The sequence below is a fragment of the Halomonas sp. B23F22_3 genome, from assembly GCF_043496965.1.
GTDB lineage: Bacteria > Pseudomonadota > Gammaproteobacteria > Pseudomonadales > Halomonadaceae > Halomonas.
In genome coordinates, this window is record NZ_JBIEKG010000002.1 from 339,217 (window position 1) to 395,196 (window position 55,980).

Consider the following 55,980-nt stretch of genomic DNA (forward strand, 5'->3'; position numbering starts at 1 on the left):
TTTGGCTGGTACCGCTCCGCCGCCAGAGGCATGATGATCGCCTCGACGCACACTACGGCGGCGAGAGACCGCCACGCGCACGAGGAACCGCCCATGTCACGAACGACGCGTCTGCAAGACCTGATCCGCGAACTCCGCCATCACGCAGGCCCGATCGGCGGGCCCGAGCTTGCCGAGCGGCTGGGGATCACCCTGCGCACCCTCTACCAGGACGTCGCCGCGCTGCGGGCGGTGGGGGTCGAGGTAGTCAATGTGCCCGGCCAGGGTTATGTGCTATCGCCTGACGTCGTGCTGCCGCCCGCGGCACTGGTCGAGCCGGCGCCACGTGAGCCGGCCGAGCTCATCTTCTACACCAACCCGCTCTCCCGGGGCGGCATCGTCCACTGGATGCTCGAGGAGCTCGGCGTCTCCTATCGCACCGTGGTGCTCGAGTACGGCACCACCATGAAGTCGCCCGACTACCTGGCGCTCAATCCCATGGGCAAGGTGCCGGCGATTCGCCACGGCGACGCGGTGATCACCGAGGCCGCCGCGATCTGCGCCTACCTCGCCGATGCCTTTCCGGCCGCGGGGCTGGCGCCGCCAACCGCCGAGCGGGCCGACTACTACCGCTGGCTGTTCTTCGCCGCCGGGCCGCTGGAGGCCGCCCTGGGGCTCGGCGTGCTGGGCGTGCATCCCACGCCCGAGCAACAGGTCCAGCTCGGCTGTGGCGACGTCTGGGCGGTGCTCGACACCCTCTCCAGCGCGGTCGCCGGGCGTCGCTACATCGCCGGCGACCGCTTCAGCGCGGCGGACGTCTACGTCGGCTCCCATCTCGGCTGGGGCATGCACTTCGGTACCATCCCGCGGCGACCCGAGTTCGAGGCCTACTGGGCAGGCCTGAAGGACCGGCCGGCGCGCGCCCGCTGCGAGGCGTTCGTCGAGCAGGCCCTCTCGCCGCTGGCCTGATGGCAAGGCGCGGGACGATCAGTGGGCCGCTACGCCGCCACGCCCATCTGGCCATGGCGGTGCTGGTGCTGCTGGCCTGGTCGCTGGCGAGCGACGGCTGGGCCGGCGCGCTGTTCCTGCCGGTCTGGATCCTGGCCACCCAGCTGATCGTGGCCGGCAGTCTCGAGGCCGCCCGGCTGCGGCGGCGGGCCTGGCTCGGCCAGTACCTGCGCGACGACTCCCCCTGGCGGCGCTGGCTGCAGGGAGGGGCGCTGATGGTATTGCGCCATCAGCTCGTCGGGGCGCTGCTCGCCCTGGTGCTGCTGGTCGATCTGCGCCTGCTGGCCTTGACTGAGTGGCCGCTGCTGCTGGCCGCTCTGCCGCTGCTGGTGGTGTCCAGAAACGGCCTGCGGCGGCGACTCTCTCGCCACGTCGTGGCCGAGCACCTGCCGGCGGTGACGCGACGCCTGGTGACGCTGCCCATCGCCGCGCTGCTGGCCCTGGCGATGGTGCTGGCGGCACTCTGGCTGCCCCAGCCGTGGCTGGTCGGGCTTGGCTGGGAGGAGGCGATCGCCCGCCACCTGTCGGCAGGCGAGAGCGGCGGGCTGCTTGGCTTCTTCGAGCGGCTGGCCGCCAGTGCCGAACTCCTCCGCCAGTGGGCCATGCAGAACACCGTGGAGCGCTTTCACCTCGCCACGCCCGTGGCGGTGCTGGGCTGGCTGGTTCTGCTGCTGACCCAGGGCGCCGTCGCCTGGGCCTACGTTCGGCTGCTGGTGGGCGCCGAGGCGCTGCGCCGCGAGGGCCGGGCGCCCCGCGGCCTGCCGACGGGCGAGCCCGCCGCGGCCAACGATCGGGAGACTCGTGCATGAACGCGACCGGCGAGGCCTCACCCCGCCCTGATGGGCGTGCGATCGATCCCGCTTCCCGCTGGCGCGGCTGGGCGCTCTCGGCGCTGGTGGTGCTCCTGCTGCTCCTCGTGTTCGAGGCCGGCCATCGCGTCCTCGAGGCACGCAGCCAGGCCCCGCTCTATCGGGTGATCGTGGCCGGCGAGTCGCTGACCCTCGATGCCGAGACCCACGGGGCCTTTTCGCGCGATCTCTACAGGCTCGCCAACGAGGCCGAGGCGACGCTGGTCGCGCGCATGGCGCCCTGGGTGGAATCGCGCCTGGAGCGGGCCTTCGCGCCCCTGTCGGCGGCGGTGCCGGGCTATCTCGACTGGTACTTCTCCCTGCGTGGCAGCTACCTGCGGATGGCGATGGGGCTGGCGGGCGATCAGGCCGCCTGGCTCGATGCACAGCGCCGGAGTCGGCTGATCGAGGCGAGTGGCATCGAGGCGGCCCTCGGTAAGCTCGAGGCGGAGCATGCCGCGCGGCTCGCCCGCGAGCAGCAGGCCGTGGTTGATGCGATGAGTGCGACGCTGCTCGATCGCTATGCCCCTCGGAGTGTCGCCGACGCGACGGCTCAGGCGGCGCCGGCGTTCGACCTGGATGGCCAGCTGGATCGGGCGCTGCTGGCCACGCTGGATACCCGGCGCTGGCAGGCGGCCGCACTGGGCGGCAGCGGGCTCGGGTTATTGGCAGGGCGGCCCCTGGCGCGCCGGCTCGCGGCCGGTGCCGCGGGGCAGGGCGGTCGGATGGCACTGCGCGCCCTGGCGAGTCGCCTGGGCGCCGGTGCCGCCCGATCCCTGGCAAGCGGTGGGGCCGCGGCGGCGGTCACGGCGCCTGCCGGCCCCGGCGCCCTGATGGTGGGCGCGGCGACCACCGCCGCGGGACTGGCCGGGCTCGTCGGCGGCGAATTCGCCTTGCTGAAACTGCAGGAGGCGCGTCAGCGCCCGGCCCTCGAAGCCCGGCTGCACGAGGGCATCGAGGAGGCGCGTCGTGACGCCGCGGCCACGCTCGACGGCGCCGTCTCGGCCGCCGCCGCCCGGCTGGCGTCAGGGCTGGAGGGGTATGCCCCGCGGGGCGAGCAAGCACCGGGCGAAGCGCGTCCCGAGCCCTATCGCATCATCGATCGGCTCGGGCCATACGCCCGACCCTGATGCTCCAGCCGTCGCTGGCACACTCTTGGCGTGCTGCCGGTTCAGGCCCCGTGCAGGCGCCGGTGCAGGGCGTGGACCCGCTCGGCGAGCTCCGGCACCGGCCCCTCGACGGTGGCGCCCGGCACGACTTCCTGGATCGACAGGGTATTCACGGGCGGCGGGGCGACGCCCAGCTCCTCGAGCCAGCCGCCGAGCTGCTCGGAGGAACTCGCGTAGACGATGCGCCCCAGCCCCACCCAGCCGTGGGCGGCCGCGCACATCGGGCAGTGCTCGCCCGAGGTGTAGACGGTGGCCCGGGCGCGCTCCTCGGGCGGCAGGTTCTCCGCGGCCCAGCGGGCGAGGAAGAACTCCGGGTGCTGGGTGGCATCGCCGCCGGCCACGTGGTTGTGGTCCTCGACCAGCACCGCGCCGTCGCCGCTCACCAGCACCGAGCCGAACGGTTCGTCGCCAGCCTCCAGGGCTTCCTCGGCCAGCTCCACGCAGCGCTCGAGGTGCTGCTTGTCGGTCTCGCTGATCATCGTCGTTCCCTCCATTGAATGTGACGTTGCTCCTTCATCATACGACTGGCGAGGGCCGTTTTCATGAGGGCCGGGTCGCGACGTTTCGCCCATGGCGACCCTAAGCCGACTGAGCTAGGCTGGTCCATCACATGGAAAACGACCCTCTAACGATTGAGGGAAGCAGGGAACGCGACATGGCAGCGAAGCTCCACGACACCTCATCGGCTGGGCGGCATTCGTTCGGTAAATGGTTTTCAGCCATTTTCCGAACGAATGCCGATTTTTTATGGCCGCTATCGACCCAAAGCTGACATGGCGGCAAAGGCCAGCCGCTGCTGTTCCAGAAGAGCTATGTGCGCATGGCTGTTGAAGCCGCTGTCGTAGTGTCGTCGTGCTCGGCACCTTTTGCAGAGGAAGCAGCTGCTGGAAGGGCTTGTCGCGGCGGAAGGATAGCGTCAAAGTCGATTATCCTCAGACACAGCAGACCTAGGTAGCTCTTGACCACGTCGCTGGTGCGCATGCACAGGTGGTGGGGTGGCGGCTATCGATGCTGTCGACACCCGTGATCTGAAAGCGCTGCCGCATAGTACTGTCTGGGCGAATGGCGATATCCGCTGTATTGCCATGCAGGTCAGTGGGTTAGATGAACTCCAGGAGCGGCCTCACGGATTCAGGTAGAGGAGAAGGTCAGCCGAATTACACTATACTTTTGCACAGCAGGTATAAAAAGTTTGTCCGGATGATTCTTGCGGGGCTGCTATTAGGAGCAGGTCATGAACAAAACGAAAATCATTGGTGCCATTTTTTTGACGCTGGGTCCGACGGGCAATGCCCTCGCAGAGAATGGCTTCTATGGTGGAGCGGGCATCGGGCAGGCAACCATCGATGCGTGTGATGGTGTCACCAGTTGCGACGATAAAGATACCAGTTGGAAGATCTTCGGCGGTTGGGAGATGAATTCGAATATCGCCTTCGAGGTCGCCTGGGTAGATTTTGGTGAGATCAATGGATCCATAGGCGGCTCGGCAGTCAGCGCCGAAGCGGACGGCTGGACACTCGCTGCGAAAGGCATTCTGCCGCTCAACGAGCAGTTCGGCGTGTTCGGCAAGTTCGGCACGATTATGTGGGATGTTAAAGGGGGCGGTGCTGCTTCCGGTACTGACGACGATGGCACTGATCTCATGTATGGCCTCGGCGGCCAATATATGGTCACTGATCAGATCGGTATTGTCGGTGAGTGGGAGTGGTATGATATTGACAATGACATTGATCTGTTTTCCATTGGTGCATTGTTCAAGTTCTAAACTTCACGATCACGTACCGCGTAGGAGAGGGAGTTGCCTCCCCCGTCCGCTCATACCACCGGGCAAGATTGACATCTGAAATCAGCAGCTGTCATTTCCGATGCCGGGCTCTGGGGTGCTTCTACCGTCGCTTAATCACGTAATGCAGACGGAAGACATTGATACATCACTTCCTGAAGGCAGTATCGACCAGAATGAAGTGGCTGGCTCGTCCACGTAGGATGTCCCTAATACTTCTATTAACCTTGGAATTTGACTCTCCTTCCCACGCTTCAGTATTTCACGGACACACGACATCAATCGTGACAGGGGGAAGTCTCCCTTGGGGCTTAAAAGGTAGCCCGGCGAGCTGTGCAACCGGGCTATGATCTAAAAAGGCGGGAAGCCCAAACAATGGATGTCTGTCAGAACGCTTCCCACTCGTCGGCGACGGCTTCACCCTCCATGCGCTTGGGTTTTTCGACCTTGTGCATTGGTGTTGGCGCGGCCTCGCTGGGCGATGCTTTATAGGCGCTGTCCTCGCCGAGGATGAAGGAGTCCACGAGCTCGCGGAGTTGCTCGGCATGACGGGTCATCTCTGCGGCGCTGGATGAGGCCTGCGATACCATGGCGGCGTTCTGCTGGGTCATGGTATCCAGCTCCGCCACCGCAGTATTGATCTGACCGATGCCGCTGCTCTGCTCTCGTGCCCCTGCGCTAATCTCCGCGATCACGTCGGTGACTCGGGCAACACTCTCCACGATCTCCTGCATAGTGCCGCCTGCCCTCTGAACGATTGTGCTGCCATCACGCGCATGCGCGACAGACACATCAATCAGCTCGCGGATCTCCTTGGAGGCATCGCTGGAGCGGCTCGCGAGACTGCGGACCTCCTGGGCTACCACTGCGAAGCCGCGACCATGCTCGCCTGCACGCGCCGCCTCTACTGAGGCATTCAGCGCCAGGATGTTGGTCTGGAAGGCAATGCCGTCGATCAGCGTGATGATCTCGCTGATGCGCTCAGCGGAGGTGCGGATATCCCCCATGGTGCGCTCGACCTGTTGCATCGCCTGCTCGCCCTGGCGGGCAACGTCGGCGGTGCTTGTCACCAGCTGGTTGGCCTGCTGGGCAGACTCCGCGCTGTTATTCACGGTCGAGGTGATCTCCTCCATGGAGGCCGAGGTCTCCTGCAGGTTGGCCGCCGACTGTTCGGTCCGACTGGCCAGCTCCTCGCTACCACGGGAAATGTCCTGGGCCGAATAGGTCACCTCCCGGGTGCTGCCGCGCACCTCGATCAGCGTGTGCTGCATGCGCTCCACGAAGGCATTGAACTGGGTGGCGAGCTCTCCCACCTCGTCACGGCCGTGCACCGTCAGGCGTCGCGTAAGATCCCCCTTGCCCCTAGCGATATCGCTCATCGCCATGGACGTCTCACGGATGGGCCGCACGGCTTGGCGAACTAGCCAGGCTGCCAACAGTGCCACCCCCAGGAAAATCGCGAGCCCCGTCAAGGCAGCGCTCAGGATACTCTTGCGAAGCTCACCCGAGGCCGCGGCCTCGATGCCGGCCATGGTCTCCTCGATATCCCGCACGTAAGCACCGGTGCCCAGCACCCAGCCAAACTCGGGAATGTCGGCGATATAGGACTGCTTGGGCTCGATGTCCGAGGTGCCCGGGTATTCCCACGGATACTCGTAGAAGCCGCCGCCCTTGCGGCCTACCTCGATGAAGTCCTTAACGATGTAGTCTCCATTAGGCGATTGCAGGTCGCTTAGGTCCTTGCCTTCCCGCTCCGGCGAATGGGGAAGCACGATGTTGGTGCCATCATAGCGATAAACAAAAATATAGTTGTTACCGTCGAACCGGATGGCGCGCAGCACCTCGGCGGCACGCTCTCTCGCCTCGGGATCGCTCAGCTCGCTGTTGGCCACGATCGGCGCGATGGCACTCTTGGCGGTATTGACCACGTTACGAATCGCCGCCTTACGGAACTCCACTAGGCGATCACGTTGGGCTTCGAGTGCTGTACGCGTGTCGGCAGCCCGTTCCTGGGCATTGAGCAGCACTAAGGAAACGGTCACTACTAGGAGGGGGAGGAGAACGAGACATAGCAGGCGAGTCTGCAGGCTGAATCCACTGAGGAAGTTGAGACGACGGGCTGGCACGTGAGACTCCAATGGGGGTGGGAGAGAAAGTTTACTTTCTTGTCGGCCTGAGACCGGGCATCTTGAGTGCATCGCCATCTTGACTGGTAGGACCAGTTGCTTTCCTGGCGACCCTTCCCGGGTTGGCGGCAGTGGCTTTCACGAACGGCATCGTCTTTTCCTGAAGATTGGTGCGTGAAATCAGCAGGTCATCCTCGCCGAGACGGTACTCCCGCTGGGTCAACGGTTTGTTTAAATGTATCGCGTCGACTCTTTAAGGTCAGACATGATGTCTCGTTGTGGGTCGATGCCTGTAGCTGAATGCCTGGCATCAAGTGTCGTGTGACGCTCGTTGCTCGCGCCAGTGGGAAAGCCATGTCGACGGACTGGAAGCGCTGGTCCGCTGACATCAGCCCACCACGGGCTTCATCTCACCTGCATATTCGTTACCAACCCGGGAGAGTCCGGCCAGATCATCCCGCAGAGTCGCTGGGTGATACGTCAGGCTTGCCAAGATGCCCGAAAGATGGCCGGGCAGGGCCTGCTGAGTTGGCCATGGCTCCCTTCAACTTCATCGCCTCAACGTTGCACAACGTGCTGGACTAGATGGGCTTGGCACCAGAGCATCTGGAGCTTGAGCTCAACTAGGCCATACTGATCCGCGACACGTCGGGGCCATCGATATCCTCCACACCCTGAGCGGCATGGGGGGTAGTACCGCCATCTATGACTTCGGCACCGGCTTCTCCAGCCTGAGCTACCTGCGTGACTTGCCGATCGACAAGATCAAGATCGACCGCAGCTTCGTACAGGACGCCGCCGAGAGCGACAAGAATGCCGCCATCTGCCAGGACGCCATCACCCTGGCCCAGGAACTCGATCTCAGGGTGGTCGCCGAGGGTATCAAAACGGCGAAGCAGCATGATTACCTGATGTCGCTGGGCTGTGAGGTCTTTCAGGGCTTTCTGTTCGCCAGGCCCATGCCGTTGGACAGCCTTAGCACATGGCTCACGCAACACGCCAGTATGTCAACGAAGGGGAGCTGAGCGAGGGCCACTCCCGAGCGTCTGGAAGGATGGAATCACGGCCTCGTTGAGGGCGTTATGTGGAGGTGCTAATGTTCAAGTGCCTTGCCCCTGTTGTATAGGCATTGGCACTGTGCCTCCGCCCAAGAGGCGCTTCCCTGATCATTGCTTGCCCCTGGTGTCGTCCCGTCACCAGGGGCTTTCTTCGTTTACGCTAGACCTTGATGACCTTCACGCCGTAGTCGGCTGGATTGACGATGTCTTCCAGCTTGCCGATCTGTATGAAGTCGCTACTGCTCAGCTCACTGCTGATGTTTGTATCAGGGAAGCGGAGGTTTTTGACCACCTTCACCCTGCTGGGCATTCCCTTGCTGTCGATATCCATCACCCAGGCGAGGAATCCCCCAGAGAACTTGGCCAGGCTGCCGATCGGGTAGAGTCCGTAGACCTGGATGTACTCCACCAGTACCGTCTTGTCGAAGGCCGAGGCGGCTTCATTGATCATGCGATAAGCATCCAGCGGCGTGCGCGGCGGGATACCGTTGCGGGTATGCATCAGTCGGTTGACTGCCTTGATCACCGCGATCAAGCGCACCAGGTCAGGAAGCACATCACCGCGCTTGCCTGCCGGATAACCTGTACCGTTCAGACGCTCGTTGGCGTTCTCGACGATCTCGCGGCAGTAGAGACTCGGTGACCAGCCAAGCGCCTGCAGCTTGTGTGAGAGTGCCGCCACATGGCCAGTGAGCATCTCCTTCTGCATTGGGTTCATGTTGACCTTGAGCGATGGGAGCTGCGGGCCGATCAGCAGTGGCTTGCCCAGGGTGTGCAGCAGGGCGCCCAGCACGGCCTCGCGCACCCTGGGGTCGTGTGGGTCTCGGATCAGCAGCATATCGGCCAGCTGGCCGGCGACCTGCACCGCGTGGCGGACCCACTCCGGCTCGTCGCGCAACAACGAAAGGGCGTAGAGAAACGCCTTGCGATCCTGCTCCACCAAGTAGCGCAGAGTATCGACGCAGTCGTAGAAGATCTCCTCGGGAAAGAGATTGCGGGACTTCATGTACATCAGCCCCACCTGGAGCTGATGTGCCACATCGATGACGCCGCGCTCCATGGGCGACTGGCGGGAACGCTTCTCGCGCTCCTGGGCTTCGCGCTGCTGGATCTTCTTCTCCTTGGCCCCGGGGCTGAACAGCGGGGAGTGGTAGTCAAGCTTGTCGTTGGCTCCCGTGCGGTAGGCGGCTTCACGCTCCGACTCGTTCACATAGCGGAACAGCGCCTCCGACTGTGGCGTGCTCAGGTTGATGAATTGCACGCCGACCGCGGCATAACCGTGATTACCGAAGGGGCGGATGTGACGAATCATGCCCTCGGCGAAGAAACTCTCCCCATTGGGAAACTCGAGAGTGATGCCAGGAATCTCCTGGTCAACATTGATGGCGACGCTCTCGGCCAGGTCGATATCGACCATGCAGCCTCCCACCGACAGGTTACGCAGTCGTCCCGGCACATTGAGCTCGTGCAGATAGACCTCGAGGCTGACTCGGGTCTGCATGCCAAGAACAAAGGGAATACGGATTGCCCCACGTTGCTCGGCCACGAACACGGAATCCGGGAGCTGGCATTCCAGATGATAGAGCGTGCTATCGGTCTTGAGCAGCTTGGCGGCGACGTTGCTAAGACTGTAGGACTCTCGCTCGATGGCCTTGGCACCCTTCATGGCCTCCAGGTCGAAGCTGATCCCACCGTTGACCAGATAGCGCTCGATATCTGGGCCGGCATATGCCACTTCCAACACCAATCGCCCACTACTCAGGTCGAGGTCTTGGACCTCTGCCCTCAGCGGGTAGGCCATGTCCTTGGCGTAGATCGACACGTCATGGGTGTGTTGCAGCAGTGAGCGAATTACCGCTGCTGATGGGTTGGCATACAGAGTGGGGAGAACCATGTCGGATACCTTTGCATGCGATGGTGTTTTTATTGGTTCACATCAAGGATATGGAGCAGTTCTACATACAAGTAGACTATATGCTTTTTTCTTTGCAGAGCAATCAGCTGGTCAAAGCCTGCACTTTTGCCCGTGCGGGTCGTGGCTCAGGTCGCCTGCCATCGTACGCGGTTACGCCCCGTCCCCTTAGCGGCATAGAGCCCCTGATCGGCGCGCTTGATCGCCGGCTTCAAGGTGCTCTCCCCGGCGCTAACCAGCGTCACACCCAGCGAGGCGGTGTAGGCCAGCGTGCCGTCCTCCGTCGTGTCCTTTCCGACCCTAGCGGGGTTGGTGGCGACCGTCTCTCGCAGCCTCTCGGCGACTCGCAGGGCCTGCTCCCGGTTGGTATCGGGCAGTAGGACCGCGAATTCCTCACCGCCCATGCGGCACAGCACGTCGCCATCACGCAGCACCTGGCGGGCTAGCTTGGCGAAGGCTTGCAGCACCAGATCGCCCACGTCGTGGCCATAGGTGTCGTTGATGCGCTTGAAATGGTCAAGGTCGATGGCGATCAGCGACAGCGGCGCCCCGCTGCGCTCGGCGCGGGCCATCTCCATGGCGGCCTGACCCTCCAGATAGCGACGGTTGCCCAGGTCGGTGAGCGGGTCGGTGAGCGCGCGTCGCTCCAGGCGTGCTTCTAGTGCCTTGCGCTCGCTGAGGTCGAACACCGTGGCGCGAGAGTACTGGAAGCCGTCCTCGGTGACCTGGGCGGTGGCCTGGATCGCTACCGGTAAGCGGCTGCTATCGCGACACAACAGCTCGCACTCGGCGCTGCCCTCCTGCCCCTTGCCCAGCACCTGGCGGAAGGCTGCATCGAAAGCTTCTCGGGTCGCTGGAGTGACGAGGTCACGGTAGTGGCGCTCGCCGATCACCTCGTCAGCGCGATAGCCCAGCCACTCAAGCTCGGTGCGGTTCATCTTGACGACACGTCCATCGCTGTCCAGCGAGTGATAGCCACAGGGGGCGTGCTCGTACAGATCCTGTACCTCACTGGCATACTGGCGGGCCTCGCGGGAAAACAGCAGCGCCCGCTGTCGTAGCTCGCGCAGGCGGTGGTTGCTGAGCACCCAGAACACCCCGCAAGCCACCGACAACAGGTAAACCAGGGCGATGGCCAGCAGCTGCACCGGATTTTCCTTGAGTAGCCCCCAGAAACTAGGCTGTTGCATCAGGATGCCGAGCCGCCAGGGCTGCGTACCGGGGTCGCTGATGATCATGCCGGCTTGGCTGCGGTAGTGCTGCGTGCGCAGGTCGTGGCTACGGAAGGCAAGCAAGTGGTCGTCCAGGGTCACCGTACCCTGGTTGTAGGACGACATGGCCGACCAGGCAGCGGGCCAGTGTTCCGTGACGGGTTGGCCGAAACGTTCGTCTGCATGAACGGTGTCGGGTAATAGCCACTCGCCCTGCGCATCCACCAACAGAGCCTCGGCTTGGCTCTCACGGGCATGGGGGAGTGATGCAGTGAGTTGTGACCAGTCAAGGGTGAACAGAAGCACGCCGAGGCGCTCGCCCTGGTCATCGACGATCGGTGTGGCCATATCGATGACGGGGGTCACTGGCTCCTGCTCGTTGCCGGAGGCGCCTAGTCGCGGAGGGGAAACATAGAGATCCCGAGCCTGCAGCGTCATGGCTTGGCGGAAAGCGGGTGTCGCCCCATGGTCTACCACTGGCGGCCGCGGTAGCAGAGGCACTGTCGAGGTGGCTACCCACTCGCGCCCCTCGGTGTCGACCACCGTCAGGTGGGTATAGCGACCGAAGTGGGTCAGCAACGTGTCGAACAATGCCTCCAGTTGCTCCCAGTCGTCCTTTGCTGCCAGTCCCCATGTCGGTGTCTGCTCGCCGTCCCGACGGGATAGGAAACGTTGCAGCAGAGGGTACTCTGCGGTAGCCAACACCTGATTAAAGCTCTCGTTCATGCCCCGCAGGAGCAGGTCGTACTCGGACGAGAGAAGCGACTCGGCCGACCGACGTGTGCCGTCGATCCGCTCCTCCAGATGCGAGGTGAAGATCGGTGTCAGTGTCAAGGTGACCAGCGCCACGGGTAGCAGGACCGCCAGCGTCAGGCGGGCCCATGGGAGGTTGATGATCAAGGGCAGAACCTCGAATCCGATCAGCCGCAGTCCCTGCAGGCAAAGGAGTCAGGATGTCATGGGCAAGCAGTCTCAGCCTCATGAATAACCGCGCGCAGTATCCAGCAAAAGCTGTATGGCGTCATCTCAGCATATAAACGGAATCCGTGTCGCCCGTGTGGCTTGCTCGTCAAGCCACACTCGGCCACTATTCCAAAATGAAAGGCATTGCTCGGTCAAGCATCACGCTTTATACCGTGAGCGCATAAAAGGCACGGAGGCTCGCGAGTGCTCAACGAATTGGCGCTTATGGAGGCGCAGCAAGAAGTCCACGAACGGATTGCCCAGCAGGCCCCGCTTGAGGACACTCTGGAGGCCATCGCGCACTGGATCGAGATCCTGCTGCCGGAGGCCATCGTGGCCTTCATGCGCTTCGATGCCAGGCGACAGACGCTCAGTCTCATCCCCAGCCAGCGTTTCTCCAAGGCCTACCATGCGTGCCTACAGGCGGTACCCATCGGCCCCGGCGTGGCCTCCTTCGGTAGTGCTGCCTTCTGCCGCGAGCCGGTGATCACCGAGGATATCCGCAGCGATACGCGTTGGGCGGCGTTCCGCGACTCCGCTGAGCGAGAGGGGCTACGAGCCTGCTGGTCAAGCCCCGTGCTGAATTCCCAGGGAGAGCTTCTGGGTACCTTCGGTACCTACTTTTGCGAGCCGCGCTATCCCTCGGATATTAGCCGGCGTCGTCTGAAACAGGCTGCGGCGCTTGTCGCTTTAGCGATCGTTCGCGATCGCGACGCCATTAGCCACCGGGCATTATCTGAGTGGCATCGCTCGCTGTTCGTGAACCACCCTGACGGGGTCTATACGTTTGACCTGGAGGGACGCTTTCAGCGGTGTAACGCAGCGCTCACGCGCATTACTGGGTACTCTGAAGAGGCGCTGATCGGCCAGCATTTCAACGAATTCATCGAACCCGAATACCGTGAGTTGACCCAGGCGGGGTTCGATATTGCCAGGCACGGCGGGTCGCACCAGTACGAAACGGTGGGCACCCACGGCGATGGCCACCCCTATCGGCTGGAGATTCTCAATTTCCCGGTCTCAGTGGATGGCGCGGTGGTGGGGGTGTACGGCATCTGTCGTGACATTACCGCCCGTAAACAGGAGGAAGCAGCACGCCGCCTGCTCGAGCGTGGCATCCAGGCCACGCCCAATGGGGTGGTCATGGCCGATGCAAGTCAGCCAGACATGCCACTGGTATATGCCAACGACGCCTTCTATCGACTCACCGGCTATGTGCCAGATGAAGTACTGGGCCGCAATTGCCGCTTTCTGCAGGGGCCCGACTCTGATTCCGAAGCACTCAACGCCATTCGTCGCGCCATCCGTGCGCGAGCCTCAGTTGAAGTCACCCTGCGGAACTATCGCAAAGATGGCACGCCTTTCTGGAACCACCTTTCGCTGAGCCCAGTATGCGCCGCTGACGGGACCTGCACACACTACATCGGTATCCAGCAGGACATCACCCGGTCGCGTGAGCAGGAGGCTCAGCTCACCCACCAGGCGACTCATGATCTGCTGACCGGTCTTCCCAATCGCACCGCCTTCGATGAGTGCCTGCAGGCGGCCTTCGAGCGGGTCCAGAGGGAGTCAGGGCTGCTGGTGGTGATGCACCTCGACCTGGACGGTTTCAAGGCGGTCAACGATGGCCTGGGTTACCACATCGGCAATCAGCTGCTGGTGGGAGTCAGCGAACGGCTGCGCCAGGTGATCGGCGAGGGTGACACTCTGGCTCGCATGACAGGTGATGAGTTCGCCCTGCTGCTCCCTAACCTCGACAGCCGACAGGCCGGGATCGACATGGCTGAGCAGGTATTGAACGCATTGGAGCGTCCTTTTGTGATAGAAGGCAAGCCATTGCATATCAGTACCAGTATTGGCATTGGGATCGCCTGTAACTGCGAGAACGTGGAGTACGCCTACGAGCTGATGCAGCGCGCCGACCTGGCGGTGTTTGACGCCAAGCAACAGGGGCGCAATACCTGGCACTGGTACCAGGGGGGCCAGCAGCGTGTCACCGAGGAAACGGTGCTGTTGCGTCACGACCTGCATACGGCACTGCGTCATGATCAGTTCGAGCTCTACTACCAGCCCATCGTGGAAGCGGTGAACGGGCACATTCGCGGGCTGGAGACACTTATCCGCTGGCACCACCCTGAGCGCGGGATGATCTCACCCGGTGTGTTCATTCCGCTGGCCGAGCAGACCGGCCAGATCATCCCCCTGGGAGGCTGGATCCTGCGTCGTGCCTGTCATGACGCCGCGATCATGCATGCCGGAGGTTGGCTGAGGGGGCCGGTTGCCGTGAACATCTCCTCGCTGCAGTTCCGTCGCGACGGCTTCCTGGCGGATGTCCAGGCGGCTCTGGACGACGCCGGTCTGCCGCCCGAGCTTCTGGAGCTGGAGGTCACCGAGAGCGTGCTTCTCGATGGCGCCGAGCAGGCCATCGAGCTGATCAATGAGCTCAAGGCGATGAGCGTGCGCGTCGCGCTGGATGATTTCGGCACCGGCTTTTCCAGCCTCAGCTACTTGCGCGATCTGCCGATCCACAAGGTCAAGCTCGATCGTGCCTTTATCCAGGACATTACGACGAGCCGCAGTAACGCTGCCATCGTGCAGGGCATCATCACCATGGCTCACCACTTGGACCTGGTGGTGGTGGCCGAGGGCATCGAGGAGCAGGAGCAGCAGCAAGACCTGATCCGCCGCAACTGCGACCTGCTGCAGGGGTTCTACTTCGCCAAGCCGATGCCGCGAGAGGAGGTCATGGCGTTGCCGGGGCTGCTGCCCGCTCCTGTTGGGGGCTGAAGTAGAAAGCGGTGCCGGGCAACCACATCTTCAGTTGCAACCCTCGTTTCCCACTTTCGGACTCAACACGACCCGGTTCCTGCCGCCGTGCTTGCCGGCATAGAGGGCCCGGTCGGCTTGCTGGATCAGGTCGTCCAGGTCGACTTCCCCGACGAGTCCCCCGGCGATGCCAATGGTGACGGTGAGGCGGTGGTTGGGCATGTCTTCCATCATCTCTAGCTCGGCGACCTTGCTCTGCAGGCGCTCTGCCACAATTTGTGCATCCTGCAGGTGCGTCTCCGGCAGAGCCACGATGAACTCCTCGCCCCCGAAGCGCCCGATCACGTCCTGCGGCCGGAGGGATCGCTTGCAAGTTTCCGCAATCGCCGTAAGCACCCGATCCCCCTGGCTGTGCCCCCAGGTATCATTGATGGCCTTGAAGTGATCCACGTCGATCATGAATAGGCTGAAGGGCGTCTTTTTGTGCCGTGAACGGTGTAGCAGGCCCTGGGCTCGCGTCATGAAGTGGCGGCGAGAGTCGAGGCCCGTCAGTGCATCCCGTTCGGCGACCCAGCGCAGCTGGGCCTCCAGCGACTTTCGGTGAGTAATTTCTTCGCTCAGCTGGCGGTTTCGTACACGCTCGTCCTCCAAGAGCGCGAATTGTTTGCGCTGTAGCTTTTCCAGGCGAAGCAGTGCGAAGAACCCTACGACGTTGGCCATGACCACCAGCAGCAGGATGCGCAGGGTGACTACTGCGGAGATGTCGGCCATCGTCACTGCCGCGGTCAGGAAGCCTACGCTCAGGTAGAGATTGGCGATGGCCACCACGGGCAGAAGGTTGGGGATCAGTAGGTAGAACGCCATGATAGCCACCAGCAATGCGGTGACCTGAGTGGGGAGGCTATCGGGCCTTAGGGGCACGATCAGGATAATGCCCGACGCCAGGATCCAGAGGGGTAGGGCGTGTAGCCAGATTCGGCGGTTATAGTCGCCGGCACGCACGATCAGGAAAGCGAGAACTAGGCAGGAGACCACCACCACCATGCGCATGGCGAGCAGCAGGTAGAGCTCCGTGCTCACGCCGATGTAGTGATAGTCGGAGATGGCGAACATACCGAATACCAGCGCCGCCACGCTGATCGCCAGGCCGGACTCGAGCCGCACCCTGTGCGCGACCTCCCGACGATATATCGCCTCCTTGGTCGTTTCGCGAAACTGCCCCGTCAGCTGGTGCAGTAAGTATCGTCTGGTGGGTGATGACACAGGCCGACTCTCCCCGTCCCATAGTGATTGCAGTCTTCACCACTCTGGCCTTAGAGGTGAGCGCCTCTGCTTGCCATTCTGGCGTAATATAAGCGTATCAAGGTAGCGGTAAGTTGGCTGTGTGACAATGGTCACTGATATCATCCACCGTCTATCGCATTAAGCCCGTGCTCCCACCCGGTATTGACCAAGATGAACCGGTACTTGGCGCGGGTCTCGCTCGAGGTTCAGGAGCACCACATCAGACATGCTTGGCGTTGCTGGCGATATGACGCGATGATGTCAAGACTTCCAAGGTTTGCTTGCGAAGCTGCACTAACAATGGTCAGTTGATGATTTCGCCTGAATGGTCCGCTTCTGGCCGAGTGAGGAATGTTAGCCTATGCTGATGAATGCCGCTAGGCGGCTGTCGACCCGAAGCGGCCCTGACGGAAAAGGCAGCGAGCACGCTCTTCAGTGTTATGCTGCAGAGTTATTCTTAATATTTCGATATTTCAGTTAGGGGGTAGGTGAGGGTGCAGCATAACATTGTTAAACGTGCATGCGCGTTCAAGTGCAATATCGAGTACGCAGTCTAAAATACCTGTTAGAGAGCATATGACCGAAGCGACTGTACACAAGACACGCCACTTCTTCCCTGCAGAGATGTTCCTGCACTCTGCGGGACACTTTGTGCGAAAAGTCATTACGGACGACCCGCCGCAGTGGCCGGATCTTATGGCCGCGGCTTCTCTGCTTGCATTATCGTTGGAGGCTCTTGTCAATTCCCTTGGGCCTCAATTATTGGACGACTTTTCGGACTTTGAATCGGCATCACCAGTCGCAAAACTTAGGCTCATCAATGAGTCTGTGGGCCTTGGATTCGATAAGAGTCAACAGCCAATTTCTGATATACGCGAATTGGCACGGCTTCGAAACAAAATGGCTCACCCTAAGTATAAGAAGCTGCAGTATTCGTCTGAACGATTGCTTTTACGGGAAGCGCAGCGTCTGCTGAGCGATGAGTCCAAGACCTTGCACGACCTAGAGAAGGCGATTACCCCAGAATCCGTGGACAAATGGCACAAGGCGGTTGTTTCCGTGACTCGGGACCTCGTCGAAAATATTGAGCCCGATCTCCAAAAAGGATTCTCGAAATCCTGGCTAGAAATTCATGAGTAGACGGGGCCGCGTGAACGTTCTAACAATTTGCTCAAGGCGACGCCGGCACACGTGGATGCCTGTAATGAAGCGCTTTGGCCGGCGCGCCTCAGCAAACCGTAATATCACAAAGGAGAGTCCATGACCGATTCAAACCCTGATGACCCCTTAATGGAGTGGAATCGTCTAAATAGGGAAAACGCGGAGCATGGATTCGTTTCTGCGCTATTCCAAAGCATGTCTGAAACATCACCTTTGGTGGATAAATTCTCGGTGTGGCTCCTTGCAGGTACAGGAGCCACTTCTGCTCTTCTTGTTACGCAAGTTGAATCTATTTTGCCCCACCTATCAGAGCAAGGCTTTAAGGCATGCTTGGTTGTTATAGTGGCATCGGCCATTTCAGGTTTTGTTGCTAAATATTATTCGCTTCGCTGTGAAATCCAGAATAAGATTCAATCAAAGGTAATGGAGCTCGCGAAGCCGGTGTTAGACAAGCATAAAGAAAATGAAGATGAAATCGAAGAGTGCGCCGAACAAAGAGGTATTGCGCTGCAAACTGATATAGACTTTTCAAGGATAATAGTTGAGTTTGGTAGGCCATTTCCATTTTGGGTAAAGTGGCTAATAGCGCGCAAGATTAAAAAAACTTCGGGAGACAGGCAGGCAGGGTTTCATGTAGCCGTAAAGGCATACATGTCACAGATCCGATGGACGTTTTTTCAGGCAGTGTTGTTTCTAGTTTTCATTTTGACGGCAGCATGGTACGCAAATGCTATATAACCAAGCCATTAAATGCTCTCCCTTCGGTCGCCTGACGCTCGTTCTTTGCGCCGTTTATGGCGGGCGTTATATCAGCGCTGGCTAACTATCTTCTCCTGGCCGAACCCGGATCTTAAGCCGTCGCTGTTGACAGAGCCGGTCATCCAGCAGCAACAGTAGGATCATCACCAAGGCGGCAAAGAGCAGGGCGTTGCATACCCAGCCGATTCCCCTGGCCAGGTTGCGGCGAACCGGGTCGGGAGGATGCGCACAGGGCTGCCATACTCAGGGCGCCTGCCTTCAGGCGTTATCCATCGATCGGGGAGGGCACAATGAGCAACGGTCTCTATCAACGGCTGGCCTGCGACTGTGGGGCGGTGATGCTGCTGGCCTGCGGGGCGCCGCTCGGCAGCGCCGTGAACCCCGCGGGCGAGACCGTCACCCTCTGGCCGCGGGAGGCGGTGCAGGTCGGCGAGGGCGTCGATGACCTGGCCTCTGGCGAGGCGGCGTCGGGCGGTGATGTCCAAACCTGTCGGCGCTGCGGCGAGGTAATGCTGATCGAGCATGATGAGGCGGACGTGGTCGTTCTGCCTTGGGCGCCTGATGATGAAAACGCCGCGCCGCTGGCGGCCTCGCTACGGGCGCCCCTGGAGGCCCTTGGCTATCGCTTCCCCTCGAAGGGCAACGGCTGACGACGGGCCGCGCCCTCAGTGCTGGGGTGGGTAGCCCAGGGCCTCGCGAAGCCGTTCGGCGTGCTCCGCCACCCAGGTGGGGTCGATGGGCCCCCAGTCGCGAATCACGTAGGCGCCGATGTTGTGGCGCTCGCCTGTCAGGTGCTCGAACTCGCAGACCATGTCCAACTCGGCCAGGGCGGCGAGGGTATCTTGGGCGGTGCGCCGGGGCATGCCGGTGGCTTCCATGATGGCCGGCACGCTGGAGGCACCGCTGACCACCAGGTGGGCCACGTAGAGGCGACGGTAGAAGCTGGTGCGGGTCTTGCTCAGGGTCATGCGGTGCATCCTTGTGGGCTTATCGGTCGTGAGTCGGGCGTGGGCGAGTGGCACGCGCATGGCATGCCGCGCCTCGTTGCCTGCAGTCTAGCGGCTTCGTCGTCTTCGCTGCCACGCCCCGGCGGGCGCTCGCGCAAAGGGCAAGGGCGGCGCGCATCCCGGAGGCGGATTCGCGAATCGCTTGCCATGATGGAGGGTGGGACGCGACGCGATGGTTCGCTGCCATGGGATGGCCCGCCTGGAGGAATGCCCATGAGCTGGAACGTCTTCATCGTCGGCCAGGACCGCCTGGCGCAACGCCTGTTGCCGCACCTTCGTCACGCCGAGGAGTATGCCTTTCATCCGCTGCTGACCCTCGAGCAGGTGGTGCACGCCGAGGAGTACCCTTTCGACCGTCTGGTGGAATGCGCCCTGGCGGAGCTCGAGCGCTTCGACGGCCCGGTCGATGCCATCGTCGGCTACTGGGACTTCCCCACCAGCGGGCTCTTGCCCGTGCTGCGCCAGGCCCGGGACCTGCCCGGCCCGTCGCTCGATGCCGTGCTCAAGTGCGAGCACAAGTACTGGAGCCGGCTGGAGCAGTCGCGTTCGGTGCCGGAGTGCGTGCCGGCCTTCCAGTCGCTGGACCCCTTCGACGAGCGAGCCGTCGAGTCGGTGCAGATCGAGTATCCGTTCTGGCTCAAGCCGATCAAGGCACACTCCTCGCACCTCGGTTTCCGGGTCGAGAGCGCCGACCAGCTGCGCGAGGTGCTGCCGCTCATTCGTGAGGGCATCGGGCGCTTCGGCCGGCCCTTCGATGAGGTCTGCGCCCATGTTGCGCTTCCCGACGAGGTGGCGGCGGTCACCGGCCATCACTGCATCGCCGAGGCGATCATCTCGGACGGGCGTCAGGTCACCCTGGAGGGCTACGTGCAGGGCGGGGAGGTGCGCCTGGTGGGCATCGTAGACAGCCTGCGCGATGCCGAGCACTCCTCCGTGCTGCTGCGCTATCAGTATCCCTCCTCGCTGCCCGAGGCGCTCCAGCAGCGGATGCTCGAGCTCACCCGACGCTTCATCGCCCGGATCGGCTACGACGACGGGCCCTTCAACATCGAGTATTTCCACGACGAGCAGCGCGACCGGCTCTGGCTGCTCGAGGTCAATGCGCGCCTCTCGCGCTCCCACGCGGCGCTCTTCCAACTGGTCGACGGCGCACCGCACTTCCAGGTGATGGTGGACGTGGCGCTGGGCATCGCGCCGCGCATGCCCCATCGCGAGGGGCGCTATGCCGTGGCCGCCAAGCAGATGCTGCGGGTCTTCGACAATGGCCGGGTGAGTCGGGTGCCGAGCGAGGAGGAGATCCGCCGCGTCGAGGCGGCGCTTCCGGGCACCCTGGTGCAGCTCAACGTGGAGGAGGGCATGCGGCTCTCCGAGCTCAAGCATCAGGACTCCTTCTCCTGGGAGCTGGGCGTGCTGTTCATCGGGGCGGACGATCGCGAGACGCTGGACGCGCGCATCGAGCAGTGCCGGCGCATGCTGCCGTTCGAGATCGAGCCGCTCCCCGAGGAAGGCGAGGCCTGAGCGTCGTCAACGGTCATGACGAGAGGAGGATGCCATGCGTACCGTCACCGACTTCCCCTATCGCGTGGAGTGCCACGATCCGGTGTGGATCCCCATGGACGATGGCGTCGCGCTGTGTGCGCGTCTCTGGCTGCCGGTAGGCGCGGACTCGCGGCCGCTGCCGGCGATCCTCGAGTACATTCCCTACCGGCTGCGCGACGGCTCGGCGCGGCGCGACGCCCAGCACCACCACTATTTCGCCGGCCACGGCTATGCCTCGATCCGCGTCGACATCCGCGGCAGTGGCGACTCCGGAGGCGTGCTCACCGACGAGTACCTGGAGCAGGAGCTCGTCGACGGCGAGGCGATCCTGCGCTGGCTGGCCGACCAGCCCTGGTGCGATGGCCGGGTCGGCATGATCGGCATCTCCTGGGGCGGCTTCAACGGCCTGCAGCTGGCGGCCCGCCAGCCCCCCGAGCTCGGTGCGGTGGTCAGCGTCTGCTCCACCGACGACCGCTACGCCGACGACGTCCACTACATGGGCGGCTGCCTGCTGGGGGACAACCTCTCCTGGGCCTCGACCATGTTCGCCTACAACTCGCTGCCGCCGGACCCCAGCGTGGTGGGCGAGGAGTGGCGGGCGATGTGGCACCGGCGCCTCGAGGGCAGCGGACTGTGGCTCGCCACTTGGCTGGAGCATCCGCACCGCGATGCCTACTGGCGCCACGGCTCGATCTGCGAGGACTTCTCGCGGGTGCAGGTGCCGGTGCTGGCGGTCAGCGGTTGGTCGGACGGCTACTCCAACGCCGTCAAGCGCCTGGTGGCGAACCTGCCCGAGCGCTGCCAGGGGCTGATCGGCCCCTGGAGCCACAAGTATCCCCATCTCGGCGAGCCGGGCCCGGCCATCGGCTTCCTGCAGGAGTGCGTGCGCTGGTGGGATCAGTGGCTCAAGGGGCGCGACACCGGCGTGACCCAGGAGCCGGCGCTCAAGGTATGGATGCAGGACAGCATGCCGCCGACCACGAAGGTGGGCTGCCGGCCGGGGCGATGGGTCGCCGAGCCCTGCTGGCCGTCGCCGAACATCGTGCAGGTCAAGCTGCCGCTCTCGCCGGACCGGCTGCATCTCGACGGGCATCCCGGCGAGGAGGAGCAGGAGCTGACCGTGCAGTCGCCGCTGACCTGCGGGCTCTTCGCCGGCAAGTGGTGTTCCTATGCCGCCGGCCCGGACCTGGCCCACGACCAGCGCCAGGAGGACGGCGGCGCCCTGACCTTCGACAGCCCGCCGCTCACGGCACCGCTGGAGGTGATGGGGGCGGCGGTGGTGGAGCTGGAGCTGGCCGCCGACCGGCCGGTGGCCATGGTGGCGGCGCGCCTCTGCGACGTGGCCCCCGACGACAAGGCGACCCGGGTCACCTACGGCCTGCTCAACCTGACCCACCGCGAGAGCCACGCCTCGCCGAGTCCCCTGGAGCCGGGGCGTCGCTATCGGGTGCGCCTGCAGCTCAACGACGTGGCCCAGGTATTCCCTCGCGGCCATCGGCTGCGGCTGTCGCTCTCCTCTTCCTACTGGCCGCTGGCCTGGGCGCCACCCGAGCCGGTGCGCCTGACGCTCTTCGATCGGGGCTCAGCGTTGCACCTGCCGGTGCGTCCGCCCCGCGAGGAGGACAGTCGCCTGGCCCCCTTCGCCGAGCCCGAGGCGGCGCCGAGCATCGAGACCACGCGCCTCGAGCCCGGCCATCACAACTGGTACGTGCACCGCGACCTGGCCGCGGACCTGTCGATCCTCGAGGTGGTCAACGACAACGGTCGCATCCGCCTGGAGGACTCGGGGATCGAGGTGGCGACCCGGGCGGTGGAGACCTACGCCTGCCGCAACGACGACTTCGATTCGCTGGAGGGCACGACCCACTGGGAGCGCTCGCTCGCCCGGGATGACTGGGCGGTGCGCACCGTGACGCGCACGCGCCTGACCTCGGATGCCGAGACCTTCCGGCTACACGCTACCCTGGATGCCTTCGAGGGCGAGACGCGGGTCTTCTGCCGCAGCTGGGACCTGCGCCTGCCGCGCTCGCTGGTGTGAACGCTCAGCCCTCCAGGAACCAGCTTTTCATGACGTCGGTGATGCGGCGCATCTCGGCATCGCTGGTGACGTAGGCGGGCATGGTGTAGAGCCAGCGGCCGAAGGGGCGCAGCCAGACGCCCTGGGTGCGGGCGAAGTCGGCCACGCCTTTGAGCGTGGCGGCGTCATGGACCTCGATCACCGCGGTGGCGCCCAGCACCCTGACATCTTCGACCTCGGGATGGGCGCGCAACGCCTCGTCATCGACCAGCGTTTCGCGCAGCACGTCGTTGAGCGCCTGGATGCGGCCCAGGTAATCCTCCTCCTCGAACACCGCCAGGCTCTCCAGCGCCACCCGGCAGGCCAGCGGGTTACCCATGAAGGTGGGGCCGTGCATGAAGGCGTGCAGCTCGCTGTCACCGACGAAGGCGTCGTGCACCCGGTCGGTGGCGAGCGTCGCGGCGTGGCCCAGGTAACCGCCGGTCAGGCCCTTGGAGAGCACCATGATGTCCGGCGTGACGTCGGCATGGTCGGCGGCGAACATCCGCCCGGTGCGCCCGAAGCCGGTGGCCACCTCGTCGAAGATCAGCAGCACGTCGAACTCCTCGCAGAGTTCGCGGGCGCCGCGAAGATAGTGGGGCGAGGTCATGTTGAGCCCGCCGGCGGCCTGCAGCAGCGGCTCCATCAGCAGCGCCCCGATCTCCTCGTGATGGGCCTCGAGCACGCCGCGCAGGGCGTCGAGATCGGGCTGCACCTCCGCCTGGCTGGCCTCGAAGGGAGCGGTGGGCGCGGGGGCGAAGTGGTGCTGGGGCAGGAAGCCGGCGAACAGCGAGTGCATGCCCTCCTCGGGATCGCACACCGCCATGCAGCCGGCGGTGTCGCCGTGGTAGGCCTTCATCAGCGTCAGCATGCGATGCTTGGCCGGCTTGCCGCGCAGGTAGTGGTACTGCACGGCCATCTTCATGGCCACTTCCATGCCCACCGAGCCACTATCGGAGAAGAAGACATGGTTCAGGCCCTCCGGGGTGACGCGCACCAGCTCTCGGGCCAGGCGGTCGGCGGGCTCGTGGGTCAGGCCGCCGAGCATCACGTGGCACAGCTCGTCGGCCTGGCGCTGGATGGCCTCGACCAGCCGCGGGTGGCGATAGCCGTGGATCATGCACCACCAGGAGCAGGTGGCGTCGAGCAGCGTCTCGCCGCTCTCCAGGGTGAAGGTCGCGCCCTCGCCGCCGACCACCTTGGGGGCCGGGCGCTGGGTCTTGAGGTGGGCATAGGGGTGCCAGACGGGGGACGTCATGAGGGCCTCCGAGGAGTCGGCAGAGAGTGAAGGGGATGGAGAGCGTGATGGGCGCTGGTTCGGGGCGTCGCGAACGGGTGTTCGAAAGCGGGGCGCGCAAAAGACGGACGCAACAAATCGCCGTGCTTTGTCGAGGAAAGCCGGTGCGAAAGAGAGCGTGATGAAGCGCTGAGATGGTGCGGATGGGGAGACTTGAACTCCCACGCCCGAAGGCACCAGAACCTAAATCTGGCGTGTCTACCAATTCCACCACATCCGCACGGATAGGCAGGCGTGCACATTCTACGGACGCCTTCGCCCAAGTCAATCGACATCGGGCAGCACCAGGTGATCGGCGGCGGCCGCGGCCAGCGCCTCGTGGCCCTCGGCCGCGAGGCGTGGCACCACGCCCAGGCAGGGCGCATCGAGGGTGGCAGCGAGGGTCGCCAGGTTGTCGCGGTAGAGGGCGTAGTCCGCCGCGAAGCCGGGATCGATCAGATCGCCAACCCAGCCGGCGAGGCGCAGGCCGTCGCCACGGATTGCCTCGGCCGTGAGCCGGGCGTGGCTGATGGCGCCGAGGCGCAGTCCCACGACGAGGATGACCGGCAGCGCGAGGCGCACGGCCAGCTCCGACAGATCCTCGCGGTCGTTGAGCGGCACCCGCCAGCCGCCCGCCCCCTCGATCAGCACCAGGTCGCGCTCGAGGGCGAGCGGGGGCCGGACATGCTCGACGAGCGCTTCGAGCGTCGGCGTCGCCCCGGCCCGGCGGGCGGCCAGGTGCGGCGCGATGGCGGGGGCGAAGGCGAAGGGGTTGATCGTTGAGTAGGGCAGGGCCGGCCGGGTCTGCGCCTCGAGGGCCAGGGCATCCACGTTGCGAAGCCCCTCGTCGGTCTCCTCGCAGCCGGAGGCCACGGGCTTGAGCCCCAGGGTGGTGAGGCCGCGGCGCCGGGCCAGGGCGAGCAGGCCGCTGGTGACGAGGGTCTTGCCGGCGTCGGTGTCGGTGCCGGTCACGAAATAGGCGGACATGTCAGGTCGAGAGCTCCAGGGTCAGCAGGCGATAGGTGACGGGCAGCCCGTCGGGCTTGCGCAGCGTCTCGAAGCGCCGCGCCGCCCGGGCCAGGTCGGCTCGCGTCAGCCGGGCGCCGGGCCGCGCGACCTGGGCGCCGACGCCCTTGATCGAGGCCATCACCGCGGCGAGGTCGGGATAGTGAAAGCGCGCGGCGTGCTCGCGGCAGTCGACGCGGCGAAAGCCCGCCGCCCAGGCCGCACGGCGATGCTCGCCGGCGTCGCGGAAGGCGAGCAGGCCGGCCGGGCGCTCGGGGTGCGACCAGGCATGGCTCACTTCGGCCAGCGTCCCCGGGGCGAGGGTGTTGATCAGGGCACGACCGCCGGGGCGCAGCACGCGCCGTACCTCGGTGAGCACGGCCTCGAGGTCCGGGCACCACTGGATCGCCAGGTTCGAGACCACCAGATCCAGGCTCGCCTCACTCAGCGGCAGGGCGGCGGCATCGCCGCACAGCCAGCGCACGGGCTCGCCGTGGCGGCGGCGGGCCTCGTCGAGCATGCCCGGGGCGAGGTCGAGCCCGATCACGCGGCAGGCGGTGCCGTAACGTTCCTTGAGCCCGGCGGCGGTTTCGCCCGGGCCGCAGCCGAGATCCAGCACCGCCTCGGCCCGCGCGGGCAGGCGTTCGAGCAGGGTCGCGGCCATGGCCCGCTGGGCGCTGGCCCGATCGGCATAGTGCGGGGCGGCCCGGGAGAAGGCGCGGGCGACGCGGCCCCGCCAGCCGGCGTCGTCCGCCGAAGGCGGCGCGGCGCGGCGAGGCGCGTCCGGCGGGGGCGTGGGAAGCGCCATCATGAGGCGCGCTCCTGGGCGGCGGCGGCGAGAGCGTCCGCCAGAGCGAGCGGCTGGCTGAGCATCGGGCAGTGGCCCGCATCGGCGAGGGGAACGTCGGCCGCGTCGCGGGTCGACGGCGGCAGCAGCGGGTCGTGCGCCCCGGCGATGCGCCACACCCGGCAGGGGGCGTCGGCGAGGCGGGCGGTGTTGTCGATGGCGGCCAGCTGCCCGAGTCCCGCGGCCAGGGTGGCCGGCAGGGCGGCGGGCGCTTCGCCGAGCAGGTCGAGCAGCCGGCGATGGGCGGCCCGGGGCGACGGCTCGCCGCGCAGCTGCCAGCGCAGGAAGTGGGCGCGCGTCGCCTCCGGGTCGCGGCGGAAGGCGGTGCGAAAGGTCGCCAGCGCCTCCTGGGTGACGCCCTCGGGGTCGCAGAAGCGCGCGCCCATGCCGAGCAGCACCAGGCCGCGAGGGGCGGGCAGCTGGTCGAGCAGGGCCGCGGCGAGCAGACCGCCCAGCGACCAGCCGACCCAGACGGCCTCGGCCGGCAGGTCGTCGGCCATCGCCTCGGCCAGGGCGTCGAGATCCTCGGGGTCGTCCAGGGCGGGACGCCCCCCGTAGCCGGGCCAGTCGGGCGTGGTCACCTCGAGCCCTCCCTGTCGCCTCCCCGGCCAGTGCGTGGCCAGCGGCTGCCAGAGGCGCGCATCGCAGCCCCAGCCGGAGAGCAGCACGAGCCGGGTCATGCGGGCACCTCCTCGGCGTGCAGCGCGGCCAGGGCCTCGAGCAGCGCTTCGAGGTCCTCGTCGGCGTGGGCCGCGCTCAGCGTGATGCGCAGCCGCGCCTCGCCGCGGGGCACCGTCGGCTCGCGGATGGCGCCGACCAGGATCCCGCACTCCCGCAGCCGGGCCGCCCAGCGCATCACGCGCGCGCTGTCGCCCAGCACCAGGGGCTGGATGGGCGTGGTGGAGGGCGAGAGCGCGAGCCCGAGCCGGGCGGCCTCGGCGCGAAAGCGCGCGATCCGCTCGGCCAGGCGCGTGCGCCGTTCGGGTTCGGCCTCGAGCAGCCGCAGCGCCTCGAGGGTCGCCGCGGCCACGCCGGGCGGCTGGGCGGTGGTGTAGACGTAGGGGCGGGCGAACTGGATCAGGTGATCGATCAGCGCCTGGCTGCCGGCCACGAAGGCGCCGGCGGAACCCAGCGCCTTGCCCAGGGTGCCGACCAGCACCGGCACGCGCTCCGGGCCAACGGCCCGGCCGGCACAGCCGTCGCCGTGCTCGCCCAGCACGCCGAGCCCGTGGGCGTCGTCGATCATCAGCCAGGCGTCGTGACGGGCGCAGGTCTCGGCGAGCCCGGCGACGTCGGCCACGTCGCCGTCCATGCTGAACACCCCGTCGCTGACCACCAGCCGGCGCCCCTCGGTCGGCGAACGGGCGAGCAGCCGCTCGAGGTCGGCGAGGTCACGATGGTGGAAGCGCCGCGAGCGGGCCCCCGAGAGTCGGCCGCCGTCGAGCAGCGAGGCGTGGTTCAGGCGATCCTGGTAGAGCCGGGTCTCGCCGTCGCAGAGCGCCTGCAGGGTGCCGAGGTTGGCCATGTAGCCGGTGGAGAAGAGCAGCGCCGCCGGTCGCCCGGTCAGCGCGGCCAGGCGCTGCTCGAGCGCCTCGTGAACCGCCAGGTGGCCGCTGACCAGGTGCGAGGCGCCGGCCCCGGCGCCGTCCCGGCGCGCGCCCTCGGCCTGGGCCTCGGCCAGGCGCGGGTCCCGGGCCAGGCCCAGGTAGTCGTTGCCGGCGAAGTCGCGCAGCGGCCCCCGGGGGTGGTGGGTGCGGCGTGCTCGCCAGCGGCCGCCGTCGCGCTGGGCCGCGGCCCGCTCGCCGAGGTAGGTGGTCCAGGCATCCGGCATGGCGGGTCAGGCCTGGGCGGCGTCGTAGGCGAGCCGGCTGGCCTCGGTGTCCAGCGCCGTCGCGGCCTGGCGCACCGCATTGGCCTCGAGCGCGGCCGTCAGGGCGGCCTGCTGGCCGGCCTCGTCGGTACAGGTCTCCCGGCGCTCGGGGTGCAGGCCGAGGCGGTCGAACAGCGCGCGATCCTTCTCCACCTGGGGGTTGCCGGTGGTCAGCAGGGTGTCGCCGTAGAAGATCGAGTTGGCCCCGGCCAGGAAGGCCAGTGCCTGGGTGGAATCGTCCATCTGCTCTCGGCCGGCGGAGAGGCGCACGTGGCTCTTCGGCATCAGGAGTCGGGCCACGGCGATGGCGCGGATGTATTCGATGGGGTCGAGGTCCTCGACGTTCTCCAGCGGCGTGCCGGGCACCTTGACCAGCATGTTGATCGGCACCGACTCCGGGTGCGGCTCGAGCTTGACCAGCTGCTGCAGCAGGGCGGCGCGGTCGCGGGGCGCCTCGCCCATGCCGAGGATGCCCCCCGAGCAGACCTTCATGCCGGCCTCGCGTACGTTGCCCAGGGTCTCCAGGCGGTCGGCATAGGTGCGCGTGGTGATGATCTCGCCGTAGTAGTCCGGCGAGGTGTCGAGGTTGTGGTTGTAGTAGTCGAGCCCGGCCTCGGCCAGCCGGCTCGCCTGGTCGGTGTCGACCATGCCGAGCGTCATGCAGGTCTCGAGCCCCAGCGCCTTGACCCGGCGCACCATCTCCAGCACCACCTCGAGGTCGCTCTCCCGCGGGCTCTTCCAGGCCGCCCCCATGCAGAAGCGGCTGGCACCGGCCTCCTGGGCGGCCCGCGCCTGCTCGACGACCTTCTCGATCTCGAGCAGCTTCTCCTTGCCGAGCCCGGTGTTGTAGTGGCCCGACTGCGGGCAGTACTTGCAGTCCTCGGGGCAGGCCCCGGTCTTGATGGAGAGCAGGGTGGAGACCTGCACGGCGTTGGCCTCGAAGTGGGTCCGGTGCACCTGCTGGGCGCGAAACAGCAGGTCGTTGAAGGGCAGGGCGAAGAGCGCCTCGATCTCCTCGAGTGACCAGTCGTGGCGGACCTCGCCGTGGGTGGCTAGGGTCAGGGAATCGGGGCGGGATTCTTGGGGCGCAGCAGGCATGGCGGGCTCTCTTATGGTCAACTTGACGTGGAAATCGAGGTTGACGGATAGCCTAAGGCCTGCGGCGTTCATGTCAACCGCGAGAGTGCGTGGAGTTGACGGCTGGCTGCGCCGGGCCCTGCCCGGTCGCTGTGTCTTCTGCCTGGCGTCGCTGCCGGGGGAGGCACCCTGGTGTGCGGCCTGCTTCGCGGGGCTGCCCTGGAACCGGCCGGCCTGTGACGGCTGCGGCGAACCCCAGCCGTTGGCCCAGGCGGGGCTTCGCTGCGGGCGCTGCCTGGGGCGGCCTCCGGCCTTCGACCGGGCGAGGGTGCCACTGCGCTACGCCGCCGAGGTGGCGGGTCTGGTGCAGCGCTTCAAGTTCGACGCCTCGCCGCGGGCCGGGAGCCTGCTGCTCGAGCTGCTGATGGCGGGGCTGACGCCGGACGCTCAGGCCTGGCCCGAGGCGCTGGTGGCGGTACCGCTGCATCCGCGCCGGGCCCGGGCGCGCGGCTTCGACCAGGCCCTGTGGCTCTCCCGGCGGTTGGCACGGCGGCTCGGCTGTCCGCTGGTGCGAGCGGTGCGCCTGCGCGATACGCCCAGCCAGCGCGGCCTGGATCGCGGCGAGCGGTGCACCAACCTGCGCGCGGCCTTCGGCGTGCCGGCGGGCCTGCCCGGGCGGGTGGCGCTGGTCGACGACGTGATGACCACCGGCGCGACCCTGGAGGCGCTGGCCGTGGCCTGTCGCCGGGCCGGCGCCCGCGAGGCGGAGGCCTGGGCGGTGGCGCGCACGCCTCTCCACGACCGCTGATCCGGGCTCTGGTAGAGTGGACCCTTTACGCCGCCTGCCGGAGCCCTCCATGGAGACCAGTCCCCATCCCTTCGCCGACCTCTCGCCTGCCCGGGTCGTGGCGGCGGTGGAGTCGCTCGGCTTCTGGCTGCCCGGGGAACCCTTCGCCCTGAACAGCTACGAGAACCGGGTCTTCCTGGTGCACGACGACGAGCGGCGCCGCTGGGTGGTGAAGTTCTATCGCCCCGAGCGCTGGACGGATGCCCAGATCCGCGAGGAGCACGCCTTCCTCGCCGAGCTCGCCGAGGCCGAGGTGGCCGTCTCGGCGCCCTGGCGCGACGCGGCGGGCGAGAGCCTGCATCGCGCCGAGGGCTTTCGCTTCACGCTCTTCCCGCACCTGCCGGGCCAGGCGCCGGAGCTGGAGAACCCGACCCACCTGTTCGCCCTCGGCGAGCTGATCGGCGCGGTGCATGCGGTGGGCGAGCGGGGACGCTTCGCGCATCGTCGCTCGCTGGATCTCGACGGCATGGTGCTCGAGGCCCGCGACAAGGTGCTGGCGAGCCGCTGGCTGGATCGCCGCCAGCGCCCGGCCTACCGGCGCCTCTGCGATGCGCTGCACGCCCGGCTCGCCCCCCATGGCGAGGCGCTGGGGCAGATGATCCGCGTGCAGGGCGACTGTCATATCGGCAACGTGCTCGGGCGAGACGAGCACTTCGCCCTGGTCGATTTCGACGACTGCCTGATGGCGCCCGCCATCCAGGACCTGTGGATGCTGTTCACCGCCCAGGACGAGGGCGAGCGCCAGATGCAGCTCTCCGAGGTGCTCGAGGGCTACGAGCAGCACCGCGACTTCGAGCGTGGCGAGCTTGCCCTGGTGGAGCCGCTGCGCACCCTGCGCCTGCTGCGCCACAGCGCCTGGCTGGTGGATCGCTGGGAGGACCCGGCCTTCCCGCTGGCCTTCCCGTGGCTGGCCGATGCCGGCTACTGGGATGGTCACCTGCGCCTGCTGGAACAGCAGCGCCAGGTGCTCGAGGCGGCGCCACGCTGGCTGGCCTGAACGCTGCCGAGCGGGGAGGGCGAGCGTGGGGGCCGAAAGGGCCTATGACGCAGGACGCACCCCGAAGGGTGCGTCCATGGGCATGCCGTGGAGCGGATGACGCTCAGTCGGCGTCGGGGCTGGTCTCGGCCGGCGTCGGAGCGGCGGCGCCTTCGCCCTGGCGGCGCTGCGCATTGATCTCGGCCGCCGGGTTGTCCTGCTGCTCGATGGAAAGGTCGCTGGCCAGGCGCAGCTGGAAGGTCTGCTGCGGGGTCAGTCGGCACTCGTCATCCTGGCAGGCGGGGAGGCCGAAATCGCCGTCGGCGCCATAGGCGGCGGCGGACAGCTCACCGCTGTAGATCTCGCTCTCGCTGCCGTCGGTCTCGATGCAGGTCAGGGCGTCGGTGGTCAGGCGGATGCGCTCACCGTCGAGGCGGGCGTTGCCGACCACCACGCAGTATTCCGGCAGGGTGTGAGAGGCGCTACCGCCGGCGACCGGGTGAATGACCAGGTCGTCGCGGGCCGGCTCCTGGGCGGTGAGCGTCAGCGTATCGATGACCTGGACGTCGAGGGTCGCATCGGTCGGCAGTTCGAGGGTGTCGCTCATGGCCAGGGTCGGTACCGCCAGGGTAGCGGCCATCAGCAGAGAGGCAGGGGTCTTGATCATGTCGGGCTCTCGAGGGTGACTTGGGCGCAGCATGAAGCAGTCATTACTCTACCACAGAGCGGCATACCCGGCAGCCCTGGGGGGTGGAGGAGGGCGCGACACGATGTCACTGACCGGACCGTGGGTCCCCTGCGTCGAGGGGCATCATGCGCTAGAATGTCGGGTTGCTGGATTCTTTTATTGTACAAAAAAATGATCTTGTATATCTTCTGTACACGATGCAAGCGTGATGGCCGGGCTATCCACCATCGACACGCCGGACACCGATTCTGCCACGGGGCCTGACCATGACCGAAGAACTCGCCAACCATTACCGCCATATCATCCAAGAGCTGGGCGAGGATCCCGAGCGCGAGGGCCTGCGCGACACGCCCAAGCGCGCCGCCAAGGCGATGCAGTTCCTCAACCGCGGCTACACCCAGTCGCTCGAGGAGATCATCAACGGCGCGGTGTTCGAGTCGGAGACCGACGAGATGGTGCTGGTCAAGGACATCGAGCTCTACTCCATGTGCGAGCACCACCTGCTGCCGTTCATCGGCAAGTGCCACATCGCCTACCTGCCCAGCGGCAAGGTGCTGGGGCTCTCCAAGTTCGCCCGCATCGTCGATATGTATGCCCGGCGCATGCAGATTCAGGAGAACCTGACCCGCCAGATCGCCGAGGCGGTCCAGCAGGTGACCGAGGCCCGGGGCGTGGCGGTGGTGATCGAGGCGCGCCACCTGTGCATGATGATGCGCGGGGTGGAGAAGCAGAACTCCAGCATGACCTCCTCGGTGATGCTCGGCGCCTTCCGCGAGAAGCAGAGCACCCGCCAGGAGTTCCTCACCCTGGTCAACGGCCGCTGATTTTCTCGCAAGGAGCCACGACATGCCGATTCACGCCCTGGACGATCAGCACTTCGACCACGACCTGGCCACCATCCGCATCAAGAACCTGCGCCTTCGGACGCACATCGGCATCAAGGACGACGAGATCAGGAACCGCCAGGACGTGGTGATCAACGCGGTGATTCGCTATCGTGCGGACAAGGCCGTCGAGTTCAACCACATCGAGCAGGCCTTGAACTACCGGACCATCACCAAGGAGGTGATCGCCCTGGTCGAGGACCATCGTTTCCAGCTGCTCGAGCGCATGACCCGCGAGGTGCTGGACCTGATCATGAGCCACGAGCAGGTGCTGACCGCCCAGGTGGAGATCGACAAGCCCTACGCGCTGCGCTTCTCCGATTCGGTCTCGATCACGCTCTCCGATTCCCGGGAGCCTCGCCGGCCGCAGTGAGCCCCCGGCGTTGATCGATGAAGGACCCCGATGCTTGGTGCATCGGGGTCTTTGCGCTTAGCATGGGGAAAACCGACAAGAGGCCGCTCAGCGGCAGGAGACGACCATGCAAGCCCTCAAGGAAACGCAGCTCTATTGCCCCTTCGCCTATATCGACGGCAGCTGGGTCGCCGCCGACAGCGGCGAGCAGATCGACGTGCTCAACCCGGCCACCGGCGAGCCGATGGGCAACGTGCCGCGCCTGGGGCGTGCGGAGACCGAGCGGGCCATCGACGCGGCGGACGCCGCTCTGCCGAGCTGGAAGGCCCTGACCGCCCTGGAGCGCGCCGACATCCTGATGAAGTGGCACGACCTGATGATGGAGCATCAGGACGACCTGGCCATGATCATGACCTATGAGCAGGGCAAGCCGCTCAAGGAGGCCGCGGGCGAGATCGCCTACGCGGCGAGCTTCCTGCGCTGGTTCGCCGAGGAGGCGCGGCGTATCTACGGTGACACCGTGCCGGCCGCCAAGGCCAACCAGCGGATCGTGGTCACCAAGCAGCCGGTCGGCGTGGTGGGGGCCATCACGCCCTGGAACTTCCCGGCGGCGATGATCACCCGCAAGGCCGGCGCGGCGCTGGCCGCGGGCTGCACCATCGTGGTCAAGCCGGCCAGCCAGACCCCGTTCTCCGCCACGGCCCTGGCCAAGCTCGCCGAGCGCGCCGGGGTGCCGCGCGGTGTCTTCAACGTGGTGCCCGGGCGCGCCTCGGAGATCGCCGCGGCCATGACCGAGTCGCCGCAGGTGCGCAAGATCACCTTCACCGGCTCCACCGAGGTCGGTCGCGAGCTGATGGCCCAGGCGTCCCAGCATATCCAGAAGATCTCCCTGGAGCTCGGCGGCAACGCCCCCTTCATCGTCTTCGAGGATGCCGACCTGGACGCCGCGGTGGAGGGCGCCATGGCCGCCAAGTTCCGCAACGCCGGCCAGACCTGCGTGTGCACCAATCGCTTCCTGGTGCAGTCCAGCGTGGTCAACGCCTTCTGCGAGAAGCTGGCGGTGGCCATGAACAGCGAGCTCAAGGTGGGTCATGGCACCGACGACGGGGTCAACATCGGCCCGCTGATCGACGACAAGGCGGTCGCCAAGGTCAGCGAGCACGTCCACGACGCCGTGGACCAGGGCGCCGAGCTGCTGCTGGGCGGCCACCCGCACCCGCTGGGCGGCAACTTCTTCTCGCCGACCCTGATCAGCTTCGCTCATGACAAGATGAAGGTGGCCACCGAGGAGACCTTCGGCCCGCTGGCGGCGGTCTTCCCCTTCGATGACGAGCAGGAAGCCGTCAGCATGGCCAACGACACCGAATATGGCCTGGCCTCCTACTTCTACTCGCGCGACCTGGGACGCGTCTGGCGGGTCGCCGACGCCCTGGAGTACGGCATGGTGGGCATCAACACCGGCCTGATCTCCAACGCCGCCGCGCCCTTCGGCGGGGTCAAGGCGTCGGGGCTGGGCCGCGAGGGCGGCCATCAGGGGCTCGACGAGTTCCTCGAGACCAAGTACCTCTGCATCGATCTCGGCTGATCGGGCCTTGCTCGAAGCAGCAAGCCATAGGCTTTAGGCCATAAGAAACGAAAAACCCCGCCGGGCTCAGCGCCCGGCGGGGTTTTTCTTGATACAGAACTCGAGAAAACGGCGGGGCGAGTCCCGCCGTTTCACTCCGCTCAGTGGCGGAAGTGGCGCATGCCGGTGAACACCATGGCGATGCCGGCCTCGTTGGCCGCGTCGATGACTTCCTGGTCGCGCATGGAGCCGCCGGGCTGGATCACCGCGGCGATGCCGGCGGCGGCGGCGGCATCGATGCCGTCACGGAAGGGGAAGAAGGCGTCGGAGGCCATCACCGAGCCGGGCACCGAGAGCCCCTCGTCGGCGGCCTTGATGCCGGCGATCTTGGCCGAGTAGACGCGGCTCATCTGGCCGGCGCCCACGCCGATGGTCTGGCCATCCTTGGCGTAGACGATGGCGTTGGACTTGACGTACTTGGCGACCTTCCAGGCGAAGGCGAGGTCGCGCATCTCCTGCTCGGTGGGCACCCGCTCGCTGACCACGGTGAGCTCGTCGCGGCCGACCATGCCGAGGTCGCGATCCTGGACCAGCAGGCCGCCGGTGACGCGCTTGAGGTCGTGGGCGTGCTCGCGCTCGCCGGGCCAGTGGGCGCCGACGTCGAGCAGGCGCACGTTCTTCTTCTCGGCGACGATGCGCGCCGCCTCGTCCTCGACCCCGGGGGCGATGATCACCTCGACGAACTGGCGCTCGACGATGGCCTGGGCGGTCTCGGCATCGAGTGCCACGTTGAAGGCGATGATGCCGCCGAAGGCGCTGGTGGGGTCGGTGGCGAAGGCCTTGTCGTAGGCCTCGCGGGCGTTGGCGCCCACCGCCACGCCGCAGGGGTTGGCGTGCTTGACGATCACGCAGGCGGTGTCGGTGAAGCCCTTGACGCACTCGAAGGCGGCGTCGGTGTCGGCGACGTTGTTGAACGAGAGCGCCTTGCCGTTGAGCTGAGTGGCGGTGGCCACGCTCGCCTCGCGGGCGTCCGCCTCGACGTAGAAGGCCGCACTCTGGTGCGGGTTCTCGCCGTAGCGCATGCCCTGCTTCTTCTCGAACTGCAGGTTGTAGGTGCGGGGGAAGCCGTCCTCGCCGCCGGGGACCCGCTGACCGAGGTAGTCGGCGATGGCGGCATCGTAGCCGGCGGTATGCTCGAAGGCCTTCACGGCCAGGTCGAAGCGGGTGGCGTCAGACACCGCGCCCTCGCCGGAGGCGATCTCGGCCAGCACCCGGGCGTAGTCGCCGGCATCCACCACGATGGTGGTGTGGGCGTGGTTCTTGGCGCAGGCGCGCACCATGGTCGGGCCGCCGATGTCGATGTTCTCGATGGCATCCGTGAGGGTGCAGTCCGGCTTGGCGACGGTCTGGGCGAAGGGGTAGAGGTTGACCACCACCATGTCGATGGGATCGATGCCGTGCTCGGCCATGACGTCGTCGTCCTGGCCGCGGCGACCGAGGATGCCGCCGTGGATCGTCGGGTGCAGCGTCTTGACCCGGCCGTCCATGATCTCGGGGAAGCCGGTGTGCTCGGAGACCTCGGTGACCTCGATGCCGTGCTCCTTGAGCAGGCGGAAGGTGCCGCCGGTGGAGAGCAGCGCGACGCCCTGTTCGGCGAGGCCGCGGGCGAAATCGACGATGCCGGTCTTGTCGGAGACGCTGATCAGGGCGCGGCGGACCGCGTTGGAGGAGGCTTGGGCCATGGGAGTCACTCTCTGTCGATGGTCAGGCTGACACGGGTTGCGAAGGGGCGGCGAAGACGCGAAGGGAGCCGCATGGGCTCCCCGGATGGACCGTTCAGATCAGGCCGTACTGCTTGAGCTTCTTGCGCAGCGTGCCGCGGTTGAGGCCGAGCATCTCGGCGGCACGGGTCTGGTTGCCCTGGGTATGCTCGAGCACCGAGGCCAGCAGCGGCGCCTCGACCTCGGCCATCACCATGGCGTAGAGGTCGGTGACGCTGGAGCCGTCGAGATGATCGAAGTAGCGCGCCAGGGAAGCCTCGACGGCCTCGCGCAGGGGGCGGTCGTCCTGGGAGGCCGGACGCACGGTGTCGCGCAGTTCGGCGAGCTCGCCGGAGGTCGCGGACTCGAACTGGGACGGGGCGAGATTCTGATCAAGGGATTGGCTGCTGGTCATGCGGCACAGGTTCCGTCGGATGCCACGGCCCGGGCAACGTGACGTGGCGTCGCGGCGGGGTCGTGGCGAAAGAGTTCGTCGATGAAGCGGCGCTGGGCGCGGGGGCTCTCGAGGCCATTGAAGGTGGCTCGCAGGGCTCGCCGCCCGTCGTCGTCGAAGCGCGCATCCCCGGCCAGGTACCAGCCGAGATGCTTGCGCGCGATGCGCACGCCCATGTGATCGCCGTAGAAGTCGTGCAGGGCCCCGAGATGATCGCGCAGCACCGCGGCGCGCTCCTCGTCCTGCGGGGGAGCCAGCGGCTCGCCATGGCGCAGATAGTGGTCGATCTCGCGGAAGATCCAGGGGTTGCCCTGGGCGCCTCGCCCGACCATCACCGCATCCGCCCCAGTATAGTCGAGGATCCGGCGCGCCTTCTCGGGGCCGTCGATGTCGCCGTTGGCGAACACCGGAATGCCCACCGCGGCCTTGATGGCGGCGATGGTGTCGTACTCGGCGCTGCCGGCGTAGCGCTGCTGGCGATGGCGGCCGTGCACGGCCAGGGCCTGGATGCCGGCGTCCTCGGCGATGCGTGCCACCCGCACGCCGTTGTTGCTCTCGGCACACCAGCCGGTGCGGATCTTCAGGGTCACCGGCACCTCGACCGCGGCGACCACCGCCTGGACGATCTCGGCCACCAGCGCCTCGTCGCGCAGCAGGGCCGAGCCGGCGGCCTTGTTGCAGACCTTCTTGGCCGGGCAGCCCATGTTGATGTCGATGATCTCGGCGCCCATGGCGGCGTTCAGCCGCGCCGCCTCGGCGAGCATCTCGGCGTCGCCGCCGGCGATCTGCACGCTGCGCGGACCCGGTTCGCCGCGGTGATCCATGCGCAGTCGCGACTTGCGGGTGTGCCACAGGGTGGGGTCCGAGGTGACCATCTCGCCCACCACCAGGCCCGCGCCCAGGCGCCGGCAGAGGGCGCGGAAGGGGCGGTCGGTGACCCCGGCCATGGGCGCCAGCACCACCCGGTTGGGCAGTGTGTGGCGACCGATGCGGGGCAGGGGGCGAGCGTCGTGCATGATCGGGGTCGTCGGCGATGAGGGGTGCATATCATACGCCCACGCCGGGCGTTGTTGAACCGCCAGGCGCGGGCATCGGGATCAGTCGATGGTCGTGGGGCGATGCCCGACGGAGCGCCGCCCGGTGAGGCGTACCCAGCCTTCGCGCACCGTCGGCTCGTCCATGACGAGTCCCCGGGCGCGGTAGGCCTCGAGCACCTCCTCGGCCTGGGCCTCGAGGATGCCCGAGAGGGCCAGGCGACCGCCCGGGGCGACGCGGCCGGCGATCTCGTCGGCGAGTTCGACCAGCGGCCCGGCGAGGATGTTGGCGACCACCAGCGGGAATGCCCCCGCCTCGAGCTGCTCGGGGTAGCAGAGCCGGAAGGCGGCATCAACCACGCCATTGCGCTCGGCGTTGTCGCGGCTGGCCGTGAGCGCCTGGGGATCGATGTCGGTGCCCGTGGCCTCGCGGGCGCCGAGCTTGAGCGCGGCGATCGCCAGGATGCCCGAGCCGCAGCCCACGTCGAGCACGCTCAGATCGTCCAGCTCGCCGGCCACCGCCAGGCCGTCCAGCCACTCCAGGCAGAGCGCGGTGGTGGGGTGGGTGCCGGTGCCGAAGGCGAGCCCGGGGTCCAGGTGGAGGTTGACGGCGCCGGGCTCGGGCGGCGCGTGCCAGCTCGGCACGATCCACAGCCGCTCGCCCATCTGCAGGGGATGGAAATCCGCCATCCACTCGCGCTCCCAGTCGCGATCGGCCAGCAGTTCGACCTCCACCTCGGGGCAGGGCTCGTCGGGGAACTCGGCGGCCCAGGCCTGGCGCACCCGCTCGAGCATCGCCTCCATGCCCTCGAGGTCGTCATAGAGCCCGGTGAGGACGGTCTCGTCCCACAGCGGGGTGGTGCCGCGCTCCGGCTCGAAGACCGGCTCGTCGAAGGCGTCCTGCAGCGTGATGGCGGTGGCGCCTTCGGCCAGCAGCAGCTCCTCGAGGGTCTCGGCCTGCTCGGGGGCGATACGGGCCTTGAGTTGCATCCAGGGCATGGGCAATCTCCGGTCGGTGCGGGAAGGGGCGAGGGAAGGGGAGCCGAGTGGGCAACGCAAGCGGGGCGGCCATGGCCGCCCCGCGCGCAGGAGGAGACGGGCTCAGAGGCCCAGCTTCTTCTCCAGGTAGTGGATGTTCACGCCACCCTGCTGGAAGTAGGTGTCGCGCACCAGATCCTTGTGCAGGTCGGTGTTGGTCTTGATGCCTTCCACCAGCAGCTCATCCAGGGCGTTGCGCATGCGGATCAGCGCCGTCTCGCGGTCCACGCCCCAGGTGATCAGCTTGCCGATCAGCGAGTCGTAGTGGGGCGGCACCGAGTAGCCGGTATAGACGTGGGAGTCCATGCGCACGCCGAGCCCGCCGGGCGGGTGGTAGAGGGTGACCTTGCCGGGTGACGGCATGAAGGTGCGGGCATCCTCGGCATTGATCCGGCACTCGAAGGCGTGGCCGCTCAGCTCCACCTCTTCCTGGCTGACCGAGAGCGGCAGGCCCGACGCGATGCGCAGCTGCTCGCGAACGATGTCCACGCCGGTGACCATCTCGGTGACCGGGTGCTCGACCTGGACCCGGGTGTTCATCTCGATGAAGAAGAACTCGCCGTTCTCGTAGAGGAACTCGAAGGTGCCGGCGCCACGGTAGCCGATGGTGATGCAGGCCTCGCGGCATGCCTCGAGCACCTTGGCGCGGGCGGTCTCGTCGATGCCGGGCGCCGGGGCCTCTTCGATCACCTTCTGATGACGGCGCTGCAGCGAGCAGTCGCGGTCATAGAGGTGGATGGCGTTGCCCTGGCCGTCGGCCAGCACCTGGATCTCCACGTGGCGCGGGTTCTCGAGGAACTTCTCCATGTAGACGGTGCCGTCGCCGAACGCCGAGTGGGCCTCGGTGCGGGTGACGTTGACCGCCGAGAGCAGGTGCGCCTCGGTGTGCACCACGCGCATGCCGCGTCCGCCGCCGCCGGCGGCCGCCTTGATGATCACCGGGTAGCCGATGCGCCGGGCCACGGCGAGGGTCTCGCCCTCGTCATCGCCCAGGGGGCCATCGGAGCCGGGCACCGTGGGCACGCCGGCCTTCTTCATCGACTCGATGGCGCTGACCTTGTCGCCCATCAGGCGAATGGTCTCGGCGCGCGGGCCGATGAAGGTGAAGCCGGAACGCTCGACCTGCTCGGCGAAGTTGGCGTTCTCGGAGAGGAAGCCGTAGCCCGGATGGATGGCGCTGGAGTCGGTGACTTCCGCGGCGCTGATCAGCGCCGGAATGTTCAGGTAGGACTGCGCCGAGGAGGCCGGGCCGATGCACACGGCCTCGTCGGCCAGGCGTACGTGCATCAGTTCACGGTCGGCCGTGGAGTGGACCGCCACCGTCTTGATGCCCAGCTCCTTGCAGGCGCGCAGGATGCGCAGGGCGATCTCGCCGCGATTGGCGATCAGAACCTTGTCCAGCATGATGAATCCGCCAGTTGATGAGTGATGAAGACGGGGGGCGATCAGGCGATGACGACCATCGGCTGGTCGAACTCCACCGGCTCGCCGTCCTCGACCAGGATCGCCTCGATCACGCCGTCGCGATCGGCCTCGATCTGGTTCATCATCTTCATCGCCTCGACGATGCAGATGGTCTCGCCCTTCTTGACGCTCTGACCGATTTCCACGAAGGCCTTGGAGCCCGGTGCCGGCGAGCGGTAGAAGGTGCCGACCATCGGGGAGTTGACGCTCTGGCCCTGGAAGGACGGCTCGGCGGCGGCAGCAGGCTCGGCGGGAGCCACCGGGGCCTGGGGCGCCTGCTGGGGGGCGGCCGCGTAGGGCTGGGGCGCGGGCTGCTGCCAGCTCGTGCCGTTGGGGTGGCGGCTGATGCGAACCGACTCTTCCCCTTCCTGGATCTCGATCTCGCTGATGTTGGACTCTTCGAGCAGTTCGATCAGCTTCTTGACCTTGCGGATATCCATGACGTTGTCTCGACCGGTGGGGTTGGGGTGGTGATCCGGGGTGCTGTCAACCCCGGCCAACTTGCAATAGATCGCGGCAAGATAGCGTGTCTTGCGGCCTCTATTGACCATGAAGGAGCAGTGGAGGCGGAGTCTGCCGAAAATCGTTCGGGATGTCCAGCCGTCGGGGAACGCTGTTCGAGCGCGATCGCCCGGGCGTCGCGGGCTCAGCCCCGTCGCGTCGCCAGCCAGTCCAGCACGCCCTCGAGGTGGCTGGCAAGCTGGGGGGCGTCGACCTCGCCCTGGACGCGGGCGTCGCGCAGCTCCTCGCCGCCCTCGAAGAACAGCAGGCTGGGCGGGCCGAAGAGCTGGAAGTGCTCGAGCACCTCGCGACTGGCGGCATCGCTCTCGGTCACGTCCACGTCGATGCGGCGAAAGTCCTGCAGTGCCGCGACGACCGGCGGCGCCGGGAAGACCTCGCGTTCCATGACCTTGCAGGAGATGCACCAGTCGGCGGTGAAGTTGACGAAGGCCGGCGTGTCGCTCTGGGCCAGCGTCGCCTCGAGGGCCCTGAGGTCCTCCACGGTGGTGATGGGTTGCCGGGAGACCGGCTCGCCCGCCGCGGCGGCGCCCGAGGACGTCACGCTGACGGCCAGCGGACGCAGCGGATCCTCGCCGCCGCGGGAGGCGCCGATCACCAGGGCGATGCCCCAGATCAGCAGCATCAGGCCGCCGGCCTGACGGACCCGCGGCCAGCCGGCCGTCTGGTTGACGGTCAGGGCGCCCAGCGAGAGGGCGCTGCCGATGGCGAGTCCCGCCCACAGCAGCAGGGCGACGCTGCCCGGCACCAGGCGCTCGACGAGCCAGATGGCGACCCCCAGCAGCAGGATGCCGAAGGCGATCTTGACGCCGTTCATCCAGGCACCGGAGCGCGGCAGCAGGGTGGTGCCGAAGGTGCCGACCAGCAGCAGCGGTACCCCCATGCCCAGCGCCAGGGCGAGCAGTGCCGCGCCGCCCATCAGCGCATCGCCGGTGGTGGAGATGAACACCAGGGCGCCGGCCAGCGGGGCCGAGACGCAGGGCGAGACCACCAGCACCGACAGCGCGCCGGCCAGCGCCAGGCCGGCGGGGCCGCTCTGCTGGGCGCGGGCCTGCCAGGCATCGATGCGGCCCGAGAGCGAGGACGACAGGCGCAGGTTGAAGGCCCCGAACATGGCCAGGGCGAAGAGCGTGAAGAGCAGGGCAAAGGTGATCAGCACCGGGGCCGACTGCAGGCGCGCCTGCAGGTTCAGGCCGGCGCCGAACAGTCCCATCAGCACGCCGACGGCGGCGTAGGTCAGTGCCATGCCGCCCACGTAGCTCGCCGAGAGGGCGAAGGCGCGGGGGCGGGTCGGGTGCTGGCCGACGATGATCGAGGAGAGGATCGGCACCATGGGCAGCACGCAGGGCGTGAAGGTCAGCCCGAGTCCGGCGAGGAAGAAGAGCCCGAGGATCAGCGGCAGGCTGGCCTCGGCCATCAGCGAGCGGAAGCGACCGTCCTCGCTCGTCGGGGCGGCGACCGAGGCGCGGTCGTCACGCTTCTCGTCGGCAGCCGCGCCGGTCGAGGCCGCGACAGCCGTCTCATCGACGCCCCCCGATGCCTCGTTGCCGGCAGTGCGCTCGGTGCCTTCCGTCCGGGTGTCGGGCGTCCAGCCGGCGAAGCGGGCCGGTGCCTCGCCCTCGCGGGCGGTGAGCTCGACCCGCTCCGGCGGGTAGCAGAGGCCGGCATCGGCGCAGCCCTGGAAGGTCAGGGTCATCTCCAGCGGGCCCTGGTGGCCGGGTGCCAGGGCGCTCTGAAAGACCACGCTGTCGTAGAAGACGTTGACGTCGCCGAGGAACTCGTCGCTCTTGGCCTCGCCGGGCGGGAGGTCCGGTTCGCCGAGCGAGAGGCCTGCCACCTCGCTCGCGACCTCGAACTGGTGGCGGTAGAGGTAGTAGCCGTCGGCGTTCTCGAAGCCGACGTAGAGCGTCTCTCCGTCATGCCAGGCGCTGGGCTGGAAGGCCTCATGCACGGGCAGGAACTGCGCCTCATCGTCGCTCTGGGAGAACCATTGGGCCTGAGCGCCCAGCGGCAGCAGCAGGAGGATCAGCAGGGCAAGTCGCAGTACGATCGACACGGGTCTTCCTTGAGTCACGTTGAGCATTGAGCGTTTGGCGCGATTTGACCCCGAGCAGTGGTCGGGGTTCCCCATCGGCGGCATGGCCGCGGGCCTGCTAGGATATCGCAGTAGTCAGGAGGCTGTGGATGGCATCCTCCCGAAGAGGCTGCGCCGTATTGTCGCGCCGCCGGAAGCTCTCATCATCAAGGAAACCCGAACATGGCGTTGACGCAAAAGGGTGCCGCCAGGCGCCGCAAGCGGACCGAGGAACTGGAGCGTCCGGCCTATGGCTGGATCTACAAGCCGTTGCTGACGCTGCTGGTGATCTACCTGGCGGTGTGCGTGGGGCTGGGGATCTGGTGGAGTCGCACGCCGGCGGTCTTCGACGTGGAGCAGGCCGTGATCGAGCAGCGCGGCACGGCCGCCCAGGCGCCGGCCTCTCGAGGGGCGGTGACCGCCGCGAGCCTGATGACGCTGATCGAGACGCTGCTCGAGAAGCCCGGAGGCTACCTGCGCAATGATATCGCCCCGCCCGGGTTGTGGCTCGACAACATGCCGGCCTGGGAGCTTGGCGTGCTCACCCAGGCGCGTCGGCTCTCGGTGGCGCTGCCGGCCATGGAGCAGTCCGCCATGCCGGCTCTCGAGAGCGTTCAGCAGCGCCTGGCGGGCGACAGCGGCGACTGGCTCTACCCCTCCACCGAGCAGCGCCTGAGCCAGGCCCTCGAGGCCCTCGACGGCTACCTGCAGGCGCTCGACGAGGATGGCCAGGCCGCCTTCGGGGACCGTGGGCAGGGCCTCGCCGCCTGGTTGGAGGCGGTCACCCGCTCGCTCGACGACCTGGGGCTTCGGCTGTCGGCCAGCATCGGCCCCCGCGCCGAGCTTCGCGACCTCGACATCGACGCCGAGGCGCTGCCGGCGCGCACCCCCTGGTATCGCGTCGACGACGTCTTCTTCGAGGCGCGCGGCCAGGCCTGGGCCATGCTCCACCTGCTGCGAGCGGTGCAGCGCGACCAGGCCGACGTGCTGGCCGCGGCCGGCCTCCAGGCGCGCTGGGAGGCGCTGGTGGCCGAACTCGAGCTCAGCCAGCGGCGGCTCTGGAGCCCGCTGGTGCTCAACGGCTCGGGCTTCGGTATTTTCGCCAACCACTCGCTGGTGCTGGCCAACCACATGATCCGGGCCCGCGACCTGTCCCGGACCCTCGCCGAGCGGCTCGCGGCGGCGACCCCGGTGGATGCGCCGGCCGCCGGAGCGCCGGCCGCCGGAGCGCCGGCCGCCGGAGATGACGTGGCCGATAGCGGGGGCGAGGAGGGCGTCGTGGCTTCCGTCGAGCAGGCATCCGATGCCTCGCCGGAGGCGGCGGCGCCCGCCAGCGAAGTGGATGCATCCGCCGTCGAGGCCGAGGCGTCCTCGGAGGCGGCAGCCGCCGGCGACGCGCCGGCCGGTGGTCAAGACGAGGCCGAGCCCGAGGTCGCCGACGGAACCGTCGATGACAGCGAGCCGGCGGGCAGTGCGGACGGCGAGGGCGCCGTCGCGCCCGAGCAAGCGCCCGAGGCGTCGGCGGCGGAGGGCACGACCGAGGCCGCAAGCGACGCGCCGGCCGCCGATGACAGCGGGGCCGGCGCGACGCCCAAGGAGTAGCACGAGGAAGGAGCGGCGAGACCGCCGCGGACGTGCAGCAACGAGAACGGGCCGCCCTAGGGCGGCCCGTTCCGTTTGGCGGCGTGCTGACGCCGCCAGGCATGATGCGCTCTGGCGATCAGGCCTTGTCGTGGGCGGCCACGGCCTTCTCGATGGCCTTGCAGGCGGCCTCGGACCCTTCCCAGGACTCCACCTTGACCCACTTGCCCTTCTCGAGATCTTTGTAGTTCTCGAAGAAGTGGGCGATCTGCTGGCGCAGCAGCTCCGGCAGGTCGGTCACTTCCTGAACGTCGTCGTAGAGGCTGGAGAGCTTGGGGTGGGGCACGCAGACCAGCTTGGCGTCCTCACCGGCCTCGTCGGTCATGTTGAGGATGCCCACCGGGCGAGCGCGGATCACGGCGCCGGGCTGCACCGGGTAAGGAGTGACCACCAGCGCGTCCAGGGCGTCGCCGTCGTCGGCCAGGGTGTGCGGGATGAAGCCGTAGTTGGCCGGGTAGAACATCGGTGTGGCCATGAAGCGATCGACCAGCAGGGCGCCCATGTCCTTGTCGATCTCGTACTTGATCGGCGCGTGGTTGGCCGGGATCTCGATCGCCACGTAGATGTCGTTGGGGAGATCCTTGCCGGCGGGGATGTTGTCGAAGTTCATCGTCGCTTCCTTGGGTTGGCAATGCTAATGCGGGGCGAATCGGAATGGCGGAAAAAATCCGCCGAATTATACGAAGCCGAGGCGGTGATTACCAATCGGCCATAGGTGGCATGCCGCTGCATCCACCGATGGGCCAGGCGTGGAAGCAGGGTGTATCATGGGTCCCCGATGGAAGGCGTCGGCCACCGGCCGGCGGAGCGCGTCGTTTGCGAGGAGAACGCCTTGACCCCCCTGCACTTGTCGCTGAGCTACGGCCAGGCCTTCGTGGCGCCCGATCGGCGTCGACATCGCAGCTCGATGTCGGTGCAACTGACCGAGCCCCCCCTGCTCTCGGCCAAGGGCGCCTGCGCCCTGATCAGCGACTCCACCTCGCGTAACAACCTCGCCAAGCAGGCCGGCGATCTCAGCGTCAAGGGCTTCCTGGCCGACTACTTCTCCACGCCGGACCACTGGGACGTCAAGGCGTCGGCGACCCGGGTGCTGCGGGCACTGAACACCTGGTGCTTCAGCCAGAATCGCCGCATCTCGGACGGCAGCTACGTCACCTCGCTCTCCGCCATGGTCTTCCGCGGGCGGGAGGCGCACCTCTTTCACATGGGCGATACCGTGGTGTTTCGCCTGCGCGGCGCCGAGTTCGAGCAGCTCTCCCGGGATCATGTCACCGATCTGGGCGGCTACCGCTACCCCTCGCGGGCCATGGGCATGGACAGTGGCCTGGAGATCGATTATGCCAATCTGCCCCTCAAGCAGGGCGACATCTTCCTGTTCACCACCCAGGCGGTGCAGGGCACCCTGATGCCCTCGGACTACGTGCGGCTGATTCGCGAGGACGTCAGCGACCTGGATGCCGCCTGCGAGCGGCTCGCCGAGGCGGCACGGGAGCGAGCCCAGGAGCGCGGCTACGGCAGTGATCAGTTCTGCTTCCAGCTGGTGCGCATCGACGGCCTGCCCGACGCCTCGGATGACAAGCCGGGCCGGGTCTACGGCGACCTGCCGATTCCCCCGGAGCTGGCCCCGGGGGAGCGTCTCGACGGCCTCGAGGTGCTGTCGGTGCTGTCGCGCACCGCCCAGTCGCGGGTCTATCACGTGCGCGACGTGCACAGCGGGCGCGAGATGGTGATGAAGGCTCCGAGCCCCGAGCTCTCCAGCCGCAACGCCTACCTGGAGCATTTCCTGCTGCAGCAGTGGGTGGTGGAGCGCGTCACCTCACCCTTCGTGGTGCGCATCATGGAGTCCTCGCGTCCGCGGCGCTACCTCTACTACCTGATGGCGCACGTGCGCGGCACTACCCTGACCGACTGGGCCCGCCAGCACCCCCAGGCGAGCCTCGAGCAGCGCCTGGACATCGCCAACCAGCTGGGCAAGGCGGTGCAGGCCCTGCACCACCGTGACCTGCTGCACCAGCGCATCCACCCCGACAACGTGCTCATCGACCTGCATGGTCAGGTGGTACTGGCCGATTTCAGCGCCTGCCATCTGCGCGACGTCGATGGCCATCGACGCTCCCGGGGTCTGGTGCGACAGCTCGGGCTCACCGAGCACAGCGCCCCGGAGTATGCCCTGGACGACCAGGTCGGGCGGCGCAGCGACCAGTACTCGCTGGCCTCGACCATCTACTGGCTGTTGACCGGCGAGCTGCCCTACGCCCTGGCGCCCAACCGGCTGCGCGGCCACACCGACCTCGAGCAGCTAGCCTACCGCAGCGCCCGCACCCTCAACCCCGAGGTGCCGGTCGCCCTGGACGATGCCCTGCGCCGCGCCCTGGATCCTCAGCGCGCGCTGCGCTTCAGGCGCATGTCGGAGTTTCGCCGTGCCCTGCGACCGCCCCGGGAGGCAGGGAGTGGCGGGCGACGCCCGGGCGAGCGGGCGAGCTTCTGGCAGGGCGTGGCGGGGATCCTGCTGCTGCTGCTGGTGCTCTCCTGGCTGTTGAGATAGCCCGTCGAGCCGGGTGCCGGTCGGCGTGGTCTTCGCCGCCTGGCCCGACACGAAAAGCCCCCGGGATGAGCCATCTCCGGGGGCTTTTCGTGAGGACGCTTCTGGATATCTGCGTCTCGAGGGTCGCGCCTAGATCGTGAAGTCGGGCAGCTTGCGCTCGACCTTGGCCAGCTTAAGGTGCGCGACCTTCGGTAGGCCGTTCTCGAAGGGCGGGAAGTCCTCACCCTGGATCAGCGGCGCGAGATACTGGCGGCAGGCCGCGGTGATGCCGAAGCCGTCCTCGCGGATGAACTCGCTGGGCATGAACTTCTCGCGGTTGGCGACCTCGGCCAGCGGGGCGGCCTCGATACGCCACTCGTAGGGCGCCTCGCTGACCCGCTTGATGGCCGGCATCATGGAGTTCTGGCCCGCCACGGCCAGCTCCACGGCCTTGTCGCCCACCGCATAGGCCTGGTCGACGTCGGTCTTCGAGGCGAGGTGGCGTGCGGCGCGCTGCAGGTAGTCGGCCACCGCCCAGTGGTACTTGTAGCCCAGGTCCTGCTTGACCATGCCGGCCAGCGTCGGCGCCACGCCGCCCAGCTGGCGGTGGCCGAAGGCATCGGTGTTGCCGGAGTCGGCGAGGAAGGTGCCGTCCTCGTAGCGCGCGCCCTCGGAGACCACGATCACGCAGTAGCCGTACTCCTTGACGCAGGCGTCGACCCGGGCCATGACCGCGGCGCGATCGAAGGCCACCTCGGGGAAGATCACCAGGTGCGGCGGCTCGCCCTCTCCCTCGCCGGCCAGGGCCCCGGCGGCGGCGATCCAGCCGGCGTGGCGACCCATCACCTCCAGCACGAAGACCTTGGTGGAGGTGGCGCACATCGAGGCGATGTCCAGCGAGGCCTCGAGGGTCGAGGTGGCGATGTACTTGGCCACGCTGCCGAAGCCCGGCGAGTTGTCGGTGATCGGCAGGTCGTTGTCCACGGTCTTGGGCACGTGGATCGCGGTCAGCGGGTAGCCGAGCTTCTCGGAGAGCTGCGAGACCTTCAGGCAGGTGTCGGCGCTGTCGCCGCCGCCGTTATAGAAGAAGTAGCGGATGTCGTGGGCCTTGAAGACCTCGATCAGCCGCTCGTACTGGGCGCGGTGGGTCTCGATGTCCTTGAGCTTGTAGCGGCAGGAGCCGAAGGCACCGCCGGGAGTGTGGCGCAGCGCCGCGATCGCCTCGTCGCTCTCCTGGCTGACGTCGATCAGGTCCTCGGTGAGGGCGCCGATGATGCCGTTGTGGCCGGCGTAGACCTTGCCGATCTGGTCCGGATGGCGGCGGCAGGCTTCGATCACGCCGCAGGCGCTGGCGTTGATCACGGCGGTGACGCCGCCGGACTGGGCGTAGAAGGCGTTATGCTGGGCCATGGGGCTTACCTGCTCCTGATGCGTCGAGGATGGCGAAAGCCGCAGAGTCTAGCCGAAAGTGGCAGGAGCTGCATCTGCGTGCGCCCCAGCCCCAAGTCATCTTGGGCCTCCCGGGCGACGCGGGTCGCTGGAGCGGCCCGACGGCGGCATGCTAGGCTCGCGCAGTTCGCGCCGCGGCCGGCGGCACACTGAGTTCCCGGAGACTGCATGCACCTTCATATCCTCGGCATTTGCGGCACCTTCATGGGCAGCCTGGCGCTGCTCGCCCGCGAGATGGGCCTCACCGTCAGCGGCTCGGATGCCAACGTCTATCCGCCCATGAGCACCCAGCTCGAGGAGGCGGGCATCGTCCTGTGCGACGGCTACTCGGCCGACAATCTCTCGCCGCGCCCCGACCGGGTGGTGATCGGCAACGCCCTCTCGCGGGGCAACCCCGAGGTCGAGGCGGTGCTCGATCTGGGCCTGCCCTACGTCTCCGGCCCCGAGTGGCTGGCCGAGCGGGTGCTGCCGGGGCGCCGCGTGATCGCCGTGGCCGGCACCCACGGCAAGACCACCACGGCGAGCCTGCTGGCCTGGCTGCTGGAGTCCGCCGGCCAGTCGCCGGGGTTTCTGATCGGCGGAGTGCCGCGCAACTTCGGCGTCTCGGCGCGCCTCGGCGCCCCGGAGGCCCCCTTCGTGGTCGAGGCCGACGAGTACGACACGGCCTTCTTCGACAAGCGCTCCAAGTTCGTCCACTACCGTCCCGAGATCGCCATCCTGGGCAACCTGGAGTTCGACCACGCCGACATCTTTCCCGACCTGGCCGCCATCGAGCGGCAGTTCCATCACCTGGTGCGCACCGTGCCGGGGCGCGGCCGGCTGCTGGTGGCCGACGGCGAGCCGGCGCTGGACCGGGTGATCGCGATGGGCGCCTGGACGCCCGTGGACCACTTCGGCGAGGCGGCGGATAGCCCCTGGCGGCTCGAGCTCGAGCGCGAGGACGCCTCGCGTTTCCGGGTGGTTCACGAGGCCCGCGACGGGGTAGGGGAGGTGAACGAGGACGCGGTGGTCGACTGGTCGCTGACCGGCGCCTACAACGCCCGCAATGCCCTGGCCGCACTGGCCGCCGCCCATGCCTGCGGGGTCGACCTGGCGCGCGGCGCCGCCGCGCTGTCGCGCTTCGCCACGCCGCGGCGGCGCCAGGAGCTGCGCGGTGAGGTGGCCGGCATCCAGGTGATCGACGACTTCGCCCATCACCCCACGGCGATCGCCGCCACTCTCGAGGGCCTCAGGGCCGCGACGCCGCGCGGTCGACTGCTGGCGGTGATCGAGCCGCGCTCCAACACCATGCGGCTAGGCACCCTGCGCGACCGCCTGGCGGCGAGCGTGTCCGCCGCCGATGCTACCTTCTGGTTCCAGCCGCCGGGGCTCGACTGGTCGCTTTCGCCGGTGCTCGAGGCGAGCCCGGTCCCGGCCCGGCTCTGCGAGGACCTCGACGCCCTGGTCGCCGCCCTGGTCGCCGAGGCGCGTCCGCTGGATCGCATCGTGGTGATGTCCAACGGCGGCTTCGGCGGTATCCACGAGAAGCTGCTGGCCGCCCTGGAGGTCGCCCATGCGGACTGAGCCGACGGCCTCTGACGAGCTGCACGAGCCCGTCACGGTGGCGCTGACCGGCGCCTCCGGTGCCCAGTACGGCCTGCGCCTGATCGAGGCGCTGGTCGCGGCCGAGCATCGGGTCTGGGTGATGATCTCCAAGGCCGCCCATCTGGTGATCGCCACCGAGACCGACGAGGAGCTGCCGGCGCGGCCGGAGCGGCTCGCCGAGGCGCTGACCGAGCGCACCGGCGCCGCGCCGGGCCAGATTCGCTGCTTCGGCCGCGAGGACTGGATGGCCCCCGTGGCCTCGGGCTCCGGGGCGCCCTCGGCCATGGTGATCTGCCCCTGCTCCACCGGCACCCTCTCGGCGGTGGCCACCGGCGCCAGCAACAACCTCATCGAGCGCGCCGCCGACGTCGCCCTGAAGGAGCGTCGCCGGCTGATCCTGGTGCCCCGCGAGACGCCCTTCTCGGCGATCCACCTGGAGCACATGCTGTCGTTGACCCGCATGGGCGCGGTGATCCTGCCCGCCGCACCGGGGTTCTACCACCAGCCGCAACGCATCGAGGACCTCGTCGATTTCATCGTCGCGCGCATCCTCAACCAGCTCGGCATCGAGCACCGCCTGATGCCCCGCTGGGGCGAGTAGCCCGGCCCGGGCCACGGAGCGCCCCGGCACGCCGGCGTCATGCCGATTCGCCCCGCCGGGAGGAGGCGGTTCGCGACCACAAGGATGTCTTCCCCCATGATCACGCTCTCTGTCCTGTCGGTGTTCGTGCCGACCTTCCTGCTGGTCTCGCTGACGCCGGGCATGTGCATGACCCTGGCTATGGTGCTGGGCATGACCCAGGGGGTGAGGCGCACGCTGTGGATGATGGTCGGGGAGCTCGTGGGCGTCGGGCTGGTGGCCTTCGCCGCCGGGGCCGGCGTGGCCGCGCTGATGCTGCGCCAGCCCGAGCTCTTCGCGGTGTTCAAGTGGCTGGGCGGCGCCTACCTGGGTTACCTGGGCGTGATGATGTGGCGCTCTCGCGGCGGCATGGCCATTCCCGAGACCCTCGAGGCGGGCCCGCCCGCCGTCCGCGGTCAGCTGGCCCTGCAGGGCCTGGTCACGGCGGTGGCCAACCCCAAGGGCTGGGCCTTCTTCGTGGCCCTGCTTCCGCCCTTCCTGGATGCCGCTCGCCCCCTGGCGCCCCAGCTCGCGGCGCTGATCGCGATGATCCTCGCCATCGAGTTCCTCTGCCTGCTGCTCTATGCCACGGGCGGCCAGACCCTGCGGCGGCTGCTCGGCCGGCCCGACAGCGTGCGCCTGCTCAACCGCGTCGCCGGCACCCTGATGGTGGGCGTGGGCCTGTGGCTGGCGCTGGGGTGAGCCGGGGCTAGAACGGCGGCAACCAGGCGATTCGCGCGGCGACCAGCGCCAGCGAGGCGATCCCCAGGCGCTGCCAGGGGCAGGGCCGAAGCGGTGCCCGCGGGTGGCGCTGCCAGGCGAGCTGCACCAGGGCGCAGACCACCAGGCCGAGCAGCGCGCCGCCGATCAGGTCGCTGAGCCAGTGCACCCCGACCACCAGGCGCGACAGTGCCATGGGCAGGATGGCGGCGATGGCCGCCCAGTAGGCCAGGGTGCGCCGGCCGGGAGGGAGTTCGCGGCTGACGAAGGCCGCGGCCATGCCGAACAGCACCACCGCGGTGGAGGTATGGCCGCTGGGGTAGGAGAAGGCGTCGGCGAGGTGCTCCGGGCTCATGGGGCGGATGCGGCCGATCGCCGCCTTGCCCAGGGTGTTGAGCAGCGCGATGCCGATCAGGCCGCCGGCGATGTGCCAGAAGGCCGCCCAGTGGCGTCGCCAGGCGAGCCAGATGCCCCAGGGCAGCACCAGTGCCAGCGCGCCGATCAGGTCGCCGGCCCGGTCCAGTGCCTGGCCGACGGCGTCGAGACCGGGCAGCGCGAGGGCTCGCATCAGCTCATCCAGGCGGGCGTCCATGGCCAGCGGGGCATCGTGATGAATGACCACCAGCGTCCAGGCGGAGAGGGCGGTCAGCGAGAGGATCAGCAGCAGCCAGGAGGCGAGCGGCGGCTCGACATCGTGGGGCGGGGAGAGCCACCGCCAGAGGCGCCGGCCGAGGGCGCTGCGCCGCGACCAGCCGATCAGTCCCCGATAGGCCGGGCCCTCGCGGGTCACCAGATGGCGCACCCAGGAGAAGATCACCGCGAGGATCACCACCAGCGCGCCCAGGCCGACCAGCCAGGCCTCCAGCCCCTCGGGCAGCGCCACCAGCCGCTGCCAGGTGCGCCCCAGCACATAGCCCGGCAGCACGTAGGCCGGCGCCCACAGCGCCGCCGATATCAGGTTGGCCCACAGGAAGGCGCGGGGCGACATGCGCAGCATGCCGGCGATCAGCGGCACCACCGGCCTCACCGGTCCCACGAAACGCCCCAGCACGACCGACAGCGAGCCGTGCCGCTGGAAGAAGCGCGCACCCCGGGCCAGCCACTCCGGGTGGCGTGACAGCGGCCACTGGGCGGTGACCCGTTCGCGCTGGTGATAGCCCAGCAGGAAGCTCAGGCCGTCGCCGATCACGGCACCGATGAAGGCGGCGAGGATAGCCGTGACCACGGCGAGCTCCTGGTGGCCGGCCAGGGACGCGGCGGCCGTCATCAGCACCACGCCGGGGACCAGCAGTCCCACCAGCGCGAGGGATTCCACCAGCGCGATGGCGGCGATGATCAACAGCAGCAGCCCCGGGGAAGGCGCCAGCTGAAAGAGGGTGTCGGCGATGTTCACGTGACGCTCCGTTGTCGTGCCGGGGGGTGGGCGCGCTCAGCCGTCGGCCAGCGACTGGCTGCACGCCTCCAGGCGCTGCTCGAAGTGCGGCCAGGACTCGCCGGCCCGCGGTCGGCACAGGCGCAACCGCACCTCCAGCGGGCCGGTATCCATCAGGGAGATCTGCTCCAGGGCCTGGTCGAGGCGGTGCTGCACCAGCAGGGCACCGCTCTCGCTGGTGTCCGGCATCAGCAGCCAGAAGTCCGCCGGGCCCTCCCGGCCCAGGATGTCGTGATCGCGACTGCGGCTGGAGACCGCCTGGCAGAGGGTGTCCAGCAGCGCCTGCCGCGCGCCGTGGCCAAACTGTTCGCCGGCCATGTCCAGCTGCGGCAGGTGCATCAGCAGCACTCCCAGCGGCTGGCCGAGCATCCCGGCGCGCTCGACTTCGCTGGCCAGCAGTTCGTGCAGGGTCTCGCGGCCGGTGGCCGCGCACTCGGCGTCGCGCGGGTCGGTGGCCTCGAGCAGGGCGTGCTGGCGCCCCTGCTCCCAGGGCACCAGCGCCGCCACGGCCACCAGGCTCAGATAGCCCAGCAGCATCTCGCCATCGAGCTGACCGTTGCCGAGCAGGGCCAGCCAGACCGGGGTCAGCGCGAGGTTGAGCAGCATGGCGGGGGCCAGCGGCAGCAGCAGCAGGGTCAGCACCGGCGGCAGGCCCACCCACAGCGCCGGCAGGCCGGACTGGCGGGGCAGCTCGACGGCGATCAGCAGGTAGCCGCAGATCAGCGCCAGGTAGGCGGCCAGCCGCGAGTGCTCCGCGCGGGTCGCATCGAGCAGGGTGGCGACCACCATCAGCAGGGAGAGGGTCGCCGGCAGGGGAATGCGTTCGTATTCGCCCATCAGGTAGAGCCACAGGGCCATGCCCAGCAGCAGCAGCACGCCGCCGGCATGCCACAGGGCGAACAGTCGCGAGGCGTGGCGCTGGCGGTCAGGCATCCCGGGTCTCCTCGATCACCCTCAGGCCGGCCGGCTGGCAGGCCAGCGCCCGGCGCTCGTCGTCCAGCGATCTCAGGGCGCGCAGGGGGATCGCGCGGGCCGGCCCGCGGACCTCCAGGCAGCGCCACAGCAGCTCGCGGCGCTCGTCGGCCTGATCACGATCGCGGCTGGTCAGCATCGCCGCCAGTGTGGTCGGGTCGAGCCGGTAGCAGTGCTCGAAGCCGTGGGTCAGCCGGCACAGCCGCTGCGCCAACGGCCAGCTGCGGTGGCGCGGCGTGTGCAGCAGCAGCAGCTCGGCGTGCACGCCCTCGCGCAGGCTGCGCTTGCGCTCGAGGGCGAGGTCGCCGGGCAGTCGCTCGCCGGGCCACAGGGGCAGGCCCGGCACCAGGCGGGCGCGGCGCAGGGCGCTCTGGCGTCGCGCGCGCAGCTCCAGCGCCCGGGAGAGGCCCAGCAGCATCAGGGCCCCGAGCAGCAGGCCGCTCATCACCCACTGCTCGAGGCCCAGCACGCCCCGCAGCGGCCACCAGGTGGCGAAGGCCAGCAGGCTGCCCACCAGCAGCACCCAGCGGGGCTGCGGCAGCATCAGCAGCATGGCCCAGGCCCACAGCCAGGTGACGTGGCGGCCGGGCTCTCCCCACAACAGCGCCGCCAGCAGCAGGATCGGCAGCAGCTGCCAGGGCAGCGTGGCGGGGCGGCGATGGTCGAAGGTCAGCAGCAGCGCGGTGATGGCGAGCCAGGCCGCGGCCAGCCACATCAGCAGCGTGTCGGTCAGGGTCGGGGTGCGGGCGGCCAGCAGTGCCATCAGCACGGCGGCGATCAGCAGGTTGCCGCGCAGCAGGACGCTTTTGTACTTGGTCTGCATGGTGGATTAGTATGATTCCCTTCCCGGTTTTCGGCACAGTATAACGCCGGCCCTGCCCGTGTCGCGGCGGCGCCGGCCCCAGGAGAGACGCATCGGCATGACAGTTCAAGCCTCCCGCTCGGATCTCGAGACCGCCACCCCGGAGATCGGGGATGTCGATACCTACATGGAGCGCCTCGGGCAGGGCGCCCGCGAGGCGGCGACCCGCATGCGCCGGGTCGATACGGCGGCCAAGAACGCCGCCCTGCTGGCCATGGCCGAGGCCCTCGAGCAGGCCCGCGGCGAGGTGCTGGCGGCCAATGCCCGTGACCTGGCCCGGGGCCGCGAGAGCGGCCTGGATGCGGCTCTGCTCGACCGCCTGGCGCTGGACGAGGCGCGCCTCGACGCGATGATCGAGGGGCTCTCCCAGGTGGCGGCGCTGCCGGACCCGGTCGGCGAGATCGAGGGGCTGCGTGCCCGGCCCAGCGGCATCCAGGTCGGCCAGATGCGGGTCCCCCTGGGGGTCATCGGCATCATCTATGAGTCGCGTCCCAACGTGACCCTGGAGGCGGCGAGCCTGTGCCTGAAGTCGGGCAACGCGGCCATCCTGCGCGGGGGCTCCGAGGCTCGCGAGTCCAACGCCGCCATCGCCGCCTGCATCCGTGCCGGTCTCGAGCGGGCCGGCCTTCCCGAGGCGGCGGTGCAGGTGGTGGCCACCACCGACCGCGCCGCCGTGGGCCGGCTGATCAGCATGCCCGAGTACGTCGACGTGATCATTCCGCGCGGCGGCAAGTCGCTGATCGAGCGCATCAGCCGCGAGGCCCGGGTGCCGGTGATCAAGCACCTCGACGGCGTCTGCCACGTCTACATCGACGCCACTGCGGACGCCGACAAGGCGTTGGCCATCGCGGTCAATGCCAAGACCCAGCGCTACGGCACCTGCAACACCATGGAGACCCTGCTGATCGATGCGCCGGTGGCCGAGGCCCTGCTGCCCCGGTTGGCAGCGGCTTACGCCGAGCATGGGGTCGAGCTGCGCGGCTGCGAGCGGACCCGGGCGATCCTCGGCGACATCGCCCCCGCCAGCGAGGCGGACTGGCAGGCGGAGTACCTGGCCCCGGTGCTGGCGATTCGCGTGGTCGACGGCATCGAGGCCGCCATGGCGCACATCGAGCGTTACAGCTCGCGGCATACCGACGCCATCGTCACCGAGAACTACACCCTGGCGCGACGCTTCCTGGCCGAGGTGGACTCCAGCTCGGTGATCATCAACGCCTCCACCCGCTTCGCCGACGGCTTCGAGTACGGGCTGGGTGCGGAGATCGGCATCTCCACCGACCGGCTGCATGCCCGCGGTCCCGTGGGGCTCGAGGGGCTGACCAGCCGCAAGTACGTGGTGCTCGGCGACGGCCAGGTGCGCCAGTGAGCGAGGCGGGGCTGCCGGCCCGCGCCGGCGAGACGCCGGCCCCGCTTCGCCTGGCCATGCTGGGCGGCACCTTCGACCCGGTCCACCTCGGGCACCTGCGCAGTGCGGTGGAGCTCGGCGAGGCGCTGGCGCTGGATCGGGTGCACATGATCCCCGCGGCCATGCCGCCGTTGCGCGGTGAGCCGTGGGTCTCGCCCGACGAGCGCCTGGCGCTGCTGCGCCTGGGCATCGGCGACACGCCGGGGCTGGTGGCCGATCCGCGGGAGCTCGCGCGTGACGGCCCCTCCTACAGTGCCGACACCCTGGCCTCGCTGCGCCGTGAAGTGGGCGACCAGGCGCGGCTGGTCATGGCGCTGGGGCATGACGCCTTCCTGCGCCTGGCCGACTGGCACGAACCCGAGCGTCTCTTCGCGCTGGCCCACGTAGTGGTGATCGATCGCCCGGACCACGAGG

General features: G+C 67.6%; 48 protein-coding genes and 1 tRNA gene (1 of these 49 only partly in view). 23 read left to right on the forward strand and 26 right to left on the reverse strand.

Annotated elements, in window-relative coordinates; all coding sequences use genetic code 11:
* Window positions 1-93 precede the first annotated feature (93 nt).
* From ACGTNG_RS05180 to ACGTNG_RS05190, 3 genes are read left to right on the forward strand one after another with little or no spacing between them, the layout of a single operon-like run.
* Window positions 94-948 carry an HTH domain-containing protein gene (locus tag ACGTNG_RS05180; RefSeq protein ID WP_394575882.1) on the forward strand — a complete coding sequence of 285 codons (855 nt, stop codon included), beginning with the start codon at window positions 94-96 and terminating at the stop codon, window positions 946-948.
* Window positions 948-1,796 carry a hypothetical protein gene (locus ACGTNG_RS05185; protein WP_394575883.1) on the forward strand — a complete coding sequence of 283 codons (849 nt, stop codon included), beginning with the start codon at window positions 948-950 and terminating at the stop codon, window positions 1,794-1,796. The genes ACGTNG_RS05180 and ACGTNG_RS05185 overlap by 1 nt, the downstream gene beginning before the upstream one ends.
* Window positions 1,793-2,965, forward strand: coding sequence for a hypothetical protein (locus ACGTNG_RS05190; RefSeq protein ID WP_394575884.1), 1,173 nt, complete (start codon window positions 1,793-1,795; stop codon window positions 2,963-2,965). The genes ACGTNG_RS05185 and ACGTNG_RS05190 overlap by 4 nt, the downstream gene beginning before the upstream one ends.
* A 41-nt stretch (window positions 2,966-3,006) precedes the next feature.
* Here ACGTNG_RS05190 and ACGTNG_RS05195 read toward each other — a convergent pair whose 3' ends face one another.
* The gene (locus tag ACGTNG_RS05195) at window positions 3,007-3,483 is read right to left on the reverse strand and encodes a nucleoside deaminase (RefSeq protein WP_394575885.1); all 477 of its coding nucleotides are present in this window, start codon (window positions 3,481-3,483) and stop codon (window positions 3,007-3,009) included.
* Window positions 3,484-4,238: 755 nt separating this feature from the next.
* Between ACGTNG_RS05195 and ACGTNG_RS05200 the strand changes: the two genes are divergently transcribed.
* Window positions 4,239-4,769 carry an outer membrane beta-barrel protein gene (locus tag ACGTNG_RS05200; RefSeq protein ID WP_394575886.1) on the forward strand — a complete coding sequence of 177 codons (531 nt, stop codon included), beginning with the start codon at window positions 4,239-4,241 and terminating at the stop codon, window positions 4,767-4,769.
* A 404-nt stretch (window positions 4,770-5,173) separates the two neighbouring features.
* Here ACGTNG_RS05200 and ACGTNG_RS05205 read toward each other — a convergent pair whose 3' ends face one another.
* Complete coding sequence (locus ACGTNG_RS05205; RefSeq protein ID WP_394575887.1) at window positions 5,174-6,913, reverse strand: methyl-accepting chemotaxis protein; 1,740 nt, start codon at window positions 6,911-6,913, stop codon at window positions 5,174-5,176.
* 662 nt (window positions 6,914-7,575) lie between these two features.
* Between ACGTNG_RS05205 and ACGTNG_RS05210 the strand changes: the two genes are divergently transcribed.
* Complete coding sequence (locus tag ACGTNG_RS05210; protein WP_394576175.1) at window positions 7,576-7,938, forward strand: EAL domain-containing protein; 363 nt, start codon at window positions 7,576-7,578, stop codon at window positions 7,936-7,938.
* Window positions 7,939-8,131: 193 nt separating this feature from the next.
* Here the strand turns inward: ACGTNG_RS05210 and ACGTNG_RS05215 are convergent, their stop codons facing one another.
* Both ACGTNG_RS05215 and ACGTNG_RS05220 read right to left on the reverse strand, forming a co-directional pair.
* On the reverse strand, window positions 8,132-9,865 hold the full coding sequence (locus ACGTNG_RS05215) for a PilZ domain-containing protein (protein WP_394575888.1): 1,734 nt from the start codon (window positions 9,863-9,865) through the stop codon (window positions 8,132-8,134).
* 146 nt (window positions 9,866-10,011) lie between these two features.
* Window positions 10,012-11,994, reverse strand: a complete 1,983-nt coding sequence (locus tag ACGTNG_RS05220; RefSeq protein WP_394575889.1) for a sensor domain-containing diguanylate cyclase — start codon at window positions 11,992-11,994, stop codon at window positions 10,012-10,014.
* A 267-nt stretch (window positions 11,995-12,261) separates the two neighbouring features.
* Between ACGTNG_RS05220 and ACGTNG_RS05225 the strand changes: the two genes are divergently transcribed.
* Entirely contained in the window at window positions 12,262-14,844 is a 2,583-nt protein-coding gene (locus ACGTNG_RS05225; protein ID WP_394575891.1) for a sensor domain-containing phosphodiesterase, read from the forward strand.
* 30 nt (window positions 14,845-14,874) lie between these two features.
* Here the strand turns inward: ACGTNG_RS05225 and ACGTNG_RS05230 are convergent, their stop codons facing one another.
* Window positions 14,875-16,086 (reverse strand): GGDEF domain-containing protein, encoded by a 1,212-nt coding sequence (locus ACGTNG_RS05230; protein WP_394575893.1) that lies wholly within the window; start codon window positions 16,084-16,086, stop codon window positions 14,875-14,877.
* 597 nt (window positions 16,087-16,683) lie between these two features.
* Here ACGTNG_RS05230 and ACGTNG_RS05235 point away from each other — a divergent pair.
* The 3 genes from ACGTNG_RS05235 (at window position 16,684) to ACGTNG_RS05245 (ending at window position 18,677) form a co-directional block, all read left to right on the forward strand.
* Complete coding sequence (locus ACGTNG_RS05235; RefSeq protein WP_394575894.1) at window positions 16,684-17,247, forward strand: hypothetical protein; 564 nt, start codon at window positions 16,684-16,686, stop codon at window positions 17,245-17,247.
* Between the two features lie 120 nt (window positions 17,248-17,367).
* Window positions 17,368-18,006: a hypothetical protein gene (locus ACGTNG_RS05240; RefSeq protein WP_394575895.1), complete on the forward strand. Its 639-nt coding sequence runs from the start codon at window positions 17,368-17,370 to the stop codon at window positions 18,004-18,006.
* Window positions 18,007-18,317: 311 nt separating this feature from the next.
* On the forward strand, window positions 18,318-18,677 hold the full coding sequence (locus ACGTNG_RS05245; protein ID WP_394575897.1) for a hypothetical protein: 360 nt from the start codon (window positions 18,318-18,320) through the stop codon (window positions 18,675-18,677).
* A gap of 15 nt (window positions 18,678-18,692) precedes the next feature.
* On the opposite strand, the gene ACGTNG_RS05250 is transcribed toward ACGTNG_RS05245, so the two are convergent.
* Window positions 18,693-18,995: a winged helix-turn-helix domain-containing protein gene (locus ACGTNG_RS05250; RefSeq protein ID WP_394575898.1), complete on the reverse strand. Its 303-nt coding sequence runs from the start codon at window positions 18,993-18,995 to the stop codon at window positions 18,693-18,695.
* A gap of 252 nt (window positions 18,996-19,247) precedes the next feature.
* Here ACGTNG_RS05250 and ACGTNG_RS05255 point away from each other — a divergent pair, with 252 nt between their 5' ends.
* Together ACGTNG_RS05255 and ACGTNG_RS05260 are read left to right on the forward strand one after the other, a co-directional pair.
* Window positions 19,248-20,552 (forward strand): ATP-grasp domain-containing protein, encoded by a 1,305-nt coding sequence (locus ACGTNG_RS05255; protein WP_394575900.1) that lies wholly within the window; start codon window positions 19,248-19,250, stop codon window positions 20,550-20,552.
* A gap of 34 nt (window positions 20,553-20,586) precedes the next feature.
* The gene (locus ACGTNG_RS05260) at window positions 20,587-22,611 is read left to right on the forward strand and encodes a CocE/NonD family hydrolase (protein ID WP_394575902.1); all 2,025 of its coding nucleotides are present in this window, start codon (window positions 20,587-20,589) and stop codon (window positions 22,609-22,611) included.
* Window positions 22,612-22,615: 4 nt separating this feature from the next.
* On the opposite strand, the gene bioA is transcribed toward ACGTNG_RS05260, so the two are convergent.
* The 7 genes from bioA to bioB all read right to left on the reverse strand — a co-directional run bounded on the left by bioA (window position 22,616) and on the right by bioB (window position 28,725).
* Window positions 22,616-23,887 carry an adenosylmethionine--8-amino-7-oxononanoate transaminase gene (gene bioA / locus ACGTNG_RS05265; protein ID WP_394575903.1) on the reverse strand — a complete coding sequence of 424 codons (1,272 nt, stop codon included), beginning with the start codon at window positions 23,885-23,887 and terminating at the stop codon, window positions 22,616-22,618.
* A gap of 174 nt (window positions 23,888-24,061) precedes the next feature.
* A tRNA-Leu gene (locus ACGTNG_RS05270) sits at window positions 24,062-24,146 on the reverse strand.
* Window positions 24,147-24,190: 44 nt separating this feature from the next.
* Entirely contained in the window at window positions 24,191-24,892 is a 702-nt protein-coding gene (gene bioD, locus ACGTNG_RS05275) for a dethiobiotin synthase (protein WP_394575904.1), read from the reverse strand.
* A gap of 1 nt (window position 24,893) precedes the next feature.
* Window positions 24,894-25,721, reverse strand: coding sequence for a methyltransferase domain-containing protein (locus ACGTNG_RS05280; RefSeq protein ID WP_394575905.1), 828 nt, complete (start codon window positions 25,719-25,721; stop codon window positions 24,894-24,896).
* The gene (locus ACGTNG_RS05285; RefSeq protein WP_394575906.1) at window positions 25,718-26,437 is read right to left on the reverse strand and encodes an alpha/beta fold hydrolase; all 720 of its coding nucleotides are present in this window, start codon (window positions 26,435-26,437) and stop codon (window positions 25,718-25,720) included. The genes ACGTNG_RS05280 and ACGTNG_RS05285 overlap by 4 nt, the downstream gene beginning before the upstream one ends.
* On the reverse strand, window positions 26,434-27,588 hold the full coding sequence (gene bioF, locus ACGTNG_RS05290) for an 8-amino-7-oxononanoate synthase (protein WP_394575908.1): 1,155 nt from the start codon (window positions 27,586-27,588) through the stop codon (window positions 26,434-26,436). Before bioF ends, ACGTNG_RS05285 begins: the two co-directional genes overlap by 4 nt.
* Before the next feature lie 6 nt (window positions 27,589-27,594).
* On the reverse strand, window positions 27,595-28,725 hold the full coding sequence (gene bioB, locus ACGTNG_RS05295; RefSeq protein ID WP_394575909.1) for a biotin synthase BioB: 1,131 nt from the start codon (window positions 28,723-28,725) through the stop codon (window positions 27,595-27,597).
* A 70-nt stretch (window positions 28,726-28,795) separates the two neighbouring features.
* On the opposite strand from bioB, the gene ACGTNG_RS05300 reads away from it, so the two are divergent.
* On the forward strand, window positions 28,796-29,512 hold the full coding sequence (locus ACGTNG_RS05300) for a ComFC family protein (protein ID WP_394575911.1): 717 nt from the start codon (window positions 28,796-28,798) through the stop codon (window positions 29,510-29,512).
* 49 nt (window positions 29,513-29,561) lie between these two features.
* Window positions 29,562-30,548, forward strand: coding sequence for a serine/threonine protein kinase (locus ACGTNG_RS05305; protein WP_394575913.1), 987 nt, complete (start codon window positions 29,562-29,564; stop codon window positions 30,546-30,548).
* Window positions 30,549-30,651: 103 nt separating this feature from the next.
* On the opposite strand, the gene ACGTNG_RS05310 is transcribed toward ACGTNG_RS05305, so the two are convergent.
* Entirely contained in the window at window positions 30,652-31,194 is a 543-nt protein-coding gene (locus tag ACGTNG_RS05310) for a TraB/TrbI/VirB10 family type IV secretion system protein (RefSeq protein ID WP_394575914.1), read from the reverse strand.
* Window positions 31,195-31,481: 287 nt separating this feature from the next.
* Between ACGTNG_RS05310 and folE the strand changes: the two genes are divergently transcribed.
* From folE to ACGTNG_RS05325, 3 genes are all read left to right on the forward strand, one after another.
* Window positions 31,482-32,039, forward strand: a complete 558-nt coding sequence (gene folE, locus ACGTNG_RS05315) for a GTP cyclohydrolase I FolE (RefSeq protein ID WP_394575915.1) — start codon at window positions 31,482-31,484, stop codon at window positions 32,037-32,039.
* 22 nt (window positions 32,040-32,061) lie between these two features.
* Window positions 32,062-32,472, forward strand: a complete 411-nt coding sequence (gene folX / locus ACGTNG_RS05320; RefSeq protein ID WP_394575916.1) for a dihydroneopterin triphosphate 2'-epimerase — start codon at window positions 32,062-32,064, stop codon at window positions 32,470-32,472.
* 106 nt (window positions 32,473-32,578) lie between these two features.
* Entirely contained in the window at window positions 32,579-34,036 is a 1,458-nt protein-coding gene (locus ACGTNG_RS05325; protein ID WP_394575918.1) for an NAD-dependent succinate-semialdehyde dehydrogenase, read from the forward strand.
* A gap of 140 nt (window positions 34,037-34,176) precedes the next feature.
* Here ACGTNG_RS05325 and purH read toward each other — a convergent pair whose 3' ends face one another.
* The 7 genes from purH to dsbD form a co-directional block, all read right to left on the reverse strand.
* On the reverse strand, window positions 34,177-35,757 hold the full coding sequence (gene purH, locus ACGTNG_RS05330) for a bifunctional phosphoribosylaminoimidazolecarboxamide formyltransferase/IMP cyclohydrolase (RefSeq protein ID WP_394575919.1): 1,581 nt from the start codon (window positions 35,755-35,757) through the stop codon (window positions 34,177-34,179).
* 94 nt (window positions 35,758-35,851) lie between these two features.
* Complete coding sequence (gene fis, locus ACGTNG_RS05335) at window positions 35,852-36,190, reverse strand: DNA-binding transcriptional regulator Fis (RefSeq protein ID WP_394575920.1); 339 nt, start codon at window positions 36,188-36,190, stop codon at window positions 35,852-35,854.
* Window positions 36,187-37,245: a tRNA dihydrouridine synthase DusB gene (dusB, locus tag ACGTNG_RS05340; RefSeq protein ID WP_394575921.1), complete on the reverse strand. Its 1,059-nt coding sequence runs from the start codon at window positions 37,243-37,245 to the stop codon at window positions 36,187-36,189. Before dusB ends, fis begins: the two co-directional genes overlap by 4 nt.
* Window positions 37,246-37,326: 81 nt before the next feature.
* Window positions 37,327-38,262: a 50S ribosomal protein L11 methyltransferase gene (prmA, locus tag ACGTNG_RS05345; protein ID WP_394575923.1), complete on the reverse strand. Its 936-nt coding sequence runs from the start codon at window positions 38,260-38,262 to the stop codon at window positions 37,327-37,329.
* Window positions 38,263-38,364: 102 nt separating this feature from the next.
* Window positions 38,365-39,705, reverse strand: coding sequence for an acetyl-CoA carboxylase biotin carboxylase subunit (accC, locus tag ACGTNG_RS05350; protein ID WP_394575925.1), 1,341 nt, complete (start codon window positions 39,703-39,705; stop codon window positions 38,365-38,367).
* 41 nt (window positions 39,706-39,746) lie between these two features.
* Window positions 39,747-40,205 (reverse strand): acetyl-CoA carboxylase biotin carboxyl carrier protein, encoded by a 459-nt coding sequence (gene accB / locus ACGTNG_RS05355; RefSeq protein ID WP_394575926.1) that lies wholly within the window; start codon window positions 40,203-40,205, stop codon window positions 39,747-39,749.
* Window positions 40,206-40,411: 206 nt separating this feature from the next.
* Entirely contained in the window at window positions 40,412-42,340 is a 1,929-nt protein-coding gene (dsbD, locus tag ACGTNG_RS05360) for a protein-disulfide reductase DsbD (RefSeq protein ID WP_394575927.1), read from the reverse strand.
* 201 nt (window positions 42,341-42,541) lie between these two features.
* On the opposite strand from dsbD, the gene ACGTNG_RS05365 reads away from it, so the two are divergent.
* Window positions 42,542-43,960, forward strand: coding sequence for a DUF2333 family protein (locus tag ACGTNG_RS05365; protein WP_394575928.1), 1,419 nt, complete (start codon window positions 42,542-42,544; stop codon window positions 43,958-43,960).
* 118 nt (window positions 43,961-44,078) lie between these two features.
* On the opposite strand, the gene ppa is transcribed toward ACGTNG_RS05365, so the two are convergent.
* Complete coding sequence (gene ppa, locus ACGTNG_RS05370; protein ID WP_089849731.1) at window positions 44,079-44,609, reverse strand: inorganic diphosphatase; 531 nt, start codon at window positions 44,607-44,609, stop codon at window positions 44,079-44,081.
* Between the two features lie 297 nt (window positions 44,610-44,906).
* On the opposite strand from ppa, the gene ACGTNG_RS05375 reads away from it, so the two are divergent.
* Window positions 44,907-46,544 carry a bifunctional protein-serine/threonine kinase/phosphatase gene (locus ACGTNG_RS05375; protein WP_394576176.1) on the forward strand — a complete coding sequence of 546 codons (1,638 nt, stop codon included), beginning with the start codon at window positions 44,907-44,909 and terminating at the stop codon, window positions 46,542-46,544.
* Window positions 46,545-46,673: 129 nt separating this feature from the next.
* Here the strand turns inward: ACGTNG_RS05375 and ACGTNG_RS05380 are convergent, their stop codons facing one another.
* Entirely contained in the window at window positions 46,674-47,933 is a 1,260-nt protein-coding gene (locus ACGTNG_RS05380; RefSeq protein ID WP_394575929.1) for a 6-phosphofructokinase, read from the reverse strand.
* A gap of 207 nt (window positions 47,934-48,140) precedes the next feature.
* Between ACGTNG_RS05380 and mpl the strand changes: the two genes are divergently transcribed.
* From mpl to ACGTNG_RS05395, 3 genes are all read left to right on the forward strand, one after another.
* Window positions 48,141-49,535: a UDP-N-acetylmuramate:L-alanyl-gamma-D-glutamyl-meso-diaminopimelate ligase gene (mpl, locus tag ACGTNG_RS05385; RefSeq protein WP_394575931.1), complete on the forward strand. Its 1,395-nt coding sequence runs from the start codon at window positions 48,141-48,143 to the stop codon at window positions 49,533-49,535.
* A complete protein-coding gene (locus ACGTNG_RS05390; RefSeq protein ID WP_394575932.1) occupies window positions 49,525-50,157 on the forward strand; it encodes a flavin prenyltransferase UbiX in 633 nt (210 codons plus the stop codon). The genes mpl and ACGTNG_RS05390 overlap by 11 nt, the downstream gene beginning before the upstream one ends.
* A 96-nt stretch (window positions 50,158-50,253) precedes the next feature.
* Window positions 50,254-50,877, forward strand: a complete 624-nt coding sequence (locus ACGTNG_RS05395; RefSeq protein WP_394575934.1) for a LysE family translocator — start codon at window positions 50,254-50,256, stop codon at window positions 50,875-50,877.
* Window positions 50,878-50,884: 7 nt separating this feature from the next.
* On the opposite strand, the gene ACGTNG_RS05400 is transcribed toward ACGTNG_RS05395, so the two are convergent.
* Genes ACGTNG_RS05400 through ACGTNG_RS05410 form a run of 3 tightly spaced genes read right to left on the reverse strand, consistent with a single transcriptional unit; the run spans window position 50,885 to window position 54,122 of the window.
* Entirely contained in the window at window positions 50,885-52,288 is a 1,404-nt protein-coding gene (locus ACGTNG_RS05400; RefSeq protein ID WP_394575935.1) for a bifunctional DedA family/phosphatase PAP2 family protein, read from the reverse strand.
* Window positions 52,289-52,324: 36 nt separating this feature from the next.
* On the reverse strand, window positions 52,325-53,260 hold the full coding sequence (locus tag ACGTNG_RS05405) for a GGDEF domain-containing protein (protein ID WP_394575936.1): 936 nt from the start codon (window positions 53,258-53,260) through the stop codon (window positions 52,325-52,327).
* A complete protein-coding gene (locus tag ACGTNG_RS05410) occupies window positions 53,253-54,122 on the reverse strand; it encodes a hypothetical protein (protein ID WP_394575938.1) in 870 nt (289 codons plus the stop codon). The genes ACGTNG_RS05405 and ACGTNG_RS05410 overlap by 8 nt, the downstream gene beginning before the upstream one ends.
* Before the next feature lie 97 nt (window positions 54,123-54,219).
* On the opposite strand from ACGTNG_RS05410, the gene ACGTNG_RS05415 reads away from it, so the two are divergent.
* Both ACGTNG_RS05415 and nadD read left to right on the forward strand, forming a co-directional pair.
* Complete coding sequence (locus ACGTNG_RS05415) at window positions 54,220-55,527, forward strand: glutamate-5-semialdehyde dehydrogenase (protein ID WP_394575940.1); 1,308 nt, start codon at window positions 54,220-54,222, stop codon at window positions 55,525-55,527.
* 56 nt (window positions 55,528-55,583) lie between these two features.
* Window positions 55,584-55,980: the 5' portion of a nicotinate-nucleotide adenylyltransferase gene (gene nadD / locus ACGTNG_RS05420; RefSeq protein ID WP_394576177.1), read on the forward strand. It continues 233 nt past the right edge of the window; only the first 397 of its 630 coding nucleotides appear in the window; its start codon is at window positions 55,584-55,586; its stop codon lies beyond the right edge, outside the window.

Bases quoted from the DNA above. Each gene is read 5' to 3' on its own strand.
- ACGTNG_RS05395 (WP_394575934.1), top strand. From the start codon at position 50,254: ATGATCACGCTCTCTGTCCTGTCGGTGTTCGTGCCGACCTTCCTGCTG.
- ACGTNG_RS05305 (WP_394575913.1), top strand. From the start codon at position 29,562: ATGGAGACCAGTCCCCATCCCTTCGCCGACCTCTCGCCTGCCCGGGTC.
- accB (WP_394575926.1), bottom strand. From the start codon at position 40,205: ATGGATATCCGCAAGGTCAAGAAGCTGATCGAACTGCTCGAAGAGTCC.
- ACGTNG_RS05245 (WP_394575897.1), top strand. From the start codon at position 18,318: ATGAGCAACGGTCTCTATCAACGGCTGGCCTGCGACTGTGGGGCGGTG.
- ACGTNG_RS05310 (WP_394575914.1), bottom strand. From the start codon at position 31,194: ATGATCAAGACCCCTGCCTCTCTGCTGATGGCCGCTACCCTGGCGGTA.
- purH (WP_394575919.1), bottom strand. From the start codon at position 35,757: ATGGCCCAAGCCTCCTCCAACGCGGTCCGCCGCGCCCTGATCAGCGTC.
- bioD (WP_394575904.1), bottom strand. From the start codon at position 24,892: ATGTCCGCCTATTTCGTGACCGGCACCGACACCGACGCCGGCAAGACC.
- bioB (WP_394575909.1), bottom strand. From the start codon at position 28,725: ATGCCTGCTGCGCCCCAAGAATCCCGCCCCGATTCCCTGACCCTAGCC.
- ACGTNG_RS05250 (WP_394575898.1), bottom strand. From the start codon at position 18,995: ATGACCCTGAGCAAGACCCGCACCAGCTTCTACCGTCGCCTCTACGTG.
- folX (WP_394575916.1), top strand. From the start codon at position 32,062: ATGCCGATTCACGCCCTGGACGATCAGCACTTCGACCACGACCTGGCC.
- ACGTNG_RS05410 (WP_394575938.1), bottom strand. From the start codon at position 54,122: ATGCAGACCAAGTACAAAAGCGTCCTGCTGCGCGGCAACCTGCTGATC.
- ACGTNG_RS05190 (WP_394575884.1), top strand. From the start codon at position 1,793: ATGAACGCGACCGGCGAGGCCTCACCCCGCCCTGATGGGCGTGCGATC.
- dusB (WP_394575921.1), bottom strand. From the start codon at position 37,245: ATGCACGACGCTCGCCCCCTGCCCCGCATCGGTCGCCACACACTGCCC.
- ACGTNG_RS05240 (WP_394575895.1), top strand. From the start codon at position 17,368: ATGACCGATTCAAACCCTGATGACCCCTTAATGGAGTGGAATCGTCTA.
- ACGTNG_RS05215 (WP_394575888.1), bottom strand. From the start codon at position 9,865: ATGGTTCTCCCCACTCTGTATGCCAACCCATCAGCAGCGGTAATTCGC.
- ACGTNG_RS05375 (WP_394576176.1), top strand. From the start codon at position 44,907: ATGTCGGTGCAACTGACCGAGCCCCCCCTGCTCTCGGCCAAGGGCGCC.
- ACGTNG_RS05260 (WP_394575902.1), top strand. From the start codon at position 20,587: ATGCGTACCGTCACCGACTTCCCCTATCGCGTGGAGTGCCACGATCCG.
- ACGTNG_RS05365 (WP_394575928.1), top strand. From the start codon at position 42,542: ATGGCGTTGACGCAAAAGGGTGCCGCCAGGCGCCGCAAGCGGACCGAG.
- ACGTNG_RS05325 (WP_394575918.1), top strand. From the start codon at position 32,579: ATGCAAGCCCTCAAGGAAACGCAGCTCTATTGCCCCTTCGCCTATATC.
- ACGTNG_RS05390 (WP_394575932.1), top strand. From the start codon at position 49,525: ATGCGGACTGAGCCGACGGCCTCTGACGAGCTGCACGAGCCCGTCACG.
- bioA (WP_394575903.1), bottom strand. From the start codon at position 23,887: ATGACGTCCCCCGTCTGGCACCCCTATGCCCACCTCAAGACCCAGCGC.
- fis (WP_394575920.1), bottom strand. From the start codon at position 36,190: ATGACCAGCAGCCAATCCCTTGATCAGAATCTCGCCCCGTCCCAGTTC.
- ACGTNG_RS05300 (WP_394575911.1), top strand. From the start codon at position 28,796: ATGTCAACCGCGAGAGTGCGTGGAGTTGACGGCTGGCTGCGCCGGGCC.
- ACGTNG_RS05235 (WP_394575894.1), top strand. From the start codon at position 16,684: ATGACCGAAGCGACTGTACACAAGACACGCCACTTCTTCCCTGCAGAG.
- ACGTNG_RS05280 (WP_394575905.1), bottom strand. From the start codon at position 25,721: ATGATGGCGCTTCCCACGCCCCCGCCGGACGCGCCTCGCCGCGCCGCG.
- folE (WP_394575915.1), top strand. From the start codon at position 31,482: ATGACCGAAGAACTCGCCAACCATTACCGCCATATCATCCAAGAGCTG.
- bioF (WP_394575908.1), bottom strand. From the start codon at position 27,588: ATGCCGGATGCCTGGACCACCTACCTCGGCGAGCGGGCCGCGGCCCAG.
- ACGTNG_RS05415 (WP_394575940.1), top strand. From the start codon at position 54,220: ATGACAGTTCAAGCCTCCCGCTCGGATCTCGAGACCGCCACCCCGGAG.
- ACGTNG_RS05185 (WP_394575883.1), top strand. From the start codon at position 948: ATGGCAAGGCGCGGGACGATCAGTGGGCCGCTACGCCGCCACGCCCAT.
- ACGTNG_RS05285 (WP_394575906.1), bottom strand. From the start codon at position 26,437: ATGACCCGGCTCGTGCTGCTCTCCGGCTGGGGCTGCGATGCGCGCCTC.
- ACGTNG_RS05200 (WP_394575886.1), top strand. From the start codon at position 4,239: ATGAACAAAACGAAAATCATTGGTGCCATTTTTTTGACGCTGGGTCCG.
- ACGTNG_RS05180 (WP_394575882.1), top strand. From the start codon at position 94: ATGTCACGAACGACGCGTCTGCAAGACCTGATCCGCGAACTCCGCCAT.
- ACGTNG_RS05195 (WP_394575885.1), bottom strand. From the start codon at position 3,483: ATGATCAGCGAGACCGACAAGCAGCACCTCGAGCGCTGCGTGGAGCTG.
- ACGTNG_RS05255 (WP_394575900.1), top strand. From the start codon at position 19,248: ATGAGCTGGAACGTCTTCATCGTCGGCCAGGACCGCCTGGCGCAACGC.
- ACGTNG_RS05405 (WP_394575936.1), bottom strand. From the start codon at position 53,260: ATGCCTGACCGCCAGCGCCACGCCTCGCGACTGTTCGCCCTGTGGCAT.
- mpl (WP_394575931.1), top strand. From the start codon at position 48,141: ATGCACCTTCATATCCTCGGCATTTGCGGCACCTTCATGGGCAGCCTG.
- accC (WP_394575925.1), bottom strand. From the start codon at position 39,705: ATGCTGGACAAGGTTCTGATCGCCAATCGCGGCGAGATCGCCCTGCGC.
- ACGTNG_RS05380 (WP_394575929.1), bottom strand. From the start codon at position 47,933: ATGGCCCAGCATAACGCCTTCTACGCCCAGTCCGGCGGCGTCACCGCC.
- ppa (WP_089849731.1), bottom strand. From the start codon at position 44,609: ATGAACTTCGACAACATCCCCGCCGGCAAGGATCTCCCCAACGACATC.
- prmA (WP_394575923.1), bottom strand. From the start codon at position 38,262: ATGCCCTGGATGCAACTCAAGGCCCGTATCGCCCCCGAGCAGGCCGAG.